Annotated in this window: 59 protein-coding genes (1 of these 59 running past the window's edge); 15 read left to right on the forward strand and 44 right to left on the reverse strand. The window is 43.7% G+C overall.

The features are described 5' to 3' along the window. Positions 1-114: 114 nt before the first annotated feature. Positions 115-918, reverse strand: coding sequence for a CDP-diacylglycerol--serine O-phosphatidyltransferase (pssA, locus tag B3V51_RS05285; RefSeq protein ID WP_212564545.1), 804 nt, complete (start codon positions 916-918; stop codon positions 115-117). A gap of 148 nt (positions 919-1,066) precedes the next feature. Continuing rightward, positions 1,067-1,954, reverse strand: a complete 888-nt coding sequence (locus B3V51_RS05290) for a 23S rRNA (adenine(2030)-N(6))-methyltransferase RlmJ (protein ID WP_212563810.1) — start codon at positions 1,952-1,954, stop codon at positions 1,067-1,069. Positions 1,955-2,095: 141 nt separating this feature from the next. Between B3V51_RS05290 and B3V51_RS05295 the strand changes: the two genes are divergently transcribed. The 3 genes from B3V51_RS05295 to B3V51_RS05305 all read left to right on the forward strand — a co-directional run bounded on the left by B3V51_RS05295 (position 2,096) and on the right by B3V51_RS05305 (position 6,591). Beyond that, positions 2,096-2,851, forward strand: coding sequence for a 2OG-Fe(II) oxygenase (locus tag B3V51_RS05295; protein WP_212563811.1), 756 nt, complete (start codon positions 2,096-2,098; stop codon positions 2,849-2,851). Between the two features lie 61 nt (positions 2,852-2,912). Then, complete coding sequence (gene dapE, locus B3V51_RS05300) at positions 2,913-4,127, forward strand: succinyl-diaminopimelate desuccinylase (RefSeq protein ID WP_212563812.1); 1,215 nt, start codon at positions 2,913-2,915, stop codon at positions 4,125-4,127. Positions 4,128-4,404: 277 nt separating this feature from the next. Continuing rightward, the gene (locus B3V51_RS05305) at positions 4,405-6,591 is read left to right on the forward strand and encodes a TonB-dependent receptor family protein (RefSeq protein WP_071003240.1); all 2,187 of its coding nucleotides are present in this window, start codon (positions 4,405-4,407) and stop codon (positions 6,589-6,591) included. A gap of 383 nt (positions 6,592-6,974) precedes the next feature. On the opposite strand, the gene B3V51_RS05310 is transcribed toward B3V51_RS05305, so the two are convergent. The 6 genes from B3V51_RS05310 to B3V51_RS05335 form a co-directional block, all read right to left on the reverse strand. Beyond that, the gene (locus tag B3V51_RS05310) at positions 6,975-7,478 is read right to left on the reverse strand and encodes a GyrI-like domain-containing protein (protein WP_186475001.1); all 504 of its coding nucleotides are present in this window, start codon (positions 7,476-7,478) and stop codon (positions 6,975-6,977) included. A gap of 62 nt (positions 7,479-7,540) precedes the next feature. Continuing rightward, entirely contained in the window at positions 7,541-7,750 is a 210-nt protein-coding gene (gene iscX, locus B3V51_RS05315; protein WP_011279849.1) for a Fe-S cluster assembly protein IscX, read from the reverse strand. Positions 7,751-7,897: 147 nt separating this feature from the next. Beyond that, complete coding sequence (locus B3V51_RS05320; RefSeq protein ID WP_186475002.1) at positions 7,898-8,434, reverse strand: acyl-CoA thioesterase; 537 nt, start codon at positions 8,432-8,434, stop codon at positions 7,898-7,900. A gap of 175 nt (positions 8,435-8,609) precedes the next feature. Next, complete coding sequence (locus B3V51_RS05325) at positions 8,610-10,010, reverse strand: NAD(P)(+) transhydrogenase (Re/Si-specific) subunit beta (protein ID WP_414706365.1); 1,401 nt, start codon at positions 10,008-10,010, stop codon at positions 8,610-8,612. After that, the gene (locus tag B3V51_RS05330; RefSeq protein ID WP_212564546.1) at positions 10,007-10,345 is read right to left on the reverse strand and encodes a proton-translocating transhydrogenase family protein; all 339 of its coding nucleotides are present in this window, start codon (positions 10,343-10,345) and stop codon (positions 10,007-10,009) included. The genes B3V51_RS05325 and B3V51_RS05330 overlap by 4 nt, the downstream gene beginning before the upstream one ends. Before the next feature lie 97 nt (positions 10,346-10,442). Continuing rightward, positions 10,443-11,597, reverse strand: a complete 1,155-nt coding sequence (locus tag B3V51_RS05335; RefSeq protein WP_186475004.1) for an NAD(P) transhydrogenase subunit alpha — start codon at positions 11,595-11,597, stop codon at positions 10,443-10,445. A gap of 478 nt (positions 11,598-12,075) precedes the next feature. On the opposite strand from B3V51_RS05335, the gene yaaA reads away from it, so the two are divergent. After that, complete coding sequence (yaaA, locus tag B3V51_RS05340) at positions 12,076-12,888, forward strand: peroxide stress protein YaaA (protein ID WP_212563813.1); 813 nt, start codon at positions 12,076-12,078, stop codon at positions 12,886-12,888. Between the two features lie 209 nt (positions 12,889-13,097). Here yaaA and groL read toward each other — a convergent pair whose 3' ends face one another. Both groL and groES read right to left on the reverse strand, forming a co-directional pair. Next, the gene (groL, locus tag B3V51_RS05345; RefSeq protein ID WP_212563814.1) at positions 13,098-14,747 is read right to left on the reverse strand and encodes a chaperonin GroEL; all 1,650 of its coding nucleotides are present in this window, start codon (positions 14,745-14,747) and stop codon (positions 13,098-13,100) included. Positions 14,748-14,870: 123 nt separating this feature from the next. Then, positions 14,871-15,161: a co-chaperone GroES gene (gene groES / locus B3V51_RS05350; RefSeq protein WP_058024926.1), complete on the reverse strand. Its 291-nt coding sequence runs from the start codon at positions 15,159-15,161 to the stop codon at positions 14,871-14,873. A 457-nt stretch (positions 15,162-15,618) separates the two neighbouring features. Here groES and B3V51_RS05355 point away from each other — a divergent pair, with 457 nt between their 5' ends. Continuing rightward, positions 15,619-16,374 carry a DUF3108 domain-containing protein gene (locus B3V51_RS05355; protein ID WP_227674299.1) on the forward strand — a complete coding sequence of 252 codons (756 nt, stop codon included), beginning with the start codon at positions 15,619-15,621 and terminating at the stop codon, positions 16,372-16,374. Between the two features lie 112 nt (positions 16,375-16,486). On the opposite strand, the gene B3V51_RS05360 is transcribed toward B3V51_RS05355, so the two are convergent. Both B3V51_RS05360 and wrbA read right to left on the reverse strand, forming a co-directional pair. Continuing rightward, positions 16,487-16,939, reverse strand: a complete 453-nt coding sequence (locus tag B3V51_RS05360) for a hypothetical protein (protein WP_212563815.1) — start codon at positions 16,937-16,939, stop codon at positions 16,487-16,489. 127 nt (positions 16,940-17,066) lie between these two features. Then, positions 17,067-17,684: an NAD(P)H:quinone oxidoreductase gene (wrbA, locus tag B3V51_RS05365; protein WP_075106955.1), complete on the reverse strand. Its 618-nt coding sequence runs from the start codon at positions 17,682-17,684 to the stop codon at positions 17,067-17,069. A gap of 288 nt (positions 17,685-17,972) precedes the next feature. Between wrbA and B3V51_RS05370 the strand changes: the two genes are divergently transcribed. From B3V51_RS05370 to B3V51_RS05385, 4 genes are all read left to right on the forward strand, one after another. Continuing rightward, positions 17,973-19,544 (forward strand): YihY/virulence factor BrkB family protein, encoded by a 1,572-nt coding sequence (locus tag B3V51_RS05370; protein WP_212563816.1) that lies wholly within the window; start codon positions 17,973-17,975, stop codon positions 19,542-19,544. Between the two features lie 166 nt (positions 19,545-19,710). After that, positions 19,711-22,572, forward strand: coding sequence for a M66 family metalloprotease (locus B3V51_RS05375; RefSeq protein ID WP_093069602.1), 2,862 nt, complete (start codon positions 19,711-19,713; stop codon positions 22,570-22,572). A 327-nt stretch (positions 22,573-22,899) separates the two neighbouring features. Continuing rightward, complete coding sequence (locus B3V51_RS05380) at positions 22,900-24,471, forward strand: DUF2254 domain-containing protein (RefSeq protein WP_286708086.1); 1,572 nt, start codon at positions 22,900-22,902, stop codon at positions 24,469-24,471. Positions 24,472-24,519: 48 nt separating this feature from the next. Continuing rightward, positions 24,520-25,794 carry a cation:proton antiporter gene (locus tag B3V51_RS05385; RefSeq protein ID WP_093069596.1) on the forward strand — a complete coding sequence of 425 codons (1,275 nt, stop codon included), beginning with the start codon at positions 24,520-24,522 and terminating at the stop codon, positions 25,792-25,794. A gap of 88 nt (positions 25,795-25,882) precedes the next feature. Here B3V51_RS05385 and B3V51_RS05390 read toward each other — a convergent pair whose 3' ends face one another. Genes B3V51_RS05390 through B3V51_RS05400 form a run of 3 tightly spaced genes read right to left on the reverse strand, consistent with a single transcriptional unit; the run spans position 25,883 to position 28,767 of the window. Further along, a complete protein-coding gene (locus tag B3V51_RS05390) occupies positions 25,883-26,368 on the reverse strand; it encodes a DUF2127 domain-containing protein (protein ID WP_227674297.1) in 486 nt (161 codons plus the stop codon). A gap of 55 nt (positions 26,369-26,423) precedes the next feature. Further along, positions 26,424-27,635 (reverse strand): dihydroorotase, encoded by a 1,212-nt coding sequence (locus tag B3V51_RS05395; RefSeq protein ID WP_201587837.1) that lies wholly within the window; start codon positions 27,633-27,635, stop codon positions 26,424-26,426. Positions 27,636-27,693: 58 nt separating this feature from the next. Next, positions 27,694-28,767, reverse strand: a complete 1,074-nt coding sequence (locus B3V51_RS05400; protein ID WP_071003207.1) for an aspartate carbamoyltransferase catalytic subunit — start codon at positions 28,765-28,767, stop codon at positions 27,694-27,696. 384 nt (positions 28,768-29,151) lie between these two features. Between B3V51_RS05400 and B3V51_RS05405 the strand changes: the two genes are divergently transcribed. After that, entirely contained in the window at positions 29,152-30,135 is a 984-nt protein-coding gene (locus B3V51_RS05405; protein ID WP_093069590.1) for a class 1 fructose-bisphosphatase, read from the forward strand. Between the two features lie 96 nt (positions 30,136-30,231). Beyond that, positions 30,232-31,026 carry a TrmH family RNA methyltransferase gene (locus tag B3V51_RS05410; RefSeq protein WP_212563819.1) on the forward strand — a complete coding sequence of 265 codons (795 nt, stop codon included), beginning with the start codon at positions 30,232-30,234 and terminating at the stop codon, positions 31,024-31,026. Between the two features lie 166 nt (positions 31,027-31,192). Here B3V51_RS05410 and B3V51_RS05415 read toward each other — a convergent pair whose 3' ends face one another. From B3V51_RS05415 to B3V51_RS05450, 8 genes are all read right to left on the reverse strand, one after another. Then, entirely contained in the window at positions 31,193-32,125 is a 933-nt protein-coding gene (locus tag B3V51_RS05415) for an electron transfer flavoprotein subunit alpha/FixB family protein (protein ID WP_212563820.1), read from the reverse strand. A gap of 151 nt (positions 32,126-32,276) precedes the next feature. Further along, positions 32,277-33,026 (reverse strand): electron transfer flavoprotein subunit beta/FixA family protein, encoded by a 750-nt coding sequence (locus tag B3V51_RS05420; RefSeq protein WP_212563821.1) that lies wholly within the window; start codon positions 33,024-33,026, stop codon positions 32,277-32,279. A 455-nt stretch (positions 33,027-33,481) separates the two neighbouring features. Next, on the reverse strand, positions 33,482-34,045 hold the full coding sequence (locus tag B3V51_RS05425) for a DUF421 domain-containing protein (RefSeq protein ID WP_212563822.1): 564 nt from the start codon (positions 34,043-34,045) through the stop codon (positions 33,482-33,484). Between the two features lie 237 nt (positions 34,046-34,282). After that, positions 34,283-34,495 carry a cold-shock protein gene (locus B3V51_RS05430; protein WP_071003179.1) on the reverse strand — a complete coding sequence of 71 codons (213 nt, stop codon included), beginning with the start codon at positions 34,493-34,495 and terminating at the stop codon, positions 34,283-34,285. 368 nt (positions 34,496-34,863) lie between these two features. Next, positions 34,864-35,196 (reverse strand): hypothetical protein, encoded by a 333-nt coding sequence (locus B3V51_RS05435; RefSeq protein WP_286708087.1) that lies wholly within the window; start codon positions 35,194-35,196, stop codon positions 34,864-34,866. A gap of 351 nt (positions 35,197-35,547) precedes the next feature. Next, on the reverse strand, positions 35,548-36,564 hold the full coding sequence (ilvC, locus tag B3V51_RS05440) for a ketol-acid reductoisomerase (protein WP_058025375.1): 1,017 nt from the start codon (positions 36,562-36,564) through the stop codon (positions 35,548-35,550). Positions 36,565-36,703: 139 nt separating this feature from the next. After that, positions 36,704-37,201 (reverse strand): acetolactate synthase small subunit, encoded by a 498-nt coding sequence (gene ilvN, locus B3V51_RS05445; RefSeq protein WP_071003178.1) that lies wholly within the window; start codon positions 37,199-37,201, stop codon positions 36,704-36,706. Further along, positions 37,201-39,033, reverse strand: a complete 1,833-nt coding sequence (locus B3V51_RS05450; RefSeq protein WP_212564547.1) for an acetolactate synthase 3 large subunit — start codon at positions 39,031-39,033, stop codon at positions 37,201-37,203. The genes ilvN and B3V51_RS05450 overlap by 1 nt, the downstream gene beginning before the upstream one ends. Positions 39,034-39,877: 844 nt before the next feature. Here B3V51_RS05450 and B3V51_RS05455 point away from each other — a divergent pair. Then, positions 39,878-40,375 carry a DUF4124 domain-containing protein gene (locus B3V51_RS05455; RefSeq protein WP_093069580.1) on the forward strand — a complete coding sequence of 166 codons (498 nt, stop codon included), beginning with the start codon at positions 39,878-39,880 and terminating at the stop codon, positions 40,373-40,375. Between the two features lie 18 nt (positions 40,376-40,393). Here B3V51_RS05455 and B3V51_RS05460 read toward each other — a convergent pair whose 3' ends face one another. Continuing rightward, complete coding sequence (locus B3V51_RS05460) at positions 40,394-42,217, reverse strand: NAD(P)H-hydrate dehydratase (protein WP_212563824.1); 1,824 nt, start codon at positions 42,215-42,217, stop codon at positions 40,394-40,396. Between the two features lie 236 nt (positions 42,218-42,453). Here B3V51_RS05460 and queG point away from each other — a divergent pair, with 236 nt between their 5' ends. Then, complete coding sequence (queG, locus tag B3V51_RS05465; RefSeq protein WP_212563825.1) at positions 42,454-43,623, forward strand: tRNA epoxyqueuosine(34) reductase QueG; 1,170 nt, start codon at positions 42,454-42,456, stop codon at positions 43,621-43,623. A gap of 127 nt (positions 43,624-43,750) precedes the next feature. Here queG and lysM read toward each other — a convergent pair whose 3' ends face one another. From lysM to B3V51_RS05495, 6 genes are all read right to left on the reverse strand, one after another. Beyond that, positions 43,751-44,260: a peptidoglycan-binding protein LysM gene (lysM, locus tag B3V51_RS05470; RefSeq protein ID WP_058025369.1), complete on the reverse strand. Its 510-nt coding sequence runs from the start codon at positions 44,258-44,260 to the stop codon at positions 43,751-43,753. Positions 44,261-44,518: 258 nt separating this feature from the next. Next, a complete protein-coding gene (acpP, locus tag B3V51_RS05475; protein WP_071003168.1) occupies positions 44,519-44,755 on the reverse strand; it encodes an acyl carrier protein in 237 nt (78 codons plus the stop codon). A 264-nt stretch (positions 44,756-45,019) separates the two neighbouring features. Next, complete coding sequence (fabG, locus tag B3V51_RS05480) at positions 45,020-45,748, reverse strand: 3-oxoacyl-ACP reductase FabG (protein WP_058025367.1); 729 nt, start codon at positions 45,746-45,748, stop codon at positions 45,020-45,022. Further along, positions 45,745-46,713: an ACP S-malonyltransferase gene (gene fabD / locus B3V51_RS05485; protein ID WP_071003166.1), complete on the reverse strand. Its 969-nt coding sequence runs from the start codon at positions 46,711-46,713 to the stop codon at positions 45,745-45,747. Before fabD ends, fabG begins: the two co-directional genes overlap by 4 nt. A 423-nt stretch (positions 46,714-47,136) precedes the next feature. Next, on the reverse strand, positions 47,137-47,319 hold the full coding sequence (rpmF, locus tag B3V51_RS05490) for a 50S ribosomal protein L32 (RefSeq protein ID WP_057758809.1): 183 nt from the start codon (positions 47,317-47,319) through the stop codon (positions 47,137-47,139). A gap of 317 nt (positions 47,320-47,636) precedes the next feature. Further along, positions 47,637-48,230: a YceD family protein gene (locus B3V51_RS05495; RefSeq protein WP_212563826.1), complete on the reverse strand. Its 594-nt coding sequence runs from the start codon at positions 48,228-48,230 to the stop codon at positions 47,637-47,639. A gap of 182 nt (positions 48,231-48,412) precedes the next feature. On the opposite strand from B3V51_RS05495, the gene B3V51_RS05500 reads away from it, so the two are divergent. Together B3V51_RS05500 and B3V51_RS05505 are read left to right on the forward strand one after the other, a co-directional pair. After that, a complete protein-coding gene (locus tag B3V51_RS05500) occupies positions 48,413-49,156 on the forward strand; it encodes an elongation factor P hydroxylase (RefSeq protein WP_093069567.1) in 744 nt (247 codons plus the stop codon). A gap of 232 nt (positions 49,157-49,388) precedes the next feature. Next, positions 49,389-50,009 (forward strand): L-threonylcarbamoyladenylate synthase, encoded by a 621-nt coding sequence (locus tag B3V51_RS05505; protein WP_212563827.1) that lies wholly within the window; start codon positions 49,389-49,391, stop codon positions 50,007-50,009. A 78-nt stretch (positions 50,010-50,087) separates the two neighbouring features. Here the strand turns inward: B3V51_RS05505 and rplQ are convergent, their stop codons facing one another. The 14 genes from rplQ to rpsN all read right to left on the reverse strand — a co-directional run. Beyond that, positions 50,088-50,447, reverse strand: coding sequence for a 50S ribosomal protein L17 (rplQ, locus tag B3V51_RS05510; protein WP_068408443.1), 360 nt, complete (start codon positions 50,445-50,447; stop codon positions 50,088-50,090). A 19-nt stretch (positions 50,448-50,466) separates the two neighbouring features. After that, the gene (locus B3V51_RS05515) at positions 50,467-51,474 is read right to left on the reverse strand and encodes a DNA-directed RNA polymerase subunit alpha (protein ID WP_068408445.1); all 1,008 of its coding nucleotides are present in this window, start codon (positions 51,472-51,474) and stop codon (positions 50,467-50,469) included. Between the two features lie 81 nt (positions 51,475-51,555). Continuing rightward, the gene (gene rpsD, locus B3V51_RS05520; RefSeq protein WP_068408447.1) at positions 51,556-52,197 is read right to left on the reverse strand and encodes a 30S ribosomal protein S4; all 642 of its coding nucleotides are present in this window, start codon (positions 52,195-52,197) and stop codon (positions 51,556-51,558) included. A gap of 48 nt (positions 52,198-52,245) precedes the next feature. Further along, a complete protein-coding gene (gene rpsK / locus B3V51_RS05525; protein ID WP_058368279.1) occupies positions 52,246-52,635 on the reverse strand; it encodes a 30S ribosomal protein S11 in 390 nt (129 codons plus the stop codon). A 20-nt stretch (positions 52,636-52,655) separates the two neighbouring features. Next, entirely contained in the window at positions 52,656-53,012 is a 357-nt protein-coding gene (rpsM, locus tag B3V51_RS05530; protein WP_058025564.1) for a 30S ribosomal protein S13, read from the reverse strand. Between the two features lie 252 nt (positions 53,013-53,264). Then, a complete protein-coding gene (gene rpmJ / locus B3V51_RS05535; RefSeq protein ID WP_011279805.1) occupies positions 53,265-53,381 on the reverse strand; it encodes a 50S ribosomal protein L36 in 117 nt (38 codons plus the stop codon). 32 nt (positions 53,382-53,413) lie between these two features. Continuing rightward, positions 53,414-54,745 (reverse strand): preprotein translocase subunit SecY, encoded by a 1,332-nt coding sequence (secY, locus tag B3V51_RS05540; RefSeq protein ID WP_180952577.1) that lies wholly within the window; start codon positions 54,743-54,745, stop codon positions 53,414-53,416. 19 nt (positions 54,746-54,764) lie between these two features. Continuing rightward, complete coding sequence (rplO, locus tag B3V51_RS05545; protein WP_058025566.1) at positions 54,765-55,205, reverse strand: 50S ribosomal protein L15; 441 nt, start codon at positions 55,203-55,205, stop codon at positions 54,765-54,767. Further along, entirely contained in the window at positions 55,205-55,384 is a 180-nt protein-coding gene (rpmD, locus tag B3V51_RS05550; protein WP_071003155.1) for a 50S ribosomal protein L30, read from the reverse strand. Before rpmD ends, rplO begins: the two co-directional genes overlap by 1 nt. A 20-nt stretch (positions 55,385-55,404) precedes the next feature. After that, positions 55,405-55,920 (reverse strand): 30S ribosomal protein S5, encoded by a 516-nt coding sequence (rpsE, locus tag B3V51_RS05555; RefSeq protein WP_075106935.1) that lies wholly within the window; start codon positions 55,918-55,920, stop codon positions 55,405-55,407. 2 nt (positions 55,921-55,922) lie between these two features. Continuing rightward, entirely contained in the window at positions 55,923-56,273 is a 351-nt protein-coding gene (gene rplR, locus B3V51_RS05560) for a 50S ribosomal protein L18 (protein WP_058025568.1), read from the reverse strand. Between the two features lie 11 nt (positions 56,274-56,284). Then, positions 56,285-56,818: a 50S ribosomal protein L6 gene (gene rplF / locus B3V51_RS05565; protein WP_058025569.1), complete on the reverse strand. Its 534-nt coding sequence runs from the start codon at positions 56,816-56,818 to the stop codon at positions 56,285-56,287. Positions 56,819-56,994: 176 nt separating this feature from the next. After that, on the reverse strand, positions 56,995-57,393 hold the full coding sequence (gene rpsH, locus B3V51_RS05570) for a 30S ribosomal protein S8 (RefSeq protein ID WP_058025570.1): 399 nt from the start codon (positions 57,391-57,393) through the stop codon (positions 56,995-56,997). Between the two features lie 11 nt (positions 57,394-57,404). Further along, a protein-coding gene (gene rpsN, locus B3V51_RS05575) for a 30S ribosomal protein S14 (protein ID WP_058025571.1) crosses the window boundary here: on the reverse strand, positions 57,405-57,671 show its 3' portion. It continues 39 nt past the right edge of the window; 267 of the gene's 306 nt are visible here — the last part of the coding sequence; its start codon lies beyond the right edge, outside the window; the stop codon is at positions 57,405-57,407.

Raw genomic sequence — 57,671 nt, forward strand, 5'->3', positions numbered from 1 at the left:
CTTTTTTAGTGGATTGACTATAACACCATGTTTTTATAGTAAATAACGTATAAAAAAAGGGACTCACCTATTGGCAAGTCCCTTTTTTTATCTCAGTAACGTTCATATTTACACTTACATCTTTGCTTTGATCGTAGTCACAATACCAGATAACGCATAAATGATACCGATCGCCAAGATACCAACAGGTATATCATAAAGCACAATACTCATGACCAGTACGCCAATGATAAGCACCACAAAGGGTACTTTCTTTTTATCAAACTCTTTAAAGCTGTAGTACTTAACATTACTGACCATAAGCAGACCACAAATGACCACCCACGCTGCGAACAAAAACATGATCGCCGTATCGTACTGACCAATCCATTCGTTATGATCAACTGCCACCATAACAGCAGAGGTTACTAGAATGGCGGCAAGCGGACTGGCCAAACCAACGAAGTATTTTTTATCGACAATGCCCACCTGCACATTGAAACGTGCAAGACGAAAGGCAGCACAGGCAGTAAAGACAAAGGCACAGCCAATCCCAATACGACCCAGCGGCTCTAGGGCAAAGCTATAAACCAACATAGCAGGCGCAACGCCAAACGCGAGCATATCTGCTAATGAATCATATTGCTCACCAAACGGGCTTTGGGCATTCAGCATACGGGCAACGCGACCGTCGGCACCATCTAGAATACCTGATAAAAAGATAGCCAAAGCCGCCTTGTAAAACTCGCCTTGCGTACTTGCCAAAATTGAATAAAATCCTGATAGCAGTGACAAAGTGGTAATCAAATTAGGCGCTAAATAGACACCGCGACTGACCACACGCTTACCTTCCGCGACTTCCGCCTCGACGACCTCAAAGGTCAAACCATCATAATTGTCATTGTCCGCTAGACGAATATTAAACTCATGCTCATCCATGTATGGAGGCTGGGTCGCTGCATTATCCTGCAACGCTCCCTCTTTTGGTGACATGTTATTTGGTTCGCCTTCAGGTGGCTGCATATTCGTCATCTTGATATCCTTATTGGCCAATATTGCTGTTCACTGACATCATCTACTGACGTCACTATTCACCAACCAGCCAGCGTACATTGGTCGCACTGTCAGGTGTTAAGTCTGGCGCATCTTCTACTTTTAGTACTGGCTGCAAGAAACGTAATATCTCGCGAGCATGGTTATCAAACTGCCATGGCGGATTGATAACCAGTAGACCTGTACCGTTCAGACCGACGGCCACATCATTAGGATAAATATTCAGCTCACAAACCAGCTGACGACGAATCTCGGTACGCTTGAGCTTCTTATAAAACAACTCAACCGCTTCGATATTTTTGATTGGGAACCACAGCGCATAAGTACCTTGTGGCCATTTGTTATAAGCCGAGACTAATAAATCGATCAGGCGCGTAAAGTCTTTATGCTCTTGCTCAAAGGGAGGATCAAGGAAAATTAAACCGCGCTTTTCTTTTGGGGGAATAACAGCGGTGATACCTTCAAAAGCATCACGATGCTGGATACCAATTGGCAGCTTATATAGCTGATAGTTCAGTGCATCATACTCAGTCGCTTTGGCTTCAAAAGCTTCGGCGCGCACGCCAGCATCAGGTTTTTTATCGGCGGTTTTTTCGACATGATGAGCAATCCACCACGGCGAACCCGGGTAGACTTTATTGTCGTAAGTGAATTTGGCTTGTTTAATACCTTTCATGTAATCTTTGACAGCGGCTGGTGCTTTTTCGGTATCTGCTTTCAAAAAAGCCTGAATACCGCCTTTGGCCTCCCCTGTCTTGCGCGCTTCTTCACTGCTTAGTGAATACAGTCCGCGGCCGCCATAAGCGTCAAGCACATAAAACGGTTTGTTTTTCTGCCCCAATTGATTGAGCAGTTGTACCAATAAAATGTGTTTAACCACATCAGCAAAGTTACCAGCGTGGTAGGCGTGTTTATAGTTCATAATCTCAAAAGTTTAAATAAGAAAAATTGCATCTATGGTAGCATAGGCGGAGTAAAAGATAATGTGGTTTTAGTAAGCGCTTTCGATAAAAACGCATTGAATGGCGGTATATTGACCATTGATTGATAAGAATGAGATGAAATGACGCAGATTATTAGCAACCTGAACAAGACAGCGTTGGTCGTTGATCATCCGATAGGACAGGACAATCCTCCGTTACTATCTCCAGACAGTCATAACGACGACCCTAACGCGCCTACCCAGAAGATGCTGCAACTGTCTGATTTTGCAGTCAACTGGGAAAATAGACTGACGGATGAGCAGCTTGATACATTTGTCACTGATGGCTGGCTCACTATTGATAATGTATTTAATAAGACCGCATTACTTGCGCTACAAGCAGAAAGCGGTTTTATTGACTATCGTGATGCGGCGCTAACCGCTGGCATTCGTATCAGTGATATTCGCGGTGATAGGATACGCTGGATCACCGAGAACTTTTTTGCAGGCTACTATTATCTACAAAGCATTAACGCCCTCGCCGCTCTGTTTAATCGTAGCTTATTCGCTGGTATTCGTCATAGCGAAGCGCATTATGCGTGTTATCCGATTGGCTTTGGCTATCAATGGCACAGCGACAATCCTGCTGGGCGCGATGAACGGGTGATCTCAGCGGTGTTTTATCTTAATGATGATTGGGAAGCGACTGACGGCGGCGCGCTAGAAGTCGTTGATAAGCATGGCACGCACCATGAAGTGATGCCAGTTGCCAACAGATTGATCATTTTCGACAGTGATTTGCAGCATCAAGTACAAATCGCGCATCGTCAGCGTTACTCTATTGCTACGTGGATGCGCCGTGACGGTCTTGTACCCTTTGTCGAAGTAGACGCTTAGCACCTATTACTCATTATCTATTTATATTTAACATTTTCATTATTATACAAAAGGCTAACCCATGTCAGACTCTCACCAACAGCCCACCCACCAACAAGCAACCTTAGACTTAAGTATTGCCTTGTTAGAACGTCCTTCAGTGACACCAGACGATGATGGTTGCCAAGACATATTGTCAGAGCGTTTGGAGCAAGCAGGCTTTGACTGCGAGTTTATGTACTATGGTGACAGACAAGCAAAGGGTGAACATGCTGAAGTTAAAAACTTGTGGGCACGCCGTGGCACGACGGATCCCGTAATTTGCTTTGCCGGTCATACAGACGTGGTACCAACGGGTGATGAAAAAAACTGGACGTATCCACCATTTACGCCAACCATTGCTGATGGCTATCTATGGGCGCGCGGTGCCGCCGATATGAAGACAGGCATTGCTGCCTTTACTATCGCCGCCGAACGCTTCGTTGCCAATCATCCTGAGCACAATGGTTCGATTGCTTTTTTGCTCACTTCAGATGAAGAAGGTCCATCAATCAACGGTACGGTCAAAGTCATCGAAACCTTAGAGGCTCGTCAAGAAAAAATTACTTATTGTCTTGTGGGTGAACCATCGAGCACGGATACGTTAGGCGATATTATCAAAAACGGTCGTCGTGGCTCGCTAGGCGCAGAGCTGACGGTCACAGGTAAGCAAGGTCATGTTGCCTATCCACATTTGGCCTGTAATCCTATTCATGCAGCGATGTCTGCCCTTGCTGAATTGACATCTACCGCATGGGATACTGGTAATGATTACTTCCCTGCCACTTCCTTGCAAATATCAAATATCAATGGCGGCACAGGTGCAACCAACGTCATTCCTGAAACGCTAAACGTTGTCTTTAACTTTCGCTTTTCGACAGAGACGACTGAAGATGAGCTAAAGGCAAAAACCCACGCTATCTTTGATAAGCACTTTGCTAATAGCCAAGTTTCAGAGAATAAAGCCAGTTACGACATCAATTGGAAGTTATCTGGTCAGCCGTTTTTGACCCCTGAAGGGAAACTGGTCTCGGCATGCCAAAACGCCATCAAAAAAGTCACCGATGTCGACACCACCTTATCAACCTCTGGCGGTACGTCCGATGGACGCTTTATTGCCCCGACTGGTGCGCAGGTTGTTGAATTAGGCGTACGTAACGCCACCATTCACCAGGTCGATGAAAAGGTTGAAGTTGATGATTTGGGCAGGTTAGCGCAGATTTATGAGGGAATTTTGAAGAATTTGTTGCTTGATTAGGCTCTACCGTATCAATGACGTTAATAAAACAGCAACAATAAAGGCAGCGCTTAAATGTTTAGCGCTGCCTTTATTTGTTTTAAGTATTATTGTAGCCTAATAAATAACCTGTATTAACAGTCACTTAAGATGATAACCACTAAAATTTGGGTAGATCCATTAAAAATAGGATATATAAATGTTGCTTACTGCTTGCAAACGATAATCATTATTGTTAATATTCGTTTTTACAAAAATGCAGCATTAATTTTTATGTTTTCGTTTTGGAGCCCGTGCGATGTCTCATCCTTATAAGTCTGTTACTATATTTTTATTGTCCACTTTAGCCTTGTCCATGCAGGCAGTTTATGCGCAAAGCGTTGATACCCAGCAAGGTAATCTCGAAGAATCAGCAGTCTCGGTAACCTTAGACGAAATTACTGTTATCGGTAGTAAAGACAATGTGCCCTTGATGACGGGTTCTGGTTATTACGTCGATAACGAACAGTTAGAAAATGAGTACATTACAGATATTAACCAAGTTTTAAAGACCGTGCCAGGGGTTTACGTCTCTGAAGAAGATGGGTTGGGCTTACGTCCTAACATCAGTATTCGTGCTGGTATCGGTGGACGTAGTAGTAAAGTGCATTTAATGGAGGACGGTATTCCTATCGCACCCGCTCCTTATGCTGCCCCTGCCGCCTACTATCATCCGACAGCGCTGCGTATGTCAGGTGTTGAGATTCTAAAAGGCGCGCCGCTGCTACGTTATGGGCCGCAAACGACTGGTGGCGTTATTAACTATTTATCAACCCCTATTCCTGCCACTAATGGCGGTCAAGCGATGACCTCAATCAACGACCGTGGCGGTGTGGATGTTCATGCTTATGCTGGTGGACGCGAAGGCGACTTTGCAGGCTCAATTGAAACTGTGCAACAACGAGGCAAAGGCTTTAAAGAAATTGATGGTAAAGACATTGGCGACTATGACAATCAAGATTATGTCCTAAAGGGTCGTTATCAGATCAATCCTGCGCATAGTTTGTTTGCCAAAGCACAGTATTCTGATAGATCTAGTGATGAGACTTACTTAGGTTTAACAGATGCTGACTTCAATAAAAATCCTAACAGACGCTACCCGATGTCTGCGCTTGATAACATACAAGACGAACATACCGGACTTAACTTGACGCACAACTGGATCACGGATAATAATAGCGAGCTACGTACTACCGCTTATTACAATAAAACCCATCGTAACTGGTATAAGCTCAATGATAACAAAATCAATGATTTTTATGAAGGCAATATCACCCAAGGGCAGCTAGATGGTACCGAGGATTTAGCAGGTATCGAATTAAAAGCCAATGATCGCACTTATTATAGTACCGGTGTTCAGACGAACTTCAATACTGACATTTTAAGTGCCTATGGCGATCACAATATTGATGTAGGTGCTCGCTATCACCGTGACAAAGTTGAGCGCTATCAGCCAAGCGATATTTTTAATCAGGTAGACGGTAATTTAATTTATCAAAGCACCAAAGTCCCTAATGGCAGTAATAACCGCGAAGAAAGAGCCAACGCAACTAGTCTTTGGCTAACTGATAAGTGGCAAGTGACTGACCCCTTACTTCTAAACCTAGCCATGCGTTACGAGTATATTGATACTGAAGAGACACGCGGTGTTGATACTGATAATCAAGCACGCGTGAGCAATACTCAGTCTATATTTTTGCCAGGTTTATCCGCAAGCTATCAACTCAATGATGAAGTACAGCTTATAGGTGGGGTCCACAAAGGCTTCAGCCCATTAGGTGCTGGAGTGTCCGAAGATGACAACACGGATCCTGAAGAAAGTATCAACTATGAAATCGGTACGCGCTATATTGATGGTAACAATTATATTGAGGCCGTTGGGTTTTATAGTGACTTTGATTCTGTAATCAGAAACTGCACAGAAAACGTGCCTTGCGGCAGTGGCTCAGATGCCATAACGTCAGGTACCGAAAAAGAGAGTGGTTCTGCGGTGATCGCAGGGCTTGAGTTAATGGCTGGCACTCGCTTTGATGGAGATGGATTCAGTATTCCGCTGCATGCCACTTATACTTACACCCAAGCTGAGCTTGCCGAGGACTACAAAGACACTTTAGATGGCGATCGCTTAACGCTAGTGCCCAAAAATCAAGCCAGTGTACGCGCCGGAATCGAGATGGATTCAGGTTGGGATACTTACTTGACTGCCAAATATGCTGGCGGCATTTGTGAATCAGTGGGCTGCAATCGTACTAATGAGCCGCGTAGCGAGACTGACTCGTTATTCACTTTTGATGCTATTACCCACTACCCTATCGGTTATGATGCTAAGGTCTTTGGTAAGGTTGAAAACATCGCTGACAAACAAGTTATTGTGAGCCGTACGCCATACGGTGCTAGACCAAACCTACCACGTACCTTTACCATTGGCGTGACTAAAGCTTTTTAACTAGCATTGAATAGATAACCTTGATACATTACTCCTAATGGAAAAATCCCCAGCTATAATAAAAATATAGCTGGGGATTTTTTATGACTGTATCAATAAGCATAAATAATGCTTCGTCGGCCTCATTGATCCAACTTACCTGAATAAATGCTTCTATCGTAGAGTAGCTACCTATTAAACAATACGCGCATAAGCTACACGCCTAAGCATCTTAAAAATCACTCATCTGATAGCTCAATTGATGCCGCGGCGCAGATTATTAGACCTCTTGCAAAAGTACCAGTTCATTGACTTTTACTGACGGAGTTACAAGGGCTAGCGATGACTTATCCAAGAGGTCTATTATAGTAAAGTAGACTTCTTATAGTGTTGATATGATAGCCTCACTCAATACCAATATAAAGATCCAATTGCCCATATTCTAAATTACCCCCAATATAATGCTCAAAATCGACATTATAAGTGCGAGTATGCTCGCAATCACGATCATGGAAGTACTCCCAAGCCTTCTCCCATGCATTCATGACCGTGTTAGGCATTCTGCCCTCTTCGGTGAATACTAAATACTTACCTTCGGGGATTATGACGCTGACCACATCGCTCATATTAGCCGCAATTTTACTGCCTGATTGCTCATCCTTCTCACTGGCTGTTTTCCAGCTAGCGACAACATCAAACGCGCCTGCTAAATCATCACTCTCATAGTTATGATAAATACCGTAAATATCTTCGCCTTCAGGCAACTGTCCTGCGTAATTCTGGTAAAACTTCTGCCACAATCTACCAAGCTTGGCAGTGTCGTGGCTAATCTCAGCGTGATTGGTGGTGCGAACACTGATACCGCGACACGCTATCGCTTCTGGCAGCTCTTTAGTTTGTGATGTCATGATGCGGCCTTTTTGATTTATTGAATTTTTATTGATAACACTGCTCAACGTTATAGAGTCGATTAGTCGGCTTCATCGATCCAATTCATTTGAATGGCTTCTAAGATACCTTCGTTTGAGCGCTGCGGATCATCATCAAAGCCTTCAAGCTCCGTCACCCAGCGATGCAAATCGGTAAAGCGTATGTACTGCGGATCAGTCTCTGGAAATTTTTCATAAAGCTCGATTGCGATATCTAAGCTGTCTGTCCATTTTAATTTTTGTGGGGTCATAACGGTACCTTTTTTTAGTCGTTTTAGAAATAGTAGTCTCGCCTTAGTATTGGCGATTTGATGGACTCTATCCTACCAAAATTTAGCAAATGATTATAGCCAAGTTATTATAGGGCGCTATTTTTTAATACTGGGTTTCAATGTGGTTTAGGCTGACTTGGTAGATTTCACAGCAACTTGGTGGTTATTCCATGTGTTAATCACTTCCGTCAACCGCTCCCCTGTCATATCCAACACCTCTGGCGTACGCATACCGGTATCATCGGTAAATACAAACTTGGTCATACCAACGCCCATGAGCTGATTTTTGACAAAAAATCGATGCTCAAAATACACATATTTGTGATCCCAGCCTGCAACCGCACTGCTAAGCGTCATTTTATCCAAAAACTTGATTTGTTTGAGATAAACCATCTCTTGCATGGCAATGACCCAGTTCAGAGGCTTGATGCCTTTTTCATGACAGCGTGCCATCACCCAGCGTGTCACGTTTAGCTCAATAAATGACAAGTAACGATAATTGGGCAGATGATCGCGAAACCCCATGTCATGCGGTAATACCCGATAGTTACGGACAGTCGGTGCGATCAAGGTCTCAAGACTAATCGTCTCACTCATGGGCTCATGCTTGAGCTGCTGCTTAAGCAAACTGACCATAATAAAAAAGCGCAGTAACATATTCATAAATAGTACTCTTACTTTGTTGTGTTTATGACTGAAGGTTGAACGGCTCAACGATATTTTTTTATCGTTGTTTCCGAAACGTTGATCACTTTAACGCAAAAAAAGCCACCTCAGTGACTTTCCTTGTTCAAAATCTTACGGGCGAGAGTCCTTTATTAACATCCTATTTTAAATGTTAGTGACCACCACCATTGATACTACGCACCATCTCTTCGACCATTTTCTTGGCATCACCAAAGATCATCATGGTTTTGTCCATATAGAAGAGGCTGTTATCAAGACCTGCATAGCCGGTGCTCATCGAACGCTTGATGACCATCACCGTTTGCGCTTTGTTGGCTTCTAAAATGGGCATACCAAAGATAGGAGATGTCGGATCGTCTTTTGCTGACGGATTGACGACGTCGTTGGCACCGATGACCAAGACCACATCGGTACTGGCAAAGTCGGAATTAATCTCATCCATCTCTAGAATATCATCATAAGGCACGTCGGCTTCTGCCAATAGTACGTTCATGTGCCCTGGCATACGACCAGCAACAGGATGAATGGCAAAGCGAACGTTGACACCTTCGTCTTTTAATAGCTCGTACAATTCTTTTACCGCGTTTTGCGCGCGGCCTTGTGCCATACCGTAACCTGGTACGATGACCACGTTGCTGGCATTGGACATAAGGAACCCTGCGTCTTCTGCTGAGCCTGATTTGTATGTTTTTGGTGCGCCATCATCACCGCCTGCAGCGGCCGCTGACGTGCCCATACCGCCAAACAAAACGTTTAGTAGAGAGCGGTTCATGGCTTTACACATGATATAAGATAAAATCGCACCTGAGGAGCCAACAAGCGAACCTGCGATAATGAGCATCGAGTTGCCAAGGGTAAAGCCAATACCTGCTGCCGCCCAACCTGAAAATGAGTTCAGTAGCGACACGACCACTGGCATATCACCGCCGCCGATAGGCGCAATCCACATCCAGCCAAAAATCACTGCAATCACTGTCATCGCATAAAACGCAGGCAAGGAATCCGTGACAAAATACACGCCGCCAAACCCAATCATCGCTATAAATAGCAAGGCTTGAACAGGTTTTACCCAGCCGCCAGTGACTGTTTTTGCCCAGCTTTTTGCCGCAAGCTTACCAAAAGCAAAGACAGAGGCAGAAAAAGTAATCGCACCGATAAAGCAACCGATAAATAGCTCAACACGGGCAACCGCGCCATGTTCTTGCTCAGTGTGTAATACCGTCGCAAGGGCAATCGCAACCGCTGCCAAACCGACAAATGAATGCATCAACGCTACGGTTTCTGGCATCTGCGTCATGGCAACGGTTTTTGCCTTCCACATACCAACCAGCGCACCTAAAATCATCGCGCCAATAATGAGCCAAAGGACAGGACCTTCTGCTAAAAAGAACGTCGTCACGACGGCAATCGCCATCGCTACCATACCAAAGCGGTTGCCACGAATCGCTGTCTTTGGACTCGACAATCCGCGTAACGTTAAAACAAAAAGGATCGCACCAACCAGATAGAACCAATCCGCATTCGCCGCAATCATCGCTGATAAATCATTCATGCGTTGCCTCCATTATCAGTGCTTGCTGCTGGGGCTTTTTTTACTTTGGGTTTGAACATCGCGAGCATACGTTCAGTCACCGCAAAACCACCAAAGATATTGATACTGGCCAAAAATACCGCAAAAGCACCAAGCAAACTGGTCGGTGTAAACATCGAGCCGTCGATATGGACAGTCTGTAGCATCGCACCGACGATCACGATACTTGATAAGGCGTTGGTCACCGCCATCAATGGCGTATGTAGCGCTGGGGTCACGCCCCAGACGACGTAGTATCCGACAAAGATAGCGAGTACAAATACGGTAAAAATCGCGACAAATGGTGTGCTACTCATGGCTGCACCGGCAGGCGCTGCCGCTAAAATGATGGCGATCATCTCATCCTCCTAAAAATTTATTCGTGTCTGGCAAATGTATGGCGACCAGCAAGGGCTAGCGTTTGGCCAAGCGCACTTGGTTGTCGTGGGTCACTGCCAGTGCACCCTGAATCTCATCTTCCATATCTAAGTTAAGCGAAAGGTCGTTTGCTGCTGCATCGTCGCCAGCAGGTGCAATCAAAGTCGTGATAAAGTTAACCAAGTTATTGGCGTATAGATCTGACGACTGTGCGGCTAGCATAGATGGGATATTGGCGGCACCAACGATACGTACGCCGTTTTCTGTGGTGATGGTCTCATTTGGCGCACTGCCTTCGACGTTACCACCGGTACCAGCAGCCATATCGATCAGGACAGAACCTGCTTTCATTTTGGCAAGGGTTGCCGCGTGCACGAGACGCGGGGCATTACGACCAGGAATCTGTGCTGTGGTAATGACAATGTCAGCATTGCTGAGTGCCTTGTCAACCACAGCAGCTTGGTCTTTGATATATTGTTCTGATGGCGTCCACGCATAGCCGCCCGTTGCTTTGGCTTTTTGTGCTTCGTCATCACTCATCGGCACATCCAGCCATTTACCACCAAGTGATTCGACCTGCTCTTTTGCCGCAGGACGCAAATCACTCGCTTCTACAACCGCGCCTAGACGCTTTGCCGTTGCAATCGCTTGCAGACCTGCCACGCCTACGCCCAAAATAACCACTTTGGCTGGCTTGACTGTACCCGCAGATGTCATAAACATAGGAAAAGGACGAGAGTATTCGTTAGCCGCGAGCAATACCGCTTTATAACCAGCAAGGTTAGCCTGCGATGACAATACGTCCATGTTTTGCGCACGTGATAATGTGCGCGGTAATAACTCCATTGCAAAAGCCGTCGCACCTTTGGCCGCATAAGTGTCAAGCTGAGTGTTGCGATACGGGTCTAGCATACCGACGACGATTTGGCCTGCACTCAAATGCTCTGCCACTTCGGCGGGCAAGTCGTGAATGGTGGTAATAATTTGAGACTGGGCAATCACCTCGGCGCTGCTGCTGGCAATGTCGGCTCCTGCCGCCTGATACAACGCATCAGCATAATACGCTGCTTGGCCTGCACCTGACTGAATGACGACTTCAAACCCAAGCTTGCGCAATTTTTTGACTGCGTCTGGGGTTAGTGCGACACGGCTTTCACTCGCGATATCTGCACTGATTACACCGATTTTCATATCGTCTCCTTACTTATATAGAATGACTTACCCTTAATACCCTCAACGCATTTTCAAAAGCATAGGGGACAAAAATCCTTAACCATGACTTATCCAATATCATAAATAAAGACTATCAATTTAATAAATGATGTATTGTTTACCATCATGCCTTTTTATTATAGAGACATAATCTGCCAACTTTCATTGTCTAATGATGACCAACAAGTAAGATAAAAAGTTAGGTATTGATACCATCTGCATAACTTTTGTTGTTATATTAAAGTTTTTTATTTTTTCAAAAAACCTCTATCCCTTATATAACAAGGTCTCGCTTTAATAGAGGCTAACTGTATGGACATTTACGCATTGCCATATCCCCTTAAAAAAAACATAAAACACTCAAGGTCAAGTCAAGTTAAACCCGCAGCTGTCGTATAATAAGAATGCTTGATATCTGAACAGGTCGGTCATTGACTCACGATAATAAGGACTCACCATGTATTTTTTACTCTCTCCTGCCAAATCTTTGAATGAAACAGACGCTATACCAGTGAACTTGGGCAACTACTATAGTCAGCCTGAACTGATCGCGCACTCACAGTCACTCATGAAAGTATTGAAGTCCAAAGAGCCCGTTGATCTGCAAGAGTTGATGAGCATCTCTGATGATCTTGCGCAACTCAATGCCACGCGCAATCAACAATGGCATTGGAGCGAAGATAAGCCGTTTACTGATGATGAGTCTGGTAATGCAGCAAAGCCGGCGGGCTACTTGTTCGACGGTGATGTTTATACCGGTCTTGATATGTATCACATGGATAAAGAAACCGCTGTCTATGTCAATGAACATCTGGGTATTTTGTCAGGTCTTTATGGGGTATTAAAACCGTTGGACTTGATTCAGCCTTATCGTTTAGAGATGGGTACAAAGCTAAAAAACGCGCGCGGTGATAATCTTTATGAGTTTTGGGGAGAAGAAATAACTGACGTTATCAATGCTCGTATGGCAGATAGTGAGGACAAGGTTTTGATCAATCTGGCGTCGAACGAGTATTTTAAAGCGGTGAAAAAGAAAGCACTGAAGGCGGATATCATCACGCCACGGTTCGAAGACGAAAAAAATGGTCAATATAAAGTCATTAGCTTTTATGCCAAAAAAGCACGCGGACTGATGGTCAAGTACGCAGCAGACAATAAGCTGACCAGTGCTGAGCAGCTAAAGCAGTTTGATTTGGCGGGTTATTATTACTGTATCGAGGCGTCTGATGATAAGAGGTGGACATTTCGTCGTGATGAGGCAGATGCCTAATCTTTTAGCCAAAACATACTTATCTTGCATAAAAAAACCCCCGATAAGCTTAGCCTATCGGGGGGTTTATTTGGACTAGATTTCACAGGTACGTGATATTATTCATACTTTCAGCGAAAAGCGGTTTATCGAGGAAAACAAGCGAAATAGTACTTATTGTACATTGAGCGTGTCTGACAAAGACAAACCGCTTTGCAGCGACAGTAAAATTACATCATACCGCCCATTCCACCCATACCGCCCATTCCACCAGCAGCGCCCATACCTGCCATTGCGTCTTCTTTTTCTGGTATGTCAGTGATCATGGCTTCAGTCGTTAGCATGAGACCTGCTACTGACGCTGCATTCTCTAGCGCTGAACGTGATACTTTTGCTGGATCAAGGATACCCATCTCAAGCATATCGCCGTACTCACCAGAGGCAGCATTGTAGCCGTAGTTGCCCGTGCCGTTTTTCACTGCGTTAACCACCACTGATGCTTCTTCGCCAGCGTTGGTAACGATTTGACGTAATGGTGCTTCCATCGCGCGGCGTAGGATGTTAATACCAGCGTCTTGGTCGTCGTTGTCGCCTTTTAGCTCAGACAATGCATTCATCGCACGAACTAATGCAACGCCGCCGCCAGGTACAACGCCTTCTTCAACCGCTGCACGAGTGGCATGTAGCGCATCGTCAACACGGTCTTTCTTCTCTTTCATTTCAGTTTCGGTCGCTGCGCCAACTTTGATTACTGCTACGCCGCCTGCCAGTTTTGCAACGCGCTCTTGTAGCTTTTCTTTATCGTAATCAGAAGTAGACTCTGCGATCTGACGGTTGATAGACTCAACACGATTTTCGATGTCAGCTTTGTTACCAGCGCCATCAACGATCACGGTGTTTTCTTTACCAACAGTGACTTTTTTCGCAGTACCCAATTGGTCAAGGGTCGCCGTCTCTAGGCTTAGTCCAATCTCTTCAGAGATTACCGTTCCGCCCGTTAGCGTTGCGATGTCTTCTAGCATGGCTTTACGACGATCGCCAAAACCTGGTGCTTTAACGGCACAAGTTTTTAGGCCACCACGCATGTTGTTTACAACTAAGGTTGCCAATGCTTCGTTTTCTACGTCTTCAGCGATGATTAGCAATGGCTTGCTTTGCTGCATGACTTGCTCAAGTAATGGCACGATCTCACGGATATTGCTGATTTTTTTGTCAACCAATAGGATATATGGGTTTTCAAATTCAGCAGTCAAGCTGTCTTGCTTATTAGCAAAGTATGGGCTGATATAACCACGGTCAAACTGCATACCTTCGACAACTTCTAGGGTATCTTCGAAGCTTGACCCTTCTTCAACGGTGATAACGCCTTGCTTACCCACTTTTTGCATCGCTTGCGAAATCAATTCACCGATTTTGGTGTCTGAGTTTGCAGAGATAGAACCGACTTGCGCGATGGCTTTTTCATCATCGGCTGGCGTTGATAGGTTATGGATTTCTTGCACGGCTGCGCGAACGGCTTTATCGATACCGCGCTTAAGATCCATTGGGTTCATACCAGCTGCCACTGACTTCATGCCTTCTTGCAAGATTGACTGAGCCAATACGGTCGCAGTCGTTGTACCATCACCAGCGACATCGTTTGTGCGGCTAGCAACTTCACGAACGAGCTGAGCACCCATGTTTTCAAATTTGTTTTCAAGCTCGATTTCTTTGGCAACTGACACACCATCTTTAGTGATGGTTGGCGCGCCAAATGACTTATCGATAACCACGTTGCGGCCTTTAGGGCCTAGGGTGACACGTACTGCATTTGCTAAAACGTTGACGCCGTCCATCATTTGTTTACGGGCATCTATGCCGAATTTTACGTCTTTTGCCATGGTAAATTACTCCATTATTATAAGTATGAGAATACAATTGAATGATTTGATAGTTGCTTATCAAAAGCGGTTATCAGAACCTGTGGTCAAGATGTGCTGAGTATAAAACGATACTCAAGAGGACTAGCCTTCTAGCACACCTAGTACATCAGACTCTTTCATAATCAATAGTTCTTCACCGTCAACCTTCACGGTTTGACCAGCATATTGACCGAACAAAACTTTGTCGCCAGCTTTTACATCTAACGCACGAGTTTCGCCATTGTCACGAACTTGGCCATTACCAACTGCAATGACTTCACCTTGTGAAGGTTTCTCTTGAGCAGAACCCGGCAATAAAATACCACCAGCAGTTTTTGTCTCTTCTTCTATGCGGCGGACGACGATACGGTCATGTAAAGGACGAATATTCATCGATATGACTCCAAAAATTGGTTGTTTGAATAAAGGGTTTATTTGAATTAATAGTCTCAATACCAGTATCTATAAGAGTCGCCATTCAATCATAGCAATCTAAAGATACGCTTTGAGCTTGTAACAAAAAGTGGGGGCAAGATAGGTTGGCTTCAAGTGTAAAGCCCAAAAATTTACAAGATTATTCTGACGGAATTTGATAGAGATGAGGCTTAATAGAGGCCATACGTTTTATTTACCCTCTATTGCTGGCTTTACAGCACGTTACCCTCGATGGTCGTATCAGATGTCATAGCAACATTCGCTACAATCGTCACACGTGCCGGTCGGTTCTTACTCTTGAAAATGTAACAGAGTATGACCATTATAAGCGTTGTGAACATAATAAGAATGACGATAGATGCTGCTATATCAGCATCTTATTAACTACTAAGAGGTATCTATGAGTTTTTTATCAATGCATAATAAATCACTGCCCAACGCTTCTAATAATACGAAACGCAGTCCATCTAAGTTTTTATCTGCCTTAATCACAGGTATCAGTATTTCTACCATTGGAGCCTTGAGTATGACCGCACCCACTCTTGCCAGCGCAAAGACTGTTCAGCCAACAACGGCCAACTATAGTTTTACCGTTGAAGACAAATACAAAGGAACCGCGACTCGTACGTTAAACAAATCCGGCAATACTTGGAAATACAACGTTAAGGCTCGCGTCGCCGGGGTAGCTAGTGCCTCGCAAAACAGTACGTTTACCCTCAATGGTAATAATGTCATTCCAACCCAAGCCAGCACCACTTATAAGCTATTAGGATTGGGTCGTACCCACAAACTAAACTTTAACCCAAATAGCAAAAAGGTGACCAGCAACTATAAAGGCAAAACCACGACGCTGAGTATGCCGCAGCAAGCCTTTGATGATTTGAGTCTTGAGGTGCAAATTCGTCAAGATCTGTTAAATGGTAAGTTCACTGGCAATTACTACATGGCAAAAAAAGACAAAATCGAAAAGACCCCATTTAAAAAATCTGGCAGCACCAAAATTACCGTTCCAGCCGGTACCTTTGATACTGTCCGTGTTGACCGTATTCATGACGACAATGACCGCTCAACCAGTTTTTGGTTAGCGCCGAGCTTGGATTATTTGCCCATAAAAGTTAGTCAGATCAATGATGGTAAGAAGATGGATTTGGAATTGACTAAGGTTAACTAATCCAAGTATGTAAACAGAAGCGTTGAAAAGTAATACTGCAATAAAAAAGCGGCGTCCTATTTGGAACGCCGCTTTTTTATATCTTAAGATTAATGACTATTATTACAGCCTACTAATGAGAACGCGGTTTTTTAACAACATTATTCATCGACGGCAAGCGTTTTAGTAAAATAAACAACCAAACGTTGATGGCAAACAACAATACAAAATCAATCAGATATACCGCTATTTCCGCCCAGCTGCTGCCATACGCGCGCGTAAACAGCACCACGCCACTTGCGCCCAAATATACTAGAGTAAACATACTACCGACCAATAACGCATAAGGCGAGCGCCCGCGCACGATCCATGGCGTCAGTATAAAAGCTGGCAAAAGCCATAGTGCTTGCCAGGCGATACCGCCCACAATATCAGGGCTGCTTGGATTAAAAATACTGATAAAAATAGGCAGTCCCATTAATCTATAAACCAGCCAAATCAGCCACGTCATCATCAAGCGCTGCGCAATAGGTGCGATAGGCTTGGTAACTTTAGGAGACTTACTGTTAGAGTGGTTTGTAGCCATTAGAGATTTTTACTTCCTAAATGAATAGCATAGATATGTCGCTATTAGCGATTAATCATCAGTATTTGAGTGCAAAGAGTGTTTAAGTATCAAGCTTGAGCTATAACACCGGTTACATGAGACTCGATTAGCGACCCCAGTTTGCTTGTGCTAAAGCAGTAGCGGTGATTGCCAAGCGGCGACCTTGTGCAATACCTAGGTCACGCTCGTCTGCCGATACTGGCTGATCATGCGCCGCACCACTGACATGACTGGCACCATAAGGCGTCCCGCCGCGATGCGTCCGATTTAATGCAGGTTCAGCATACGGTACCCCCACGATGACCATCCCGTGATGCATTAATGGTAACATCATCGTGAGCAATGTGGACTCTTGGCCACCATGCATAGAGCCTGTCGCCGTAAATACCGAGGCAGGCTTGTTTTGTAGATTTCCCGCCAGCCAGAGCGTGACGGTATTGTCCCAAAAATACTTCATGGGCGCGGCCATATTGCCAAAGTGCGTCGGGCTACCCAGTGCAAGGCCGCTACAGTCTTTGAGATCATCCATCGTACAATACAAGTCACCTTCATCAGGTATCGCAGGCTTGCTCAATGTGGTTTCAGGTGCCACCGTCGGGACAGTACGAATACGTGCGGTCATGCCAGCATCTTCGATCCCTTGAGCGATGGCGTATGCCAATGTCTTTGTCGTGCCATAATTTGAATAATAAAGCACCAAAACGTAAGGGTTGGCCTGACTCATTAACCGTCCTTCCTCATAAAATCATTGATAGTATTATCTATATATCATTATTTATCGATCAATAACGATACCGCCCGCGATAGGCGATGCGATGATGTGCTCATTATGCCCCAGTCATTCACCCACATGCAAACCAGCTGACGACTATTTTACGACCACCTACTCCAGCTACGCCTACCTGATGCCTTATCAAAGAGCCGCTGTGCATTTTGACACAATTAAACGGCAGATGATAACGACGCATCTTTGTTACACTATTGTCTCTCTACTTCTTGCTAAATGGTCACTATGGAAAACTTAAGCAAAAGACTCCCATTTTTACATCAGCGCTGGTTCCAGTTTTTACGGTTTTTGACGCGGCACTTTTTTGAAGACAACTGTCAGCAAAAAGCAGCATCGCTAACCTACACGACTATGCTGTCGATCGTGCCTGTATTAACCGTTTTGCTCATGATATTGTCCTCTGTACCGGCACTGGCATCCGTCAGAGCGCAGATATACGAGGTCATTTATAGCAACTTGTTGCCGCAATCGAGCATGCAAGTCAGTGAGTATATCAATGACTTCGCCGAAAAATCATCGAACCTTACCATCATCGGCGCCATGGTGCTATTTTTTACCACCATCATGACCTTGACCACCATTGAGCGTGCCTTTAATCAAATCTGGCGGGTGGAGAGCCGCTCAGGTGGTATAAAGAGTCTGCTGCGCTATTGGACAATTGTGACCTTGGGGCCTATGGTGCTGGGTACGGCGTTTATCGCTTCAAGCACGGTACAAAGCTTGAGTTTTTTAAATCGCCAAATCGCAGGCTACGGGATCGATTGGGGGTTTTGGGTACAAGTGGTGTCGGTTGGTATCACCATGGCCGGCTTTATAGGGATGTATTGGTTTATTCCCAAAGCTCGTGTGCCCGCAAAAAATGCAGCCATCGCTGGGGTCTTGGTGACGATTATCTTTGAGCTGATGAAGCATCTGTTTGGCACAGTGATGGCAAACTTTACCAGCTACGAGGCCATTTACGGAGCTTTTGCCGCCTTGCCTATCTTTTTGTTATGGATATACCTGTCTTGGAATTTGATTTTGTTAGGCGTTGAGATCAGCTATACCTTAACCATTTTTGAGACCGAAGAAGTCTACCCGCGCCATCCCCTACTTAGCTTGCTGGACATGCTGAACTTGGTATATACCCATCATTTAAAAGGTGAGGCCGTCAGCGAACAAGCGCTGCGCAATGTGTTGGGACGCAAAGAGCTACCCAAATGGTACACCTATATCAACTACCTCCAAGACAGTAACCTCATCACCATGACCGAAGATGAGGACTATGTACTCAAAAAAGACTTGAGCAAGATGACATTGTGGGATTTTTATCGCACCTTGCCTTATCCATTGCCTATTAAGGATGAGCTTGATGAGATGAGGCTAGAAGAGCAAAAGCCATGGCTCAGCCTTCTAGTGGATCGATTTGAGCATACGGAAGCCTATGCCAAGCAGCAGCTAGACTTGCCGTTGAATGTTATCTTTACCAACGCCGAACCGCGCAAAAACCCTGATGATAAAGGGACGAATAAAAACACCCCACACCCTTTATTTAAAAAACCTGAATTTAGAAAAACATCGCAAGCCGTTCCTAACAGCTTAGCTCGACAGTCAACTGATACAACAGCGACCCCGCACTTTGATCCAGCCGCTTATGACAAGGACAGTAAGGTTGAGTGTGATGCACATGATAATGAAATCATCATTCCTATAGACCCAAAAACGCCGCCGTCTCCACAAACCAGCAGATGGGGACACAAAAGCACAATCATCACCGAAGCGGACAACCCTAAGCACGGCTCTAGCAATAAAAATTAGTTTGCTAAAGTAGATAAAAGAAAGCTGATTGGAAACAAGAAAACAAATGTAGTACAGTTTATTAATATAGCTGTTATATTCCTAGCAACACCTTTGTTGGGGTATTCTTTTGACACATAACACACCATTTCCATTAAAAACCATAAGTATCGGCATCATCTCTATAATGCTATCTGCATGCGGTGAAGGTAGTGATGATAATACACAGCCTGCATCATCTGATAAGCCGCCTGTAGTGGTTCCACCTGATATAAGTGAGCCACTGACACCGCTGGAGCCAAGTACGCCAATCAAGCCTAGCGAACCATTAACACCGCTGGAACCAAGCACGCCGATCAAATATCCAGAACCACAAAAAGACCGTGCTGATTATTATCAATTAGGCTTCTTTGACTATGACGGTGCCGGTGAAACACGAGAGATCCGTTCTGACTTGACTGGCTCTTTTCAAGCTATGATTCAGTTTGGGCAGAATCATACGGTAGATCCTCAAGGCAACGAAGCAAAAAACATGCCACGCCTAACTGCAGAAAAAGAGGCGTTATTACTGGTTACGCCTACGCTTGAGATGGGAGCAGTCAATCAACTGGTTGCTGAGATTTATCAAGATGGTCTGCTATTACGCAGGGTCAATTTAGACGACCCGACCCAAATCCCACCATCTGACCAAAACAACAGCGATGATAGACCACGGGTCGCCTATAGTAAGCGCGCTTGGTCAACCAAACTCAACTGGGATGAAGTACAAAGCGGCCTTAAGATTCGTATTGTCGATGAACAAAATCGTAGCGGTGAATTATTAGAGAATAAAATAGACTTTGCGGCGCCAGGTGAGCTGGTCTTAACCAATATTCGTCTTGGTCTTTTGAGCCCAGTGACTGTAAACAACAATGGTCATTATATGCTGCTACAGCCAGAAAAGGCGGGCGCAGATTATTTCCAGACCATTCCAGCAGCAAAGATGACCGTCGCTAAATACGATGACGTCGTGCTTGATCGGGTGATGGTAGCGAACGGTACTATTTATGATACGGCTTCAGGTAGCAGCTCAGATGGCAGCGTATACAGCGGTGATATGCGCGAAAACACAGGCAAATCAACCTTTGGCGTCGGTATTAACCTTGCCAACTGGGGCGTCACTAGCGCATCGATGGCAAGCCAAGAGCAGCCGCAGCTCACCCAAAATGTCAATGTGCACCATGCCCGTGGCAAATACGCCAACGGTACATTTAACCATGGCTTAAGCGGTGGCAATGGTATGCTGACTTTGATTGACTCGGTCGGTAATGAGTTTAGTCATGAAATTGGCCATCATTATGGATTGGGGCATTATCCAGGTAAAGTTGGTGATAAAAAATTCTGGTCAGAGCACCATGCCGATAGTGGTTGGGGTTACATGCCCCTTAGAAATAGAATGCGTGGTAACTTTGAATGGTGGCGAAAAGACGTCGGTGCCGGTACTGAAGACTCACCTACTTTCTTAGGTCAATACGGCTATGGTCGTGACGCTATGTCTGGTGGCTCTAATAACAGTGACATCTCGCGCTATACTCATTACACCGGCTATAGTACAAAAACCAAAATCCAGCCAGCATTTGATCGTTATATGTTTGCCAGTGACTCACCGACGGGCTATAAAAAGTGGGATGCTGAGCGTCAAAGAATGCAGATCGCACAACCAAAAGTACCACGATCTAATAATGTTTGGTACAACAGCGCCGATGGCAACTATTTAAGACCGCGTTTGCAAGGCGTGCCTGTTTATACTATTTTAGGCGGTTATGACCCTGTCACCCAAAAGGGTATTATCTATCCAGCAGCGCGTGGTAACTGGGGTAACGTCTTTGACTTACCGGCGGCGAGTAGTTCAGCTGACGTCGCTAGCTGCTGGCTGACCGTTACTTACAGTAACAACATGGTCAATAACATTGCCCTTGCCCCTCATCGCATGAATGGCAATAGCAATGCCAATAAATTTCACGTCAATTTAGCGATTTCTGAAAACCCTAATAAAGTCGATTTGTATTGTAAAAAAGCCAACGAAGCACAGGTATTATTATCATCAACCGCTATTGGTCCCTATAGCGATACCATTAAGCCAGCCGTTACCTTTGGTAAAGAGCATGGCTTTAGCGCCTTAAGAAAAATCGAATTACCACTATTAGCGCGGCAACTTATCGATCAATCGGCCAACCCGACTATCAATTTGGACGCCGAGGGTGAGCTAATATACCACTCTTATAAAAATGATCGTGATGCGCTCAGTCAAGCACTCAGCCCGCTTGCCTTTCAGGTACTCGAGCGTTATGAGCAGCAACAACAGACCATGCATCGCCTAAATCGTTGGGTCGATGTGTATCGCACTGATTTAGTCGAGGGCGGGCCGGAGGTCATCACTGCCTTTCATAAGTTTGTCAACGAATTAGAACTGCAAGATGATCAGCCTCTAGCAAATGTCAGCCCACTCATGAATGGTAACAACTGTCTTAAGGTTGAAACATTAAAAGATGGTAAGCTCAATGCTTTTATCAGCGGACCAAGTGCTTGCACAGGAGATGACTCTGAGCAATGGATTCAAGACAGCAAAGGTCGTATCCACAATAAAATGGCACTAGATCAGTGCCTAATGCCGCAAGGTGGCAATGTCATTAACCTAGCCCCTTGTGATGATCAAGCAAGCTTGCAAGTTTGGCAAATGGATGTATCCGCCAATGCCATCAAGCAAGGCAATCAATGCTTTGACTTAGAAAATGGCTATATGAGTAATAATCGCGCTCGACTCATTCGCTATAGCTGTACAGGTGGTGGCAACCAAAGATGGACGATGCTCACGCAAAACTCGAGTTTGATATTATCTAGCGCTGGCAAAAATCTACCGCTGATAATAGAGAGTATGCAAAAACAAGCAGTGACGACAGACACCATGCAAATGCAGTTGGCAAGCATCAATAGTAATCATCAGCAACCCTCTACACTAGCCAAAGTAAGCAACGCGATAAGCACTTGGTTCTATAGTCTCATCAGCTAATTGAAAATACATAATAATGATAAAAATAAGCTCCTATGATAGGGGCTTATTTTTACTAAATTTTTCATCGTTATTATTTATATGATAAGGTAATAAATAGTCAAAAGATTACTCCAGCGTTACGCTTAAATTTATCACCATTTTATTTTGAACCGGCTATAGGGCGTAGACGCAGCAAGCAAGGACAATGAATCCCTGTAGGACGATACCTGTTTTAAAATAGATTCACTATATAAGATCTCGTCAGTCATTTTTGGAGCGCGAATATTGGACAAACACCCTGAAAATGGCTTTTTTAAGCGACTACTCTTATTTTCAGTGCAGAGAATGAAGGCGTTTTCGCAGCTTTGGTCGTTACAGACATTGGCTGACCTGCCCGATCGTTTAAGAAACTTGTGGCAGGAGTTGATCGGCTCTTATTGGTTTATTCCGACTGCTTGCGTCATCGCCGGCATCTTACTGGCGCCGGTACTGGTGACGATAGATCAGCACTTTGATCGTGAAACGGTCCGAGAGATCTCTTTTGCGTTTACAGGTGATGACGATGCGGCGCGCGCTATCATGACCGCTATTGCTGGTGCGGTGTTGGGCGTTGCTGGTACGACGTTCTCAATTACGATTGCCGTGCTGTCGATGGCCTCCTCCCAGTTTGGCCCACGGCTATTACGCAACTTTTTGACAGATACGCCCAATCAATTTGTACTTGGCGCTTTCATTGGTACCTTTAGCTATAGCCTACTCGTCTTAAAATCTATCCACAAATACGATGTGTCCTTTGGCGTACCGCAACTGGCGGTGACCTTTGGGATTATCATGGCGATCATCTGTGCGCTGTTGCTGGTGTATTTTGTACAACATATGGTACATGCCATTCAAGCGTCTCACGTCATCCAAAATGCCAGCAACGATGCGATTAATAATATTTATTCTTGGTACAGCGATCGATGCGACATCCAGCATCAACGTGATGCTGAACATCATGATGTCGAGCAGTTTCACCAGTGGCAGGCAACGCCGATTTATCCGCCGCAATCGGGCTACCTGCAGCACATTTATTTGGAGTCTTTAATCACCCTGACTCAAGAGTATGGCGGCGTGGTGCATCTACAGAGCAACCTCGGTGATTATGTCACTGACAAAAACGTCATTGGGCATTTTTATCAACGTCCGACAGACCATCCCAATAATCGGCAAAAAACCGCAACGCCGCAGTTGGCTGTGGTGCCACGTGCCCCTGATGGTATGTTTTGGCAGCGCTTTGCCGGTTGTATTCGTATCGAGCAGCGACTGGCACACTCCAATGATATTGCCTATAGTCTGGGGCAGATGACCGAGATTGCGGTGCGCGCCCTCTCACCTGGTATCAATGACCCAAAAACAGCCGTCAACTGCGTACAATCGCTCACCAGTTGCCTGAGCATTATGATGCGTCGTCAGCCGCCTAGCCCCTATCATTTTTATGTACCTGCCGAGCACCGTGACAAACCGCCGTATACCGCTAGACCAAAACAAGTGGTGGTGCAGCAGCGCGTGGCTATCTTGACCGTGGTGACTTATACGCCCAAAATATCAGAATTCATCAATACCTCACTTGGAGAGATTCGGCGCTATGCCGCAGCTGATGCCATGGTCCTAAAGGCGCTGTGTCAAGCGATGGTCAATCTCAACTATGCCTGTATCAATCAAGCACAGCAGCAGACCTTGCTGCATGAGCTACAGCTAATTGAGCGCGCAGGAGAAGAAAACCTAAGCTACCAAGAGCTTATCGATGACCTAAGCGCGATGTGCCAGCAAGCCAAAGCCTTTATTATTGATAAAAACTCGCAGCACCAACACTTTTACTATGTCAGTGACTTTGCTGCCAGCATTCGCCAAAGTCTACAGGCGCACACTAAATAATTTGTACTGATTACTTTTACTACTTATCACTCATAAGAGACCTGCTTTATGGCATCTGCAACCAGCCTGACCATACTTGAAATCAGCGCTATCTTTTTATCGATTACTGCCCTGCTGACCTATGTCAATCATCGCTTTATCGGTCTGCCCACGACCATTGGAGTCATGGTCATCTCGATTGTCCTATCTATCGGTGCGATTTTTTTGGGGTTTTTGGGGTTCGACCAGCTCATTGATTATGAAGTGAGCTTACTAGAGCAGCTAGATTTTACCGAGGTGCTATTGGACGGTATGCTCTCGATGCTTTTATTTGCAGGGGCGCTGCATGTCAATATCAGTGACTTAAAACGCTATCGACTGCCCATTGGTATTCTCGCCTGCGTGGGTACCCTAGTCTCAGCCTTGCTAATCGCCACTGCGCTCTATCTTATGTTGCCCTTCTTTGGATTTGGCTTGCCGTTTCTTTGGTGTTTGTTGTTTGGCGCTTTAATCTCGCCGACCGACCCTATCGCGGTGATGGGCATCTTATCATCCGCTGGCGCCCCAAAAAGCTTAGAGACCGTCATCGCAGGCGAGTCGTTGTTTAATGATGGTATCGGCGTCGTTATTTTTGTCCTGCTACTTGGTATTTTATCCAGCGGCGATATCCCAACAGCCAACTATGTGGCCCATACCTTGGCCGTTGAGGCAGGAGGCGGCATTGTGTTTGGTCTGGTGCTCGGGGCGATTTTGTACTATATGCTAAAGAGCATTGACAGTTATCAAGAAGAGGTGCTATTGACGCTGGCGGGGGTGATCGGCGGCTATGCGCTGGCCAGTCATTGGCATCTCTCAGGGCCACTGGCCATGGTCATGATGGGACTGATGGTCGGTAATCGCGGACGAGCACTGGCGATGAGTGATAAAACACGGCACTATATCGATCTATTTTGGGAGCTGATCGATGAGATTCTCAATGCGATTTTATTTGTCTTAATTGGACTTGAGGTGGTGATGATTGCATATTCTGGCAATCTATTTATCGCTGCAGGTTTGACGATTGTTATTGCCTTGCTTGCCCGTTTTATCGTTGTCGGTATGACCACAAAGACCCTTCAGCGGCAGCTTGACTTGCCAACTGGAGCGTGGAAAGTACTGACATGGGGCGGACTGCGCGGCGGCATCTCGGTGGCACTGGTGCTGCAGCTACCAACGGGCGCAGAGCGTGACATTTTACTGGCGCTCACGTATGCGGTAGTGATATTTTCTATCTTGGTACAGGGCCTCAGTGTTGGCAGAGTCGCCAAGAGCATTCGTAAGGATAAAGAAATAACAGAGGCATAAACCACAAATACAGCACGTATAAAAAAGCCAGCCTGAGACATGATGTCTTAGGCTAGCTTTGGCTGGCTTTTTTGAGCAGTTTCAATGGTTATATTAAACCCTTTCTTTTCATATTACGATAAACCACGATAATAATAAGCAGATTAGAAACCAATATTACCAGTTTAAACCAATCAAATGGACTGGTTATCAGATAATAAACCTCTATAGGAATAAAGACACCATAGCCCAGCACACCAAACCAATACGCCCATGTCTTATCGCGCCATAATCCATAGGCTTCTAGGAAGCGCAAACTGGCATAAGCAAATATCAACAATAAAAACACTGGCCAGTTTTTGCTGGCCTGTTGGGCAATACTTACTACACTGTCGATTTGCGGTGCAAGTAGGTGGCCAAAGGTATGGCGCCAAGAGCCAGTCGCGGTCGTCAGCCAATGCTCAAGATCGGTATGCCACGACCACAATGCACCTGCACCTAATAATGCCCCCACACCTTTGACGACTTCATAGATGGCCACTGCTTTGATAGACTCACTGGCTGTGCTGTGCGTTTTTTCTAGAGGGTCAATCATTTCACCCCCTTTATCCTTCGAGGATAGCGGTAGACTATCATCCTGTCGGGGCAAATTAGCCAAAGAACGTCTCCACAACACGTCCTTGCAACTGCTGATTAAAAAATGGTGTGTTTTTACCATTCGATAGCATAGATTGCGCAGTCACTTGCCACTCAAGATTCGGGTCAACCAATACCGCGCCGCCGATCGCTTCATACTGCTCATGAATACCCGCAATCTTTGCCGGATTAAGACAGATTTTATCAACCAGCTCTGAGAGTGTTAGTACCTCATCATTGACCAGCTGACAGGCCAGCGCCATAAAAGTATCAAAATTCGAGATACCTGGCGTACTCTCAGCAAATGGCGCTTTTTTCGCCGTACTGTTCAGTGGCTCGTGATGACTACAGATGGCATCGATAGTGCCATCTTTTAAGCCACGGCGGATTGCCTGCTGGTCGGTATTACTACGTAGCGGTGGCAAGACATATGCCTGAGCATTAAAGCCTTCAAGATTGTCATCAGTTAAATACAGCTGATGCATCGCAACATCACACGTAACAGGCAAGCCTTTATCTTTTGCCCAGCGCATCAGCTCAATCGAAGACTTGCAAGACAGCTGGCTGAAGTGAGCGGCTATCCCCGTCTCTTCAACCATCAACAGCTGCTTAGATAGTGCAACCGTTTCCGCAATCCAAGGAATCCCTTGTAAACCATGATAAGAGGCGATATAACCCTCATGCGCCACGCCATCTCCAGACAGACTTGGCTCATCAGGATAAAAGAATACTTTCATACCAAAAGTCGCCGCGTACTCTAGTGTTCTTAGCAATACTAAGTCATTGCGAAAAGGTCTACGCGCATTGGATACTGCGATACAGCCGCCCTTTTTAAGCCCTGCAATATTAGACGGTCGTTCGCCCTCTAACCCTGTGGTCAATGCGCCCAAAATATGCAAGTAAATACCGCCATCACTCAAGGCGCGCTCACGCAAGCCCTTTAAGAGGGAGCCATTTTCTAAAATAGGATTGGTGTCAGGTGGCGTGACTACATGCAAAAACCCGTTACCACGAGCTGCCCTACCTTCTGATGCCAGCGTACCGTGTTGCTGTTGGCCCGGCTCACGCAAGCGCGCGCATAGATCTACTAATGGTGGTAGTAACCACATCTCATGTTCAGCATCAAGCGTAGACAATTTTTCTGTTACAGTTTGCGGCAATGCATCTTTAAATGCTTTTGGTAAATGGTCAAAGATGGGTGCATCCGTATTAAGCATGGTAGACATAACGTTATTACCGTATCAATAAAATGAAATAAATGAGAATAAGTCGCGCGGCAAGCTGTTACTTGCCAGCCGCTTGATGAGCACGTTGACCTTCCATCGCAAGCGACAAGACCGCCATTCGTATGGCAATACCGTTATTTACCTGCTTTAAGATCACCGATTGCGCGCCATCAGCCACACTAGAGGCAATCTCAACACCGCGGTTCATTGGCCCTGGGTGCATAACTAGCGCATCAGGCTTGGCCAATGCTACTCGCTCTGGCGTGATCCCATAATGCTTATAGTATTCACTTGACGATGCCAATAGCGGCGAACCGATACGCTCATTTTGTATTCTTAATCCCATAATCACATCACAATCAGTGACACACTCATCCATATTTTCATATACTTTTACGCCAAAACGCTCAATACCTTTCGGCAGTAAAGTACGCGGCGCACACACACGGATATCTGTCACACCTAGGGTTTGCAAGGCGCTAATATCAGAACGGGCGACGCGTGAGTGCTTAATATCACCAACGATTGCGATAGACAGCTCTTCAAACGGGCGCGGTGCCTCACGGTGAATGGTCAACATGTCGAGCATTCCCTGAGTAGGATGCGCATGCCAGCCATCCCCCCCATTGATGATAGCAATATCAGGGGTCACTTCTGTCGCCATAAAATGCGCAGCGCCTGATGCTGAATGTCGAACTACAAAAATATCTGCGGTCATCGCCTGTAGATTCCACAAGGTATCGCGTAGACTCTCGCCTTTTTTGGTACTAGAGCGTTCGATATCGATATTAAGTACATTAGCACCCAAGCGTTTTTCTGCTACTTCAAAAGTCGTCCGGGTACGAGTCGATGGTTCAAAGAACAAATTCATGACCGTATAGCCATCTAACTCAGGACGATTGATGAGCTGCCCGTTTTCATCAAAGAAAGTCTCTGCTTTTGCGATAATAGCTTTGAGCTGTGCTTTATTAAGACCTTCAACACCCAAGAAATGCCTGATACTGCCATCGGTGTTGAGCTGCGGACGACTCAGTGAGGTATTGAGTCTTTGATGAATTGTATTGGGATCAAATTTTGCATAATCAGTCGGTGAGACTGGTTGTGTAGCGCTACTATCGAGAGAATTTGACATAATGACGAGTCTTTATTGTGGGTTTATATGAGTCTGTCGTAATCGCTTATTCATCTTTGTTCAATCATTTAGCACCGATAGGCACAGAGACGAGGACATTTTGACGCTTATTTGCTACAATTTACCGTAATCAAATTCGACCAAAACCGCCTCAGCAGACAATCAGAAAGCGTAAATAGACATGCTATATTCTCATAGAGAATAATTCTGACAAATCTATAAATGAATAACAATAGATATAGTGTAGCCGATTTTGTGGTCAGGACAAAGATACCGTATAAGCTATTTAAAAACTCAACCATTTAAGGTGTGCCAAATGCCGCCTATGACCTGACTCTAAGACCATCCATTTTTTACTTTCCATACCCTCTATTAGGAAGCTTTATGACGACCTTAGCAGATTATCTAAACCAACATGCCTCTAGTCCTGCACTCAACGATGTAATTACCACGGTCACTAATGTTGGTAAAACCATCTCACAACTACTTAGAAAAGGTGCTCTGGCGGATATTTTAGGCGAGGCTGGCAATCAAAACGTCCAAGGCGAAGATCAGAAAAAACTAGACATACTGGCCAATGACTTACTGCTAGATGCATTGGCAAAGAATACCCATTGTGCCGGCGTTGCATCAGAAGAGCTTGATGATGCCACCCCTGCTAATGACGATGGCAGTCTATTGGTTTTGTTTGACCCACTAGATGGCTCATCAAATATTGATATCAATATGGCAGTAGGTACGATTTTTTCTGTTCTGCCGTACGAGCGTCAAGGTCAAACCAGTGAAAACAGCGACTATCTACAGGCAGGTAACAAACAGCTAGCAGCAGGGTACTTGTTATATGGCACCTCTACGGTACTGGCGTTGACCATCGCAGATAAAGTCGTGATGTTTAGCCTAGATCCAGAAACTGAAGACTATGTGCTGATAGAAGACAACGTGCAAATCGATGCCGATACGAGTGAATATGCGATCAATAGCTCAAATTATCGCTACTGGCGCGCACCGATGCAACAGTACATCGATGAGTTAATCGCTGGCGAGACAGGCGTACGTGGACGCGATTTCAATACGCGTTGGGTCGCCGCTATGGTTGGTGACGTCCATCGTATCTTATGCCGCGGTGGTCTCTTCACTTATCCGTTTGATACCAAATACGCGCATAAAGCGGGTAAACTACGCTTGATGTATGAAGCCAATCCAATGAGCTTATTGATTGAACGCGCGGGTGGCGGTGCGACAGACGCTGTCAATCGCATCTTAGATATCGAGCCCACTGACATTCATCAGCGTGTTCCTGTGGTGCTCGGTAGCAAAAACGAAGTCAATTATGTTAGAGACTTACACGTCAATTATTCTGAGCAGTAATTGATATAAGTACTTTCTAAAAATAACCAGCCTACAGCGAGATTATAAGCTCGATGCTGGTTATTCACCCTCCTACTCTTCTCTAAGCGATCCACTATGGTATTAAATCCCACCGAGCTGATTACCTCAGATAAGAACACCACCGTCAAGCTTGTAAAAGCCCTATTGGCACAAGCACGTCAACGCAAAAAGCATGGTCAGACCGTCATAGAAGGTGTTCATCTGATAGATGCTGCGCTGCGTAGCGACTATCCTTTTGCCCAGATACTACTGTCTGAGTCAGCGCGTAGTCATCCTGAAGTTCAGCAAATATTGACTCGTCTGCCGACTTATACGCCTATTCTTATTTTATCCAATTCACTGTACGAGAGTATTCGTAGCTTAGGTACTGGTATCGATATCATGGCTATCATTAACGTACCAACGCCTAGCTTGCCAGTGATTGATGAAGATTGCTTAGTCTTGAACGATGTACAAGACAGCGGAAATGTCGGCACACTCCTGCGTACAGCAGCAGCCGTTGGTATTAGCAACATCTTATGTACCAGTGCTACCGCGCAAGCTTGGTCTCCCAAGACGCTACGAGCAGGTATGGGTGCACAGTTTGCACTGACTATTTATGAAGGCTTGAGTACGCAAGATATTTTAGATCACGTAAAAGCTCCACTGTTGGCGACCAGCTCACATACAGATACTATCATTTACGATCACGATTTATCTGCGCCTGTGGCGTGGATTATGGGTCATGAAGGTCAAGGCGTTTGTGACGAGCTAATGCAATGTGCCACCCCTATCGCTTTACCGCAGCCAAATGGCCAAGAAAGCTTGAATGTTGCTATTGCAGGATCTTTATGTCTGTACGAAACCTTGCGCCAAAGACAGTACTCTTAGCGTCCATTTATAACTACAATTAAAATCTTCTCTATCAAGCAATAAAAAAACCCACTACCGATTGATAGTGGGTTTTTGTTATCTGTCTACTACTAATATAGTCAAAGAAGTCTAAAACGGATACAACGCCGTAGCCGTTTAGTAGTTCTGTGACTATACATTAACATTAAACCTTGCTAGTTAGCTCAGGCAGTGCTTCAAATAGATCAGCTTCTAAGAAATAATCAGCAACGCTAGCGATAGGCGCTTCTGGGTCATTGTTGATCGCAACGATGACTTTAGAATCTTTCATACCAGCCAAATGCTGAATCGCACCTGAGATACCAGCGGCGATATATAGCTGCGGTGCAACGATTTTACCGGTTTGACCAACCTGCATATCGTTTGGTACATAACCTGCGTCGACAGCGGCACGTGATGCGCCAACAGCAGCGCCTAGTTTGTCAGCCAATGGCTCAATATATTTGGTGAAGTTTTCACCATTTGCCAAGGCACGACCACCAGAAACCACGATACCAGCTGAGGTCAACTCTGGACGATCAGACTTAGCCATTTCTTCGTTCACGAAGCTAGCTTTGCCAGTTTCTTGTACATTATCGATCGTTTCAACAGTCGCTGAACCACCTTCGCTTGCTACTGGATCAAACGCGGTCGTACGTACGGTTAGCACAACTTTATCTTCAGAGGTTTTGACGGTTGCCGTTGCATTGCCTGCATAAATTGGACGCTCAAACGTTTGCGCATCTACTACGCCTGAGATTTCTGACAGCATGCTGACGTCAAGTAACGCTGCAACGCGTGGCATAAAATTTTTACCAGTCGTGGTCGCAGCTGCTAGGATATGGCTGTAATCACCAGCCACATCAGCAACCAATAGTGCTACATTGCCCGCCAGTTGATGCTCATAGGCTGCATTGTCAGCTAATAGTACTTTCGTCACGCCTTCTGCTTTTGCTGCTTCATCAGCGGCTGCTTGAGCACCACTACCTGCCACTAATACATGGATGTCATCACCGATTTGCTTAGCAGCAGCGATGGTGTTCAAAGTTGCCTTTTTTAGACTGGCATTGTCATGTTCTGCATATACCAAAATTGCCATGGTTTTAATCCTTTATTTATTCGTATTATCTATTCATGCGGTTGTTTGTGTACAAAGCCCTTTGAGCAACTATCGTTTAATATAAATAAAGCAGTCAAATTCTTAGCTTTGTACAGGATATGCCGTAGCGAAGTATCTAATCATTGAAAAATTAAATGACTTTTGCTTCGTTTCTTAGCTTATCAACCAACTCATCAACTGACCCTACTGTAATACCAGCTTTACGTTCAGCAGGTGGCACGACCTTAATAATCTCTTGCTTAGACGCCATATCGACACCGAAATCTGCTGGCGTTTTCTCATCAAGCGGCTTTTTCTTCGCTTTCATGATGTTAGGCAGTTTCGCATAACGTGGCTCATTCAAACGTAGATCAGTTGTGATGACTGCTGGCAAATCAAGGGCAACTGTTTGTAGACCGCCATCGATTTCACGCGTTACGTTGACTTTGTCGCCTTCAACCTTCACTTCTGAGGCAAACGTACCCTGACCGATACCCATCAATGCCGCTAGCATCTGACCCGTTTGGTTGTTGTCATCATCAATCGCTTGTTTACCCAACAAGATAATATCTGTGCTTTCTGTTTCAGCGATATTTTTTAGAATCTTGGCAACTTGTAGTGGATACGGTTTTTCGTCACTCACGACTAAAATACCACGATCAGCACCCAATGCTAGGGCTGCACGAATTTGCTCTTGTGACTCTTTTGGACCGATAGACGCGACGATGATTTCATCAATGACGCCAGCTTCTTTTAGACGAACGGCTTCTTCTACTGCGATTTCGTCAAAAGGGTTAATCGACATTTTGGTGTTTGATAGATCAACGCCAGAGTTATCGGCTTTTACACGTACTTTTACGTTATAATCAATGACACGCTTGACCGCTACTAATGCTTTCATACGTTCCTCGTTTATTAATGTTATGAATTAAAAAATATCAGTTAAGAACCAAATTTTCGTTGTGGTTCAAGTCGTCGTTCAAAATACTACTCAAGGTTATTACTATATCAACAGATGTATAACTAATTAAGAAAAATACGCCAATATTCGAAATTATATTAGCATTGCACTTCTTACGGATAAAATCTGCTAAAGCTAAGCCAACCGTTCTTATCAGACCTATGTATCTTGCGTGAGCCTGCAGATAAGGTCAAGACAACGCCGTGAATAATGCGTCATAAATTTGTCACTATTCTATAATAAATAGTTATAAGCACGTGATCTAGTGATTTTTCTTTGACAATAGCCTTAAGAGTCCTCCTCTTTATAGCACTCTCAATGGTATGTTTATTTAATATTTTGTTATTATTTATTTCCTAGGGTTTAACTAATAGTAGTCGCGAAGAACCCAACAGCTATATGTCGCTGTCTTTGTTAGAGCTCATTAACAACTCACTGTCACGTATGTCATCAAACAACGCCCAGTCAGGAGTTACATCATTATTTTTGATGACGCTCATGTCTCCTGTCGTCTCCATAATGACCGCAAATATTTCAGTTTTGGCTTTGATGCCATTTTTGCGCAGCACTTCTTGAACATCGCTGGTCGTAAGATTCGCTTCTTTTAAGTTATCTGAGAAGTATTCGCCATGTGCCATGAGTATGATGGCACGATTGTCTATCAGCGCTTTTAGAGGTTTAATCATGCGCCTCACTATTGAGATAGCACCTTGAATCAAAAACAATACCGCAACCGCAAACAGTCCTTGCAGTAACGATGGTTTATCCGCCAATATAGTCGACGCTAATATACTACCAATACCAACTGTCATGGCAAAATCATGACTTGATAGTTTGGAAAAGCTGCGCAGACCCATCAGTCGGGTAAAAAGCATTAAACCTATATAGAAACCCACCGCAGACAATGAAATGCCTAACAGCTGTTGCCAGTCAATTGAAAACCAAGTTTCCCATTTCATAATAGAGCCTTATTTATTATTGAGTCAGTACCTATTATGAACTGATAATTATTAAGAAAATCAATCAAACGCTACTTCAGATAAAATGATATAAAAAAAGCAACCTGATAAGAGGTTGCTTTTTTTTAAAGTCTAAACAGTATTTTTATTGTTTTTATAAACAAAAATTTTATGTATATCGTCACTCTCACTGTCATCGAGCGTACTAAACATCAGTGTGCCCAAACAGCAAAGAGATTATAGTGCTTCGATTTGCTCAGCTTGTGGACCTTTTTTGCCCTCACCTAAGATGAACGACACTTTTTGGCCTTCGGCTAGCGTTTTGAAACCGCTACCTTGGATAGCGCTGTAGTGAGCGAATACGTCTTGTCCGCCGTTGTCTTGAGCGATAAAACCAAAACCTTTAGCTTCATTAAACCACTTTACAGTGCCTTCAACTTTATCTGACATAAATTTTCCTGACTCTTTAACTGTTGGCGAGACTTGTGCCATCACCGATTAATTGATATATACCCATGCATCTTTTGCTGAACGCTACGGTTCAAAATTGCAAATAATCTAAGAGAAAACCTGAATTTTTTACCTAAATACTTTGAGTACAATCTGATTATAACAGTTTTCTATACAGGTAACAGTCTAAATTGATGATTTTTGTAAATAAATTCCAGCTATTAAAACCCATCAAAATAGCTAGCATTTTTGCCGTTATCATATTGATATTGAATAAATTTCTAACATATGAATATTAGGCTACAATTGCGAAGCCATCGTTAAATACGACAAGAAAGACCCTTATAGGTTAAAAAATCATTCATTACCTATTGCAATATCGGTAACCATGGTGAACTTAATACAAGCAAACATAGCCCAAAAAATATCAACGAAAACGACTGACTATAAGCAATATATTTGGCCGGTATGACCATGTCTTTAGGAGAATCAGGAACGCCTCGACGCTTCAACAATCGCGTGCCATAGACCCAACCAAAGGTCGTGTAAATGCCATAAGCGGCCGGTACAGCAATCGCGAGCGGTGCCAAATCAATCACGTATAGGACAACAACAGAGATAAAGAACCAGATGGTATCTAAGATTGAACTGATTTGGAAAAACTTAGATTTAGGCAGTTTACCATCGGTTTTCTTAAGCATTTCTCCTTCTATCCAAATTAAAACTGCTACGACAGCGCTAAGAGTAATATACACGAATTGCGGCGTTAGCCAGTCTGGATAAGATATTTGCACAACATACAACCTGTAATCTATAGAAAATATGAATGAGGACTCATCTACTTTGATCAATCAAAGATAAATAAGCACAATAAAAGCCCACTGGCTAATGTGAAGATGCCTGCCTATATTGGGCAGTTTTTACTGGTTTTCAACCAACACATATAGCGGTGTAACCATATGTCAAAAGTAGGATATAAAAAACCCGTGCTATCAGGTGATAACACGGGTTACTTAATAAACTACCAAATACTCTATTTAAGTAGTATCGAATTAGTTTTTGTCTTTATCGATAATTTTGTTACCACCAATCCAAGGCATCATAGCGCGCAATTTGGCACCTGTGGTTTCGATCTCATGCGCTGCATTGTTACGACGACGAGCTGTCATTGATGGATAGTTGGTTGCACCTTCAGAGATGAACATTTTTGCGTATTCACCAGACTGGATGCGTTTTAGCGCGTTACGCATGGCTTCACGAGACTGCTCATTGATAACTTCAGGACCAGTCACATATTCGCCGTATTCAGCGTTGTTACTGATTGAATAGTTCATGTCAGCGATACCGCCTTCATACATTAAGTCGACGATAAGCTTGAGCTCATGTAAACACTCAAAGTAAGCCATTTCTGGCGCGTAGCCTGCTTCAGTAAGGGTTTCAAAGCCCATTTTTACCAATTCAACCGCGCCGCCACAAAGAACCGCTTGCTCACCGAATAGATCGGTTTCAGTCTCATCTTTAAATGTGGTTTCGATGATGCCTGAACGACCACCACCAACGCCAGCAGCGTAAGATAATGCTAATTGCTTAGCTTGACCTGAAGCATCTTGGTAGATGGCGATTAAGTCAGGAATACCGCCACCTTTGGTGAACTCTGAACGTACGGTGTGACCTGGTGCTTTTGGTGCTACCATGATCACGTCAAGGTCGCTACGTGGCACTACTTGGTTATAATGGATAGCAAAACCGTGGGCAAATGCAAGGGTCGCGCCTTCTTTGATGTTTGGCTCAATGACATCGTTGTAAAGCTCTTTTTGGAACTCATCAGGTGTCAAAATCATGATTACGTCAGCAGCTTTTACCGCTTCTTCGACTTCAGCAACTTTTAGGCCCGCATTTTCAGCTTTTTTCCATGAGCCTGAGTTGGCACGTAGACCAACCGTTACATCAACGTCTGAGTCTTGTAAGTTAAGCGCGTGCGCATGGCCTTGTGAACCATAACCGATAATGGCCACTTTTTTACCTTGGATAATGGATAGATCACAATCTTTGTCATAAAAAACGTTCATAAATAGAGTCCTTGTCCTCAATCATGGCTTACCATGGATAGTAGACGCTTATACTGTAATCAAGATAGTGATTAAGATAAGCGCTTTGTTGATTTAGATAAATAGTTCTTCAATAAAATAGGATATTTGGGCATTAATTCTAGGTGCTAAGGGTTTTCTCACCGCGGGCAATACCAATCACACCCGAGCGAACCACTTCCATAATACGGTCACGTCCAAGCACATCGATAAAACCGTCAAGCTTTGCTTTATCACCAACGATTTGAATCGTATATAAGTTGGCATTCACATCGACAATCTGCGCACGGAAGATATCTGCGCTGCGTTTCACCTCTTCACGTACGCTGCCAGTTGCTCGTACTTTGATGAGCATCAATTCACGCTCAACGTGTACGTTCTCTGTCAGATTATGCACTTTAACCACTTCAATCAATTTATGCAATTGTTTGGTGATTTGTTCAATTCTTTCTGGTGAGGTAATGGTCGTTAAGGTCAAGCGTGAAATGCTTGGGTCATCAGTAGGCGCGACGTTGAGCGTTTCGATATTGTAGCCACGTTGTGAGAACAAACCGACTAGACGCGACAACGAACCCGCTTCGTTTTCCATCAATACCGAAATCAGATGTTGTTGTTGCATTAGGTACGCTCCCCTTTTGTTAACCACATATCACGCATGGCTTGTCCAGCGATTTGCATCGGATATACATGCTCATTACGATCGACATAAACATCGATAAATACCAACTTGTCCTTCATGGCCATCGCTTCAGCCAACTGCTCTTCCATCGTATCAGGGTCAGTAATCTTGATACCAACATGACCATAGCTTTCAGCCAATTTGACAAAATCTGGCAAGGAGTTCATATAAGACTGTGCATGGCGACCTTCATACAGCATGTCCTGCCACTGCTTCACCATACCTAGCTGTGCGTTATTTAAATTTAGAATTTTAACTGGCAAGTCATACTGCAAGCAAGTTGACAGCTCTTGGATATTCATCTGAATAGAGCCTTCGCCTGTGATACACACCACATCACGCTCTGGATTAGCAAGCTTGGCTGCCATGGCATACGGCAAGCCAACGCCCATCGTACCTAGGCCGCCTGAGTTCAGCCATTGGCGAGGCTCATTATAAGTATAGTAAAGGGCTGCAAACATCTGATGCTGACCGACGTCACTTGTGATAATAGCGTTACTGTTAGTCACTTTATCTAGAGCTTGTACGACACTTTGTGGCTTAATGCCATTATCTGTGCTGGTGTCATAACGCAAACCATGGCGCTTACGCCACTCATTAATTTGTGACCACCAATCGAGCAATGCGTGTTGCTCTAATTGCTTATCTTCTCCAACGATCTCTAGCATATCGGTTAAGACAGATTTTACATCGCCAACGATAGGAATATGCGCAAGGATGGTCTTTGAAATCGACGCAGGATCGATATCGATATGGATAATCGTCGCGTTCGGACAGAATTTTTTGACATTATTGGTGACGCGATCATCGAAACGCGCACCCACTGCCAAAATAACATCGGCATGATGCATAGTCATGTTGGCTTCATAAGTACCATGCATACCAAGCATACCTAGGAACTGACGATCAGAGCCAGGAAATGCACCAAGACCCATCAATGTATTGGTCACTGGTAAATTAAGACGGTGAGCCAGATCAGTCAACTCTTCGTGAGCATTGCTCCAAATAACGCCGCCACCTGCATATACGACAGGACGCTGGGCAGATAATAGTGTCTCGACCGCTTTTTTGATCTGACCACTATGGCCTTTGAGCGAAGGCTGGTAAGAGCGTATAAATACCTCTTCTGGATATTTATAGGCAAACTTTTCACTAGGCGCAGTCATGTCTTTTGGCACATCAATAACGACAGGACCTGGTCGGCCAGACTGTGCAATGTGAAATGCCTTTTTGACAATCATCGGAATTTCGCTAGCATGGCGCACTTGGAAGCTATGCTTAACGATCGGACGTGATACCCCCACCATATCCGTTTCTTGGAAAGCGTCTTCACCGATTAGGCTACTTGGCACCTGACCTGAAATCACGACCATCGGTACTGAATCCATAAAAGCTGTCGCAATAGCGGTAACCGTATTGGTTGCACCAGGTCCTGAGGTTGCCAGTACAACCCCCGTCTCACCAGTAACTCGTGAATAAGCATCTGCCATGTGTCCTGCCGCCTGCTCATGACGCACCAAGATATGCTCAATGGCTTCTTGCTGAAACAGCGCATCATAGATGTGTAGAACGGCACCGCCTGGATAACCAAAGATATATTTGACACCTTCGTCTGTCAGCGCTTGTACCAGCATTTCAGCGCCCGATAGCATCACAGGCTGAACGCTGCCTTCTGCAAGACGTTGTTGTTTTTCTTCAAAATTTTTGGCGGCATTACCCGTTTGGGTATGTCCCGTCATATTCGGACTTTGCGTGGTTTGCGTCACTGTCATCACCTTTTTTTGCGGCGAGGATTTGCGGTATTCTATGATAAGAGATAACCCCATATAGGTATTACTTCAAAACTCATAAAATGATCGCTAATCCTTGTCCATATCAAGAATATTTGCCTATCATATTTAAGTAACGTTGTTTTTTTAAGACAGCAAATTACTCAAACATAGCAATGTATGTAAGGTCAGTTTTGTGATGGATGTTTATCGATATACAGTGACAAGATGCGGACGCACCTATGAAAGAAGCTTATTATTGAGTCTTTCTATAAATAAGTACTGATAATAAATTCATGGGTGCAAAGACGTAGAGATAACAGGATATTTATACCCAAATACTATGCATAAGTTACTAAAACTTATAACAGAGGCTTTGGCGTACTTTTTTATAACCAGTACTGTATCGTATTTTGCACAATTGCCAGAATTACATTTAGCACAGTTCAAATAATAAGTTTATCTTAGTCATTGTAGACAGATAAGTCCGGAGACAATGTATAGTTATGAGTAGCCAATGCTACGTGTGCTATATCATCATCACAAAGAAAATAACACTGCATAAACTACCGATAAGTAGCTCGTAGTAATCATTTTCAAGTGCCACGGCAATATCATAAAAGCCGTTCACTGACCAATCAACTTCTATTATATTCGATGGTTTGCCCGCTATTGTCAAGAAAAACTTCTAAAGCCTATCCCAAACTATTAGTTATTAAATAATACACATTGATAAGTATTATTTGCTAAAATTGGAAGTCGATACATTAGTGCTGCCAATAAAGTGCTCAAATGTTATATTTACCCTTATACAAATTTGCTTTTATCAAACAAAAGGATTGCTGCTATGGCATATGCGTCTAAAATAGCGACTGCTGCTAAATGGCTAACGAGTACCACCTGTATGCTAATGCTATCCATGAATACCAGTCAGGCTATTCAAGTTTATAAATCCATTGGCGCATATGGCGAAGTTAAATATAGCCAGCACGCACCGCAAAATGGTAAAAACGTTGAGTTGATTGAGTTTCGTAGCGACGGTAGACAAAACAACGCCGGACAAATGGCTGGCAAAACAGACCCCAGCCAAAGCAATAATACTCAAACTGCAGAAGAACAGCGCGTAGCTGCACTTGAAGCACGTATCAAAGAGCAAGAAGCGCAAGCCAATGCCCAGCGCTGCCAATCGCTACGTAACAATTTAACGAATCTAAACGTTGGCGGACGTATCTATGAGATGGATGCAAATGGCAAGCGTCAGTACTTAGATGGCCGTGAGATTGAGCTAAAACGTGAACGCGTACAGCAGGCAATCGACCAATACTGTAGCAGCGCTACGACCTAGTCTTTATACTAATGATGACTACTCAACTATCATTAATTGCATAACATGACGAATGGCTGCTGGCATATCTTGCGCTTGTAGCCCTCGTTGTCCAATCAATAGCTTATTGTCACGATGATATTCATTACCTTGATTAACCAGTGTGTCCCCTGAAAATCCATGAATAAGCGCTGCCTGAGGTAAACTGCGCGACTCTGCTGCTAAGTCTTGTTGTGCTAATAATCCAGCAATCACTCCAGATAGAATATCGCCCATGCCAGCAGTTGCCATACCAGCATTGCCCGCATCACAGACATATACTCGCGCTCGTCCTGATTTTTGCTCCAAAACTAGCGACCCTGCTCCCTTTAATACCCAGTCACCACCATAAACTGCAGCGCATTGTTTTATGGCTCGCAATCTATCACTTTCTACCTCGCTTATTTTTTGATCGAGCAATCTAGCCGCTTCGCCGCTATGCGGTGTCAAGCAAACTCGATGATTGATGCTGTGTTCGCGAAGCTCTGTTACCAGTTCATGGCTATCCATTTGCAGCGAGGCCAAATGATAAAGACCATCTGCATCGATCACTATTGATTTTTCATGAGCTATGGCAGCCTGTATATAGTCGATAAATAACATTTTTGCTTTTTCGTCACGGCCCAAACCCATACCAATAGCGACAACACTGGCTTGTTTGATAAGTGCCTTTACGCTATCTGTATCGTGCAGATTGATAGTCATCGCATCAGGCAGTGACGTTAATAATGCACCATGAAAAGCCTCATGACAGGCAACGGTTATTTTACCAGCGCCAGTTGCCATGGTGCTTGATGCAGACAGTATCGCAGCACCGCCCATCCCTTGAGAGCCATCAACGCGATTTCCACCGATGATTAGCGCATGACCGTAGCTACCTTTGTAACTGTTTTGGCGGCGCGGCTTCATACTCTGTGCAGCCATCAGCAGTATGGCAACAGGTTCAAATGCTTCAATAGTATTTTGCTTGGTATTTTTATCAGATATTTTGTGAGGTCTAGCTGTTTGATAAGGTATTAACGGTATATCGATTATGTCTCCGCTATAATCCGCACCATCTTTGGTGTGTAAACCAAATTTGCGCGCAATCAGGCATAAGGTGACATCAGCTTGTACTGCTATACGATCAAATACCGCACCAGTAGACGCCACCAATCCACTTGGAATATCGACGGCGACTGCTAGTGCGTTTTGTTGCTGAGTAGTACGATTAAAAGCGCTAATAGCCTCTTTATAGACACCTTCTGGCGCACGATCTAGCCCAATCCCAAACAGTGCATCAATATAAATGTCAGCTAATAAAGCCATTTTCTCTGACTCATTGTGACTGCTATGAATCTCTTCGAAGTGTTGATAATGACAGTTGGCAGATATTGCTATCTGTCGCGCTTTGTTAGCATCAGTTATATGGTCATTATTGTGGTCTTTCTTATTAGAGATGGCCGACTGAGTACGAGTATCAAAATCATTGACATCAAAACCGACAGTGACCACTTCTACTTGCCAGCCAGCTTGCTGCAAGTAATAAGCAATGAGCCAACCGTCCCCGCCATTATTACCCTTACCTACCCAGACACTTACTCGGCGCAAACGCTCCATACGATGATAAACGTTAGTATTAGCAGAATGATTAGCATTGAGACATTTTTGTTCATAAAGCAATTCTATCTGCTGTGCCATTTGCCAAGCTGCTTGCTGCATTAAGCCAAAACTATCATATCCTTGAGCAAACCACGCTTGCTCCATGGCATAAATTTGCTCACTACTATAAAGCGCAATAGGTTTTGTATTTTTTATAGGTGATAAATTGGTAAAATTCTTCATTTATTATCCTCGGCCATGTTTTTCTGATATTTTTATAGTGTTGAAAGTCTAGTTTCTAAACTTTGGTATCAGCTTAGCAAAAGCTCATGTCTACTTATGTATCAATATGAATGTGAGTTTATTTTCTTTTCTACTTGCGCTCTATGCTCACTGTCTTATCATAATGGTGCTCACACTGCCACTGATTGTGAGAAAATACCATTCTAAAAATAGATCGCCAATAAGCACCTATCTCTATGCCTACCGATAAAAACAAGATTGCCGTTAGTAACTCAACAGTCTTTGCAACAACAGCAGATGTTAAACAATGGATCAAAGTGCAAGCGCAAACATTAGGGTTTGCTGACTGTGGGTTTTTATCTGTCCATCATCCACTGTTTACTAAGCAAATCGAACAGCTACAGAAGTGGCTGGATAAAGGCTATGAGGGTCAATTGCAGTTCATGCACAACAACCATCATCTGCGCGCTCATCCTGAGCAGTTGGTAGAGGGTGCAAAAACCATTATCAGTGTGCGAATGGATTATCTCACTCAGGCACCAACACCGCGTGCTGTCACAGACAACGACCATCCCAACCAAGGCATCATTGCGCGTTATGCAAGAGGTCGTGATTATCATAAGACAATGCGTAGCCGTTTAAAGCAATTGGCTCTGAATATCGAGGCCATGCTTCCTGAATGGCAACATCTCGATATTGGTTCAGATAAAGAGTTTGTTTTTAGACCCTTTAGTGATTCTGCGCCTATCTTTGAGCGGCCTATTGCCGATGCTGTTGGTCTGGGCTGGACAGGTAAGCATACGTTATTAATCAACAAACAAGCTGGCTCATTTTTTGTGCTAGGTGAGCTGTTTTTAAGCTTAGAGCTGCCCGATGACCAGCCTGTTAAAGAGCATTGTGGCAGTTGTAGCGCTTGCATTGATGTATGCCCTACCCAAGCGATTGTAGCGCCTTATGAGCTCAATGCCTCTGCCTGTATCTCTTATTTGACGATTGAACACGATGGTATTATTGATACCAAGTATCGACGCGCGATTGGCAATCGGGTGTTTGGCTGCGATGACTGTCAGCTGATCTGTCCATGGAATCGTTATGCCAATCTGACTGCCGTTGAGGACTTCGCACCAAGGCATGGTCTCGATAACAGCAGTTTGCTTGAATTATGGCAATGGCAAGAAGCGGATTTTTTGAACAACACACAAGGAAGCCCGCTCAGACGCACAGGCTATATCAATTTCTTACGTAATATCGCGATTGGTTTGGGTAACGCTAATGCTAGTCCACACGTCATTGAGCAGTTGAAGTCTAAGTTGACGCTACATAACGCCATGCTTGATGAACACATTGAATGGGCAATAGCTGAACAGGGCAGAAAACTAGACGCTAGTAGTAAGCCAACGAGTTGATGTATATCATAACGGAGCAAGTCATTATTTGCTTTGATAGATGTTCATAAAAAAAGCCTCTTATAAAAGAGGCTTTTTTATCATCGATTTTTTGTACAGATTATTTATTGCTTATATCATCAATTTGTTATGGCTTAGGAATGCGTAACACTTGACCTGGATAGATTTTATCTGGATCAGATAACATTGGCTTATTGGCTTCAAATATTTTCATATAATCGCCAGACTCACCGTAAACATCTTTCGCAATCTTAGATAAGCTATCGCCAGATTTTACCGTATACATCGTTGACTCAGGTGCATCTTCTTCGATATCGATATTATCAATGACCTTAGCAACATTTTGTACGTTACCAATAGCAATAATCGCTTTTTCACGATCAGCTTGAGTTTTCGCGTTACCGCTGATTTCTGCTGTATCTGTAGAGCCGTTATATTTGATTTTTAAATTACTGATATTTAGGTTCTGTTGCTGAATACGACGCAACAGAATGTTAGCAACTGATTGAGCTGAAGGCTCGCTGCTTTTTACCGGTGTATTGGCATCTGCCTTGGTCTCTGATTTGGCATCGTGTTTCTCGTCATCACGATTAAAGATTTTATCACCGATATCTTTTGCAAAACTGAACATACCCATATAACTGCTCCTTGAAATATTGTTATTTATTATTCATATTTATTTTCGGTGGTGTGTTATTGAACATCACCGTGCTTTGTACTGTTTACCATGATGAGTATAGACAAACGAACCAAACGTGAATAGTAAGAGTATGTTGAGTAATGTTAATTGACGTAGCTTATGTTAATGCAACTGATCAATTAAATCACCCTCATAAAAAAACCGCCTATCTATTAAGATAAGCGGCATTATAAAATTTGCTAAACAAATGGCAAATTACAGCTGGGCTTGTACGTAATCAATTGCTTTTTGAACAGTAGTCAATTCTGCAGAGTCTTCGTCAGGAATAGTGATACCAAAATCACTTTCAAAAGACATCACCAATTCAACTAGGTCCAACGAGTCCGCACCTAGGTCTTCCATGAATGAAGCATCATTATTGATGTCTTCAACGTTCATACCTAGTTGCTCAGCAACTGCTGATTTTACTCTTAGCTCGATATCATTACTCATATAGATTACTCCATTATCATCTATTATTTTTAATAAACTGCTATTGTGCCTTATTTAAGCTCTATAGCATGATATATAAAATGTATTTGCCAGATCAGCATCGCTGTCTGAGTACTCTATGACTTGTTACACAGTCTGTCTAATAAAGCCCTGTTATCATACAGGGCTTTGACTCAAAAGTATTCGTAATTATAGCATCCTTTATTATAGTTTACACTCGTTCACACAGTTTTTTATTATAACTATGTAACGTCCGTGTATTGACTACATATACATGCCACCATTGACCGGAATGACCGCGCCGGTGATATAGCTGGCTTCATCACTGGCTAAGAAATGTACTGCTGCTGCGATGTCTTCTGGTTGACCAAGACGGCTGATAGGAACGGCATCTAGCATAGAATTCAATAGGCGCTCGTCGAGCTCATCTGTCATATCAGTCTCGATTAAACCTGGTGCCACGCAATTGATAGTCACTTGGCGTGAACCGATTTCACGTGCAAGCGTACGACTGAAACCTTCTACACCAGCTTTAGTCGCGGCATAGTTAGATTGACCTGCATTACCCATTTGAGCAACAACAGAGGTGATATTAATAATACGACCACGGCGCGCTTTCATCATACCGCGTACTGCGCGTTTGCTCATGCGGTAAACTGAGGTCAAATTCGTATCGATGACATTTGACCAGTCATCGTCTTTCATACGCATTAGCAGACCGTCTTGCGTGATACCTGCATTGTTAACCAATACTTGTACCGCTCCATAGACGCTTTCGATCTCTTCAAACAATTTATCAATTTGAGTAGTATCACGTACGTCTAAGACGCGACCGATACCACCACTATCATGAAGATAGTCATCAATAAGTTCAGCACCTTTTTCAGTGGTCGCGGTGCCAATAACAAAATGTCCTTCTTTAGCAAAGCGTTTGGCGACTGCCTTTCCGATACCGCGACTAGCGCCAGTTACTAATGTAATCGTACGGCTCATGATAACACCTCTAATAGTTTTTCTAGACGGGCAGGCTTGTCTGTAGGATAGCTTGCGATTGGCTGCGCTTGACGCTTAGCCAAATTGCTTAATACGTTGCCACTGCCACATTCGATTAATAGATTAATTTGCTTATCGGCCAGTTCCTGCATGGTTTTTGACCACAGTACTGGCTCACTCAGCTGTTCAGTCAATGCTTGTTTGATACCTACTGCACTGGTTTCAACACGCGCATAGCGATTTTGAATCACAGGAATGGTCGCTTGATCAAATTGAATACCTGCTAATATCTCAGCTAAGGCATTACTTGCAGGCTCCATTAATGCACAATGAGATGGCACACTCACTTTTAAGGGCACAGATTTTTTGCCCGTATTTTTGACTTTGTCGATTACAGCGTTAACGCCAGCAGCGTTACCCGAGATCACTACCTGTCCTGGGCTGTTGAAGTTAGCAGCGCCAACAATGGCACCCTCGACATGCTCTGTTGCTTGCTCACACAGATTTTCGACTCGGTTGTCTTCTAGTCCTAACACGGCAGCCATAGCAGTATCGACACCTACAACGGCCTCTTGCATCAACTGACCGCGTTTATGCACTAGGGTGACGGCATCACCAAGCGATATCACATTGGCAGCACACAGGGCGCTGTACTCGCCCAGAGAGTGACCAGCTAAATAGCAAGGCGTCTCTTCTATTTTTTGTTGTAAGACACGCCAAATGGCAATGCTAGCTGTCAGTAGCGCTGGCTGAGTATACTCGGTTTGATTGAGTTTTTCTTCATCCTGACAGATTGCCCACAAATCCTCACCAAGCGCCTCACTCGCTTCGGTAAATGTATCGCGTATCTCTGGGTAGATTTCAGCAAGCTCACTCGTCATCGCGACTGCTTGAGATCCTTGTCCAGGAAAAATGACCGCGATACGAGCGGGTTGCTTTTTTACCATATCGGGTACAGAAGCCATAACCAATATCCCTTATCTGATTAGAAATATCCCTAAAACAATGGGGTGTATTATATTATTAGATGTGATACAAAGCCGCTAGTTCAATTATTTATCTAAGAAAACGGATTGTCAGTAAACTATACACTGACACACACTATTATCATAGCGGATGCAGACCAAACAACGATAGGAAAATACAGTACCAATCAAAAGCACTAACGATTGAGTACGCGTTTCTATTTGCTAAAAATAAAAAGTCATCTAAGCAATGAGTTTAGTCATAAATAACAAAAAGCCAAGTTATCCAGCCACATAATATATGATAGCGAAATAACTTGGCTTTTTTTAGCTCAAAGCTTATTGACTAATGATAGCCAGGTAAATACAACAACAGTCACCAGTACCGTCACTATTTTACCTAGCTATCATAGGGCCAATGTCTTAGGCATCTTGACTAACTTTGAATAGCTGACGACCACGGTAGAAACCATCTTTAGTCATGTGATGACGACGATGTTTTTCACCAGTGGTAGCATCTACGCTTAGTTCAGCAATTTCCATACGGTGATGTGAACGGCGCATGTCACGACGAGAACGGCTTTTACGACTTTTTTGAACAGCCATGATATAGCTCCTATACTTAAAAGGGATAAGCTTGAAATTCAGCTTTAGTCGATACTGACAGAGGCTATATAATCACAACAACCTAAGTCTGAAGCATCATTAGTTAAATAGATTGTTACTTACATAAAGCGCTAACTATGTCTGAAATTTATGAAAAATTTGCCTAGTCAGCTTCTATCAGCACGCAACAGGTTGCTCGAATGCAATAAACCGGACATTATACGCATGTTTATTAGATTAATAAAGCCCTGCCTTGCACTCTTCTGTACAAAGCAGATAAAAGGCTTCTCAAATACTTGAATAAATAAATTTGGCTCTTATAGCTTACCTTTTAAGGAGGCTAAAGCAGCGAATGGATTTTCACTCTCTTCTTCTTCTGGTATCTCGCCAAACTGCTCAACTGACATCTCACAATCATCATGCTTTGGCGCCATTGGTGTTTTGAGCAATATCTCATCTTCTACCAGTTTTTTAAATGGTAGTAGACGCTCCGGAGACTGCTCAGTGACGATTTCATCAAGTAACAAGTAGTCTTGCTCTTCATCAATCAAGCGTACTTGGCTATCATTCTCTAGTAATGCAATATTATAATCATCAGATAAGTCTATCGCAATTGGTTGTAAACAGCGTTGGCATGTTAGCCAGATATCGCCTTTTAATGTAAATGCCAAATGCAAAACATTATTACGGCGATAGAGTTCAGCGTTTAACTGAGTGTTTGACTGATCATGCTCGGCGCTCAACGTCGTGGCAAGACGTTCAAAAGAGTTTGGATCGACTTCTCCTGACCACTCAAAACCCGTGTCTGCCCATTTGTCCAAAGAAATGTGCTCAAGCATGCTAGTAGATACAGGCGCTTTTTTATTGTCAGCGTAAGGTGCTGACGGTTTAGTTTCTGGAGTGCTTGACATGCGCGGCCTCATTCATAAAAACGGTGTATAATATTGCCTGCCATACTAACGGAAAGTGCCATATTCTGCTAGCGCTAGTATGTTAAGATTTTTTGATAGCAAATATGTTCAAGCTTTTTTACTACTTACTTTTTTACCTAAAATTTTTTGTCTTTAATATTTATTAAGTCAATGTCTTCTCTATGAATCTACCTGATAATAAAATTAATTTTTCTGATTTACTTTCTCCTGCTACAGCAAGTTCGTTGCTGCAATATCTTACTCAACTAGATCGTCATACTGAAAATGCTCTTAGCAATAGACTGTGCCTCGATGAAGATGAGTATTTAAGAGAATGGAGAAGTCAGTGGCAAAAGTTATCTACTACTCAGCCTGACAATACTTACTCAGCAGGGTTGATAATTGATAGCGAACGATTAGCCACTGATTGGCTCATACAGCTATTTAATACTTTATTTACTAACCAGCAAGTGATATTGGTTCGTAGTGAGGGTGAGCCAGAGTATTTCCCTGCTCAAGACAATGAGCCTGCCAGAATTGAATTCGCTCATGGATTTTTTGCCAGTGCCCTGCACGAGCTGAGTCATTGGTGCCTGGCTGGTGACGCTCGTAGACAATTACCTGACTTTGGCTACTGGTATGCTCCAGACGGTAGGACAGAAGCTCAGCAGCAAGCATTTGAGCGCGTAGAGATCAAACCACAGGCATTAGAATGTTTATTCACCTTAGCGTGTGGTCGAAACTTCCAAGTCTCACAAGATAACTTGTTTGCCGACTTCGACACTAGCAGTAGTACCTTTGCTAATGATGTCTATCAGCAAGTAGAAAGCTATATAGCCAAACCTTATACTCTGCCGCGTGACGCTAAGACTTTACTGACTGCTTTAATTAGCGTTTGTACTCCTTCATCTGAAATCAACGCTTAATTCAAATTACTAAGTGTTCCTACTTATTAACGATTTTCTACGGTTGGTAACGCCTTGCCACTAAACTTATATTTGCTTTAAGCTATACTGATAACTAAAGTAGTATGTTAAAAATACAGATTTTCTTAATTTTTAAAATAACTTTTTTAATATGTCTAATGATTGAACTACATCTAATTAATGAAAAAATTGTCTCAATTAAAAACCAATAATTAAAAAATAAGGAAAAATCATGCAAGTATTTTACATTCATCCGGACAACCCACAACCGCGGCTTATCGAACAAGCAGCGGATTTATTACGTAATGATCAATTAGTTATCTATCCTACCGATACCAGTTATGCGTTTGGCTGCCGCTTAGGCGCTAAAGACGCGCTAGAAAAATTAAAACATATCCGTGAGCTTGATGATAAGCATCAATTTACCTTGTTATGTCGCGATTTAAGTGAAATTGCCAACTATGCCACGGTAGACAATGTGCAATTTAAACAGCTAAAAGCCCATACACCGGCACCGATTACCTTTATCTTAAACGCCACCAAAGATGTACCTAAGAAGTTGGCGCATCCTAAGAAAAAAACCATTGGTATTCGCGTGCCAAGCAATCCTATTGCGCAAGCATTGCTAGCAGCGATGGATGAACCTATATTGACCAGTTCACTCATATTGCCGCATCGAGATGAGATATTGGATGATCCATTTGAGATTGAAGAGTTACTCGGTAATCAAATAGATGGTCTCATTAATGCTGGTATCAAAACCACCAAACTGACTACTATCGTCGATATGACCACTAATCAGTCCGAAATCATCAGACAAGGTGCTGCTGACGTCAGCTCACTCGTACCATAAAAAAATTTTAAGAATAAAAGGCATAAAAAAAGCTCCAAATTATTGGAGCTTTTTTTATTATACAATGAGCGTATAAAATTAGTCACGATCAACCAATTCTACATAAGCCATTGGCGCATTGTCACCATCACGGTAACCGCATTTTACGATACGCAAATAACCACCTGGACGAGTTTGGTAACGAGGACCTAACGTGCCAAATAGTTTGCCTACCATAGTTTTGCTACGCATGCGGCTAAATGCCAAACGGCGATTAGCAACGCTGTCTTCTTTAGCCAAAGTGATTAATGGCTCAGCAACACGGCGCAATTCTTTTGCTTTTGGTAAAGTTGTTTTGATCAGTTCATGCTCAAATAATGAGTTGGTCATGTTCTGAAACATTGCCTTACGATGACTGCCGGTACGACCCAGCTTGACTCCACTCTTACGATGGCGCATAGTCAAAAATCCTTAAAGTTTAACGGCTACGATAAGAAAAGCGATCATCGACACGAAGGTCAGCTGGTGGCCAATTGTCTAGGCGCATACCGAGCTCTAAATCTTTAGACGCTAATACGTCTTTGATTTCGGTCAATGATTTCTTACCAAGATTTGGGGTTTTTAGTAGTTCAGTCTCTGAACGCTGTACCAAATCACCGATATAGTAAATGTTTTCAGCTTTCAAGCAGTTGGCTGAGCGAACCGTTAGTTCAAGATCGTCCACAGGGCGTAATAGCACCGGATCAACCTCTTCTTTTTCTTTCACAGGCTCAGGCGCTTCTTCAGCTTCTAGGTCAACAAAGATAGAAATCTGTTGTTGTAAAATAGTGGCTGCTTTACGAATTGCTTCTTCTGGATCTATAGTGCCATTAGTTTCAAGCTCGATGATAAGACGATCAAGATCAGTACGTTGTTCTACACGTGCGTTCTCAACCTGATAAGCAACACGCAGTACTGGACTAAAACTTGCATCAAGCTTTAAGCGTCCAATCGCTTTAGTGTCGCCATCTTCACGGCGCTGGTTTGCTGGCTCATATCCACGACCCATTACCACACGCAAACGCATCTTAAGATGACCACGGTCGCTTAATGTACCCAATACCAATTCTGGATTGATAATGTCGACATTATGCGGCAACGTGATGTCTGCAGCAGTAATAGTGCCTGGACCTTGTTTATCCAAGGTCAAGAATACTTCATTTTGGTCATGAAGGGTGATTGCCAAGCCTTTTAAGTTCAAAAGCAAGTCAAGCACGTCTTCTTGTAGTCCTTCAAGCGTTGAGTATTCATGGTCAACACCATCAATCTCAGCTTCAATGACTGCAGCACCAGGTAATGAAGATAACAAGATGCGACGTAAGGCATTACCTAAGGTATGCCCAAAGCCGCGTTCTAACGGTTCGAGCGTGACTTTCGCAATCGTTTCATTAACCGTATCCACGTTAATGGCGTTCGGCGTTAGAAACTCAGTTGCACTTAGCATCATGATGTCACCTCGATTTATTAAACTGGTTTAATTAACGTCAATTGCTCAATGCTATTGTTATAACATCGAGCAGTACGTTACTTACTTAGAGTATAGCTCAACGATCAAGCTTTCGTTGATTTCAGCAGGTAGATCAATGCGATCAGGCGCTTGTTTAAACGTGCCCTGTAGCTTGCTGTGGTCAACATCTAGCCATTCTGGAATACCACGTTGTGTCGCTAGTTCAATAGCGTTTTTAATACGTAGTTGTTCGCGAGACTTCTCACGGATAGCGACGACATCACCATCTTGCAACTGAATTGATGGAATGTTCACACGAACAAACTCATCGCGGCCAGCTTTTTTTACCATCACAGTGCGATGGCTAACGAGCTGACGTGCTTCAGCACGAGTTGAGCCAAAGCCCATGCGATAAACGACGTTATCAAGGCGACTCTCAAGCATTGCTAGCAGGTTTTCACCAGTAGCGCCACGCTTACGAGCAGCTTCTTTATAGTAGTTGGCAAACTGGCGCTCTAATACACCGTAGATACGCTTAACTTTTTGTTTTTCGCGTAACTGTAGAGAGTATTCTGAGCTCTTATTACGGCTAACACCATGTTGACCAGGTGGACGAGCCGCTTTTTTCGTTTTTACGTCATATGGTTTAACACCAGACTTAAGGCCTAAGTCTGTACCTTCACGACGTGATAATTTGAGTTTTGGTCCAATATAACGGGCCATTGTTATGTCTCCTATAAGCTCTTATGATAAAAAGCTTCGTCTTTAATATTAGACGCGGCGCTTTTTCGGCGCACGGCAACCATTGTGTGGGATTGGGGTCACATCAGAGATGCTGTTAACTTTATAACCCAATGCACCAAGTGCTCTTACCGCAGACTCACGACCCGGTCCTGGTCCTTTGACCAAAACGTCGATATTCTTAACACCGTATTCTTGAGCCGCTTTACCAGCGACTTCAGCTGCAACCTGAGCTGCAAATGGTGTAGATTTACGTGAACCACGGAAGCCTTGTCCACCTGAAGTGGCCCAAGCCAGTGCATTACCTTGACGATCGGTAATCGTAACAATGGTGTTATTAAAAGACGCATGGATATGGGCAACGCCCTCCGATACTGAACGACGAGTCACTTTTTTGCGACTACGAGTGTCTTTAGCCATCTTTTAGCTTCCTAAGTTAATTATCTTTTGAGAGGGCGTGTCGGACCCTTACGAGTACGAGCGTTGTTCTTGGTGTTCTGACCTCTAACTGGCAGGTTACGGCGATGGCGGATGCCACGGTAACAACCAAGATCAACCAAGCGCTTGATATTCATCGACACTTCACGACGAAGATCACCTTCAGTCATGTAATTTGCAACTTGTGCACGGATAGCATCTAACTGTGTATCATCTAACTGGCTAACTTTAGTAGTAGGGGCAATGCCAACTGCTTCTAAGATTTTCTGAGCAGTGGTACGACCGATACCAAAGATATAAGTTAGTGAAATAACAGCATGCTTATTATCCGGAATGTTTACGCCGGCAATACGAGCCATTGATTTCTCTCCATTAAAGAAAAATAAGCGTTATTTATCAATAAGGCATTATTCTTCAGATTTGTTGCTGTTAATACTAGATTCTTTATAACGATAGTCGTTCTTTTGACTTAGTTAAAAGCCTATTGATCGAAAACATTATAAGACATTCTGCATAAACACGGCAAGTGGCGGATGATATCCCATCCGCCGTTATTTTTCAAGTATTAATTTAATTAGTAACAAAAGTTAAAAAACTTATGCTATCAAATATTAACCTTGACGTTGCTTGTGGCGAGGTTCTGCGGTACAAATAACATGTACACGGCCTTTACGGCGCACAACTTTACAGCTACCACAAATCTTCTTAACTGATGCTTGAACTTTCATAGCATACTCCTTTGAGATATCGTACCGCTCATTTAAGGTTGAGTGGGCGATTGAATTAACGTCTGATCATGATATTGATGGGTCATCAAATGCGCTTGGATTTGCGAAATGAAGTCCATTACCACAACCACCATAATCAGTAATGACGTACCACCAAGTTGAAACGGCACACCAAACGATGACTGCACGACCATTGGCATTAAACAAATAACCGTCATATACATCGCGCCAATAAAGGTCAGTCGGTTTAATACATGATCAAGGTAACGCTGAGTTTGTTGTCCGGGGCGAATACCTGGGATATACGCACCACTACGTTTAAGGTTTTCAGCAACTTCACGCGGACTAAATACCAATGCCGTGTAAAAGTAACAGAAGAAAATAATCATTGCGCCAAACAGAACCAAATACAGCGGCTGCCCTGGAGACAACACCAATGCCATATTTTGTAATATCTTTTGTGTAAAAGTAGGATCAGCCGATTGACCAACCCATTGTCCTAAACTTGCTGGAAACAACAATAACGAGCTGGCAAAAATAGCGGGAATAACCCCTGCCATATTTAGCTTAAGCGGCAAATGCGACTGCTGCTGAGCATAAATTTTGCGACCTTGTTGTTGCTTCTGCGCATAGTTTACTGGGACACGGCGCTGCGCTCGTTCAATATAAACGATACCGGCAGTCACCGCGATGCCTAGCAATACAAAGATAAAAAGTACAATCAAGTTCATCTGCCCTTGATTGACCTGTTCGATAGACTGCGAAATCATACCTGGCGTACCAGCCACAATACTCGCAAAGATGAGCATTGAGATACCATTACCCACGCCGCGTTCTGTAATTTGCTCACCAAGCCACATTAGGAACATAGCGCCAGCTACCAATGAGGTAACCGCTGGAATATAAAAAGTCAAACCAGTAGATAAGGTAAGATTCTGACTGATAAGGCCAGCACACATTCCTAATGACTGTACTAGTGCTAATCCAAGTGTCCCTTGACGGGTGTACTTGTTTAGCTTACGTCGTCCCGCTTCGCCTTCTTTTTTGAGGGCTTCAAGCGATGGCAATACCGCCGACATCATCTGAACGATAATAGATGCTGAAATATATGGCATGATGCCAAGTGCCATGATGGACATACGTTCTAGTGCACCACCTGAGAACATGTTAAACATGCTCAAAATGGTATTTTCGTTGCGCGAAAACAGATCAGCCAAGTTAACCGGATTGATACCCGGTACTGGAATATGTGACCCTAAACGATAAACAATCAATGCGCCGATTAAGAATAATAAACGCGTCCATAATTCATCATACTTACGTATAAAGGCAAATGGATTGAGCGGTATACCAGTCGATGACATTGATTGTTTTGACACGTTACTACTCCTCGATGCTACCACCAGCAGCTTCGATTGCTTGCTTGGCGCCTTTAGTCACTTTGATACCTTTAAAAGTATAAGCTTTAGTGACTTCACCTGATAGCATTACACGAGCACGTTTCATATCGTGACGGATAAGGTTAGCAGCTTTAAGTGTTTCAAGACTAACTACATCGCCTTCAATTTTATTCAGTTCAGAAAGACGTACTTCAGCAGTCTTCATAGCCAGTTTACTGGTAAAACCAAATTTTGGTAGACGACGATATAAAGGCATTTGACCACCTTCAAATCCTGAGCGAACGCTAGAACCTGAACGAGATTTCTGACCTTTTACACCACGACCACCAGTCTTACCAAGACCTGAACCGATACCACGACCACGACGTTGGGCAGTTTTCTTTGCGCCAACACCTGGTGATAATTCATTTAATCTAAGACCCATTACGCTTCCTCCACTTTTACCATGTAGTTAACGCGATTAACCATACCACGGGTTGAAGGAGTATCTTCAACGACCACACTATGACCAATACGGCGTAAACCCAATCCTTTCAAGCTCGCTTTGTGGCTCTTTAGGCGATGGGCACCCGATTTAAATTGAGTGACTTTCATTTTTTTCATCGTAACTCACCTAGTCTAAGTTAACCCAAGATTTCGTCTACAGATTTACCACGTTTAGCTGCCATCTTCTCTGGAGTTGACATATCACGTAAACCGTTAAACGTTGCACGAACAACGTTAGCAGTATTGGTAGAACCATAACATTTAGTCAAAACATCTTTGACACCAGCAACTTCTAATACAGCACGCATTGCACCACCAGCGATTACGCCAGTACCTTCAGATGCAGGTTGCATGTAGACTTTACTAGCACCATGACTTGCTTTGATCGGATGATACAAAGTTGCATCATTTAGCTCAACAGTAATCATATTACGTTTGGCAGCTTCTAGTGCTTTTTGGATAGCAGCAGGCACTTCACGCGCTTTACCACGACCAAAACCAACACGACCATTACCGTCACCCACTACAGTCAACGCAGTGAAAGAGAAAATACGACCACCTTTAACAACTTTTGCAACGCGATCAACGGTAACTAAGCGTTCTACTAGACCGTCAGTCTGTTCATTTTTATCATTTTTATCATTTCTAGCCATGATTAAAACTCCAATCCGTTTTCGCGAGCAGCTTCTGCTAAAGCTTTAACTCGACCATGATATTTGAAACCACTACGGTCAAAGGCAACTTTAGTAATGCCAGCTGCTTTTGCACGTTCTGCGATCATTTGACCTACAGACGTTGCTGAATCAGCGTTACCAGTCGCGCCTGAACGCAAGCTGCTGTCTAAGGTAGATGCCTGAGCAATCACTTCACCACCATTTGGAGAGATAATCTGGGCATAAATATGTTTTGACGTGCGGTTAACCGTTAAGCGATGAACGCCTAGATGACGGATATGTGCACGTGTTTTCTTAGCTCGACGCAGACGAGCTGCTTTTTTATCAAACATTTCAACTCACCTTATTTTTTCTTAGCTTCTTTGCGAATCACATGCTCGTCACTATAACGAATACCTTTACCTTTATAAGGCTCAGGTGGACGGAAACCACGGATATTAGCCGCTGCTTGACCAAGCTGCTGTTTATTGTTTGATTTCAAAACAATTTCAGTCTGCGTTGGGGTTTCAGCCGATACACCTTCAGGTAGCGTGTACTCTACTGGATGAGAGTAGCCAACGTTCAAGGTTACTTTGTTACCAGCAACTTGTGCGCGATAACCAACACCAATCAATTGAAGACGCTTTTCAAAGCCTTCATTTACGCCAGTAACATAGTTGTTAACAAGAGCGCGCATGGTGCCAGTGTGCATCATAGCTTCTTTTGAATCGACTGCAGGTGAGAAAATGATAGCATCATCTTCCTGTTTCAGCTCGACCAATTCATGCAGGTGTAAAGACATAGTACCGTTCTTGCCTTTAACTTCGACCTGCCGATCGTTCAAAGTAACGCTTACGCCATTTGGCAGCGTTACTGGGGCTTTAGCCACACGAGACATAGGAATATTCCTTAAAAAATTTAACTTGCTTTTATTAGCGAAAAAACTAACAGGCTAAAAAGCGTGTTAGTTTAGCATAGTTGACTGTGTTAGACACCTATCAATTTGAAATAATTAAACATTACTCAATCGATAGAAGCCTAACCACCATCAAATAGACTTCATCGTCGTATAGCTTACGCTACAAATGCAACGATTTCACCACCGATACCAGCAGCGCGTGCAGCACGATCGCTCATGATACCTTGGCTTGTAGATACGATAGCAACACCCATACCTTGCTTAACAGTAGGGATTTCGTCTTTACCGCGGAACTGGCGTAGACCAGGGCGGCTATAACGTTGAATAGTTTCGATAACCGCACGGCCTTCGAAGTATTTCAATTCAATAGTAAGGGTTGCTTTGTTGTTTTCTTCTTCAGTAACAACAGCGCTCGCCACATAACCTTCGCTAACTAGCAAATCAGCAATTGATTTACGTAATTTAGAGCTCGGCATTGCTACCGATACTTTGTTAGCCATTTGTGCGTTACGGATACGGGTTAGCATATCCCCAACGGTATCTTGCATACTCATATAGTTACTCCTTACCAGCTTGCTTTACGAACACCAGGCACATCGCCTTGCATGACACGCTCACGCAGCATATTGCGTGATAAGCCAAACTTGCGGAAGTAACCGTGAGGACGACCGGTGATAGCACAACGATTACGCAGACGTACTGGTGATGAGTTGCGTGGAAGAGCTTGTAGCTCTAACATCGCGTCCATACGCTCTTCGTCTGATGCGTTGATATCACTGATAGTTTCTTTTAGCTTGATACGCTTTTCAGCATATTTAGCAACCATTTTTTC

Origin of the sequence: Psychrobacter sp. UBA2514, assembly GCF_002341255.1 — a bacterium.
Lineage (GTDB): Bacteria > Pseudomonadota > Gammaproteobacteria > Pseudomonadales > Moraxellaceae > Psychrobacter > Psychrobacter pacificensis.

Coding starts and splice junctions, on each gene's coding strand:
- pssA (WP_212564545.1), bottom strand. CDS start 918: ATGGATGAGCATGAGTTTAATATTCGTCTAGCGGACAATGACAATTAT.
- B3V51_RS05290 (WP_212563810.1), bottom strand. CDS start 1,954: ATGAACTATAAACACGCCTACCACGCTGGTAACTTTGCTGATGTGGTT.
- B3V51_RS05295 (WP_212563811.1), top strand. CDS start 2,096: ATGACGCAGATTATTAGCAACCTGAACAAGACAGCGTTGGTCGTTGAT.
- dapE (WP_212563812.1), top strand. CDS start 2,913: ATGTCAGACTCTCACCAACAGCCCACCCACCAACAAGCAACCTTAGAC.
- B3V51_RS05305 (WP_071003240.1), top strand. CDS start 4,405: ATGTCTCATCCTTATAAGTCTGTTACTATATTTTTATTGTCCACTTTA.
- B3V51_RS05310 (WP_186475001.1), bottom strand. CDS start 7,478: ATGACATCACAAACTAAAGAGCTGCCAGAAGCGATAGCGTGTCGCGGT.
- iscX (WP_011279849.1), bottom strand. CDS start 7,750: ATGACCCCACAAAAATTAAAATGGACAGACAGCTTAGATATCGCAATC.
- B3V51_RS05320 (WP_186475002.1), bottom strand. CDS start 8,434: ATGAATATGTTACTGCGCTTTTTTATTATGGTCAGTTTGCTTAAGCAG.
- B3V51_RS05325 (WP_414706365.1), bottom strand. CDS start 10,010: ATGAATGATTTATCAGCGATGATTGCGGCGAATGCGGATTGGTTCTAT.
- B3V51_RS05330 (WP_212564546.1), bottom strand. CDS start 10,345: ATGAGTAGCACACCATTTGTCGCGATTTTTACCGTATTTGTACTCGCT.
- B3V51_RS05335 (WP_186475004.1), bottom strand. CDS start 11,597: ATGAAAATCGGTGTAATCAGTGCAGATATCGCGAGTGAAAGCCGTGTC.
- yaaA (WP_212563813.1), top strand. CDS start 12,076: ATGTATTTTTTACTCTCTCCTGCCAAATCTTTGAATGAAACAGACGCT.
- groL (WP_212563814.1), bottom strand. CDS start 14,747: ATGGCAAAAGACGTAAAATTCGGCATAGATGCCCGTAAACAAATGATG.
- groES (WP_058024926.1), bottom strand. CDS start 15,161: ATGAATATTCGTCCTTTACATGACCGTATCGTCGTCCGCCGCATAGAA.
- B3V51_RS05355 (WP_227674299.1), top strand. CDS start 15,619: ATGCATAATAAATCACTGCCCAACGCTTCTAATAATACGAAACGCAGT.
- B3V51_RS05360 (WP_212563815.1), bottom strand. CDS start 16,939: ATGGCTACAAACCACTCTAACAGTAAGTCTCCTAAAGTTACCAAGCCT.
- wrbA (WP_075106955.1), bottom strand. CDS start 17,684: ATGAGTCAGGCCAACCCTTACGTTTTGGTGCTTTATTATTCAAATTAT.
- B3V51_RS05370 (WP_212563816.1), top strand. CDS start 17,973: ATGGAAAACTTAAGCAAAAGACTCCCATTTTTACATCAGCGCTGGTTC.
- B3V51_RS05375 (WP_093069602.1), top strand. CDS start 19,711: ATGCTATCTGCATGCGGTGAAGGTAGTGATGATAATACACAGCCTGCA.
- B3V51_RS05380 (WP_286708086.1), top strand. CDS start 22,900: ATGAAGGCGTTTTCGCAGCTTTGGTCGTTACAGACATTGGCTGACCTG.
- B3V51_RS05385 (WP_093069596.1), top strand. CDS start 24,520: ATGGCATCTGCAACCAGCCTGACCATACTTGAAATCAGCGCTATCTTT.
- B3V51_RS05390 (WP_227674297.1), bottom strand. CDS start 26,368: ATGATTGACCCTCTAGAAAAAACGCACAGCACAGCCAGTGAGTCTATC.
- B3V51_RS05395 (WP_201587837.1), bottom strand. CDS start 27,635: ATGTCTACCATGCTTAATACGGATGCACCCATCTTTGACCATTTACCA.
- B3V51_RS05400 (WP_071003207.1), bottom strand. CDS start 28,767: ATGTCAAATTCTCTCGATAGTAGCGCTACACAACCAGTCTCACCGACT.
- B3V51_RS05405 (WP_093069590.1), top strand. CDS start 29,152: ATGACGACCTTAGCAGATTATCTAAACCAACATGCCTCTAGTCCTGCA.
- B3V51_RS05410 (WP_212563819.1), top strand. CDS start 30,232: ATGGTATTAAATCCCACCGAGCTGATTACCTCAGATAAGAACACCACC.
- B3V51_RS05415 (WP_212563820.1), bottom strand. CDS start 32,125: ATGGCAATTTTGGTATATGCAGAACATGACAATGCCAGTCTAAAAAAG.
- B3V51_RS05420 (WP_212563821.1), bottom strand. CDS start 33,026: ATGAAAGCATTAGTAGCGGTCAAGCGTGTCATTGATTATAACGTAAAA.
- B3V51_RS05425 (WP_212563822.1), bottom strand. CDS start 34,045: ATGAAATGGGAAACTTGGTTTTCAATTGACTGGCAACAGCTGTTAGGC.
- B3V51_RS05430 (WP_071003179.1), bottom strand. CDS start 34,495: ATGTCAGATAAAGTTGAAGGCACTGTAAAGTGGTTTAATGAAGCTAAA.
- B3V51_RS05435 (WP_286708087.1), bottom strand. CDS start 35,196: ATGCTTAAGAAAACCGATGGTAAACTGCCTAAATCTAAGTTTTTCCAA.
- ilvC (WP_058025375.1), bottom strand. CDS start 36,564: ATGAACGTTTTTTATGACAAAGATTGTGATCTATCCATTATCCAAGGT.
- ilvN (WP_071003178.1), bottom strand. CDS start 37,201: ATGCAACAACAACATCTGATTTCGGTATTGATGGAAAACGAAGCGGGT.
- B3V51_RS05450 (WP_212564547.1), bottom strand. CDS start 39,033: ATGACAGTGACGCAAACCACGCAAAGTCCGAATATGACGGGACATACC.
- B3V51_RS05455 (WP_093069580.1), top strand. CDS start 39,878: ATGGCATATGCGTCTAAAATAGCGACTGCTGCTAAATGGCTAACGAGT.
- B3V51_RS05460 (WP_212563824.1), bottom strand. CDS start 42,217: ATGAAGAATTTTACCAATTTATCACCTATAAAAAATACAAAACCTATT.
- queG (WP_212563825.1), top strand. CDS start 42,454: ATGCCTACCGATAAAAACAAGATTGCCGTTAGTAACTCAACAGTCTTT.
- lysM (WP_058025369.1), bottom strand. CDS start 44,260: ATGGGTATGTTCAGTTTTGCAAAAGATATCGGTGATAAAATCTTTAAT.
- acpP (WP_071003168.1), bottom strand. CDS start 44,755: ATGAGTAATGATATCGAGCTAAGAGTAAAATCAGCAGTTGCTGAGCAA.
- fabG (WP_058025367.1), bottom strand. CDS start 45,748: ATGAGCCGTACGATTACATTAGTAACTGGCGCTAGTCGCGGTATCGGA.
- fabD (WP_071003166.1), bottom strand. CDS start 46,713: ATGGCTTCTGTACCCGATATGGTAAAAAAGCAACCCGCTCGTATCGCG.
- rpmF (WP_057758809.1), bottom strand. CDS start 47,319: ATGGCTGTTCAAAAAAGTCGTAAAAGCCGTTCTCGTCGTGACATGCGC.
- B3V51_RS05495 (WP_212563826.1), bottom strand. CDS start 48,230: ATGTCAAGCACTCCAGAAACTAAACCGTCAGCACCTTACGCTGACAAT.
- B3V51_RS05500 (WP_093069567.1), top strand. CDS start 48,413: ATGAATCTACCTGATAATAAAATTAATTTTTCTGATTTACTTTCTCCT.
- B3V51_RS05505 (WP_212563827.1), top strand. CDS start 49,389: ATGCAAGTATTTTACATTCATCCGGACAACCCACAACCGCGGCTTATC.
- rplQ (WP_068408443.1), bottom strand. CDS start 50,447: ATGCGCCATCGTAAGAGTGGAGTCAAGCTGGGTCGTACCGGCAGTCAT.
- B3V51_RS05515 (WP_068408445.1), bottom strand. CDS start 51,474: ATGATGCTAAGTGCAACTGAGTTTCTAACGCCGAACGCCATTAACGTG.
- rpsD (WP_068408447.1), bottom strand. CDS start 52,197: ATGGCCCGTTATATTGGACCAAAACTCAAATTATCACGTCGTGAAGGT.
- rpsK (WP_058368279.1), bottom strand. CDS start 52,635: ATGGCTAAAGACACTCGTAGTCGCAAAAAAGTGACTCGTCGTTCAGTA.
- rpsM (WP_058025564.1), bottom strand. CDS start 53,012: ATGGCTCGTATTGCCGGCGTAAACATTCCGGATAATAAGCATGCTGTT.
- rpmJ (WP_011279805.1), bottom strand. CDS start 53,381: ATGAAAGTTCAAGCATCAGTTAAGAAGATTTGTGGTAGCTGTAAAGTT.
- secY (WP_180952577.1), bottom strand. CDS start 54,745: ATGTCATCGACTGGTATACCGCTCAATCCATTTGCCTTTATACGTAAG.
- rplO (WP_058025566.1), bottom strand. CDS start 55,205: ATGGGTCTTAGATTAAATGAATTATCACCAGGTGTTGGCGCAAAGAAA.
- rpmD (WP_071003155.1), bottom strand. CDS start 55,384: ATGAAAAAAATGAAAGTCACTCAATTTAAATCGGGTGCCCATCGCCTA.
- rpsE (WP_075106935.1), bottom strand. CDS start 55,920: ATGGCTAGAAATGATAAAAATGATAAAAATGAACAGACTGACGGTCTA.
- rplR (WP_058025568.1), bottom strand. CDS start 56,273: ATGTTTGATAAAAAAGCAGCTCGTCTGCGTCGAGCTAAGAAAACACGT.
- rplF (WP_058025569.1), bottom strand. CDS start 56,818: ATGTCTCGTGTGGCTAAAGCCCCAGTAACGCTGCCAAATGGCGTAAGC.
- rpsH (WP_058025570.1), bottom strand. CDS start 57,393: ATGAGTATGCAAGATACCGTTGGGGATATGCTAACCCGTATCCGTAAC.